Below are 55,831 nucleotides of genomic sequence, written 5' to 3' on the forward strand. Positions count from 1 at the left end.
CGTTGGGGTACAGGGCTGCGGCGACTGCGGGGTTGGCGGCGATGGCGTTCTCCAGTGCGGCGATGAGACTGTAGGAGCCGCGGTAGGTCCCACCCTCACTCTGGCCCTCAGCCTGACCTTCACTGCTCGCCTGTGTCGAAAGCGTCTCGGCTGCAGCTAGTTTCGGGACCCCGAGGCCACGGCGGCGTCGGCCGCGTCCGAGCGGATGGAAGGTCATATGGTTCCCGGTGCTCAGGTGTCGCGTGGTGACGGGACCGTCGCCCTCGCGATCCGCGCCCTGGCCCTTACTTCCCTCGCCCTCGCCCCGACTTCCTGCGCCGTTGTCGTCTGTCTCGCTCTCGGCGTCGTCGCCGGATTCATCTTTTCCGGACTCGTCGTTGCCTGCAGAGTCATCCGGGGCGGCGGCTGGGGTGTCGTGGTCTGGTGTGATGCCGAGTTCGTCGGCGATGTTGCGTGCTTCGGTGATGACGATCTGCCAGTCACTGTTGGCGGCGAGTTCGCGGGCGTAGTGGGCGTCGATCAGGCCGTGCCCGGCCAGAAACGCGGGAAGATCGCTCAGGCCGGCGAGGGTGGCCAGGTCGATGGTGATCGAGGTGAGCGGCACCCGACGATCGGGCAGTTCCCGCTTCGCGGTGCACGGGTGGTCGTCGTCGACCTCACAGGTGCACGCCAGATACTCCTCGCGCTGGATGCACGCGATGTAGGCGGCAGCGAGGCGTTGACTGCGGGTGCGGGGGTCGCGTGGGCAGAGTGTGGCCGCCATTTCGGTGATGGACTGCCAGCATGCGGCGGCGTCGGCGGCTTCGAGGTTCGCTTCGATGGTGGCGATCAAGTCTTTGTCGCGGTAGCGGACTCCGGTGAGTTTCTTGAGGTCTTCGCGGGCTTCGGCGACTTCGTCGGGTGCGGTGCGTTGGATGATGGCGGCGATTTCGGTGGCGAGCGGTCCCGGGGACAGGCGACGGGCAGCGGCGAGCACTTCTGTTTCGATACGTCCAGCGGCACCAAGAGATATCGAATTGGTGACCCGGTAGATGGCGCGGACGCGGGCGAGGTCGAGTTCACCGGCCTCGAATGCGGCTTTGATCGCGGGTAGCCGCAGGCGGAGGTCCATGCCGATCTCGGCGAACGTGTCGGCGACGGTTTTGGAGCAGCCGAGGGCCTTCGCGGTTTCGGAGGCGGCGTAGTTGCCGGCGTCGGTGATCAGATCCCCGATTTGGATGGTTTGGTGGATGCAGGAGTCCCAGATCTGGGCTGCGAGGGCGACTTTCCGGGCGCATGCCTGGTTCTCACGGACCGCCTTCTCCGACAGCTCGGCCAGCAGTGCGGTGTCGATGACCGGCTTCTTCTGCGGGCCGACATATTTCGCGAATGCGCTGCGTTGGTGGAACGCCATGGATTCAAGCCCCCCGACTCGATTCGAACGTACTTTCGATTGTATCGGAGCGGTTCGGATCGGGCAACAGTTAATCCATTGCAGCGCACTGGTTTACGAAATTGTCCGCGTTATCACATGCCACCGACAGAAACCGAGGCAGTGACTGTGCGACCCCAGGCCGCTTCGTCGTCGCCGGGTAGTCGCCGGACCCGAAGAGACTCGGCCACCGCACCTATGGTCGACCTCACTACACGCGGTCGGTGACAAGGTCCCACGTCCGTCACATGAGCGAAAGGACGCCTCGGCGCCACTACCGAAATCCAGGTTCCGACGTTCGGATGCGGCAAGCCCCATCGGTTGAGCAGGTCAAGGAAAATCCTTGGTCCACAACCAGAACAGAGCAAATCATCAGGATCCAGCAAAAAGGGACTGGCATCGCGTGACGAGGCCGCTAGAACATCGGCCGCTCGCCCCGCCCCCAGCCACCCAGCACCAATCTGCCCGATGCGAAGGAACGCAACCGATTACTGTTCGACGAGTGAAGAACCCGGACGCGAAAGCCCTTGTCGCAGTTGTCGTCGGCGCAGGCGCTCTCGTCGGTCTCGGCGCGGCGGTCGTCTGGCACGTGGCAACCCCGGCGCGCGTTGGACCGGACGTCGAGTTCGGGTGGTTCGCGTACACCCGGATCCGCCCCTCCTGGTTCCCGGCTTCGCTGTACCTCGTCGGCGCGGGGATACTGATCGCAGTCGTCCTCGGTCGTTCCTCGTCGATTCCGGATTACGAATCCGTAGCGCCGCGCACCGATCCCGCGTCGGCATGGTCGCGCTGCTCGTCGCACTCGGCGGCGTGCTGGGCCTCGGCGCTGCAGCCGCGTGGGAGCACTGGCCCCCGCAGGAAGGCACGAGCATCGCCGCGCTCGTACCTACCGATGCCGTCGGCGGCATCGACACATCGAGCTGCACGCCTCTGACGACCTCATCGTTGTCCGACTACGCACACTCCGACCCGGAAATCGAACACCCCTGGCTCGTGTTTCCCGCCGGAGGAGCTCTCGTCGCAGGCGCCCTGGGACTGTCGTTGAGCCTGCGCGACCTACGGCTCACGTGGCGAGACTGACTACCGCCGCAACGACTCGAGCAATCGGTCCAACACCACGTGCGCATCGTGACGGTCCCGGGCACCCGCGTCGTCGCGGGCCAACCACAGTGCCGCCTCGTTCATCGCGCCGGACAACATGACCGCGGTAACGTCGTCGGCGCCCGACAGCTCGGCCAGACCCTCGCGCAGGAGGCGACCCGAATGCCGGGCGTCGGATTCCCTCCACGTCGCCCATCCCAGAACCGCGGGCCCGTCGATCAACAGGATCCTTCGGTGCGCGTCGGAACAGGCGGCGTCGACGAATGCGTGGCATCCCGCCACGAGCTGATCCCACGCATCGACCTGCCCATCGGCCGCGTCACCGACCACTGAGGCGACCGACGCTGCCACGTCGTCCAGTACAGCCGCGAACAGGCCGTTCTTGCTCTTGAAGTGATGATAAACCGCGCCGCGCGTCATCTCCGCTTGCGCTGCAACATCTTCCAGCCCTACGCCCGCAAAGCCCCGCTCGGCGAACATGTCGCGAGCGATGTCGAGCAAATGCGTCGTCGTCGCCGCGCTCTGTTCTTTCTTCGTCGGACTCATGCGTCTCCTCCCTTGATACGTACACAGTGTATGTGTATCTTCAAAACGCATACAGACAGTATGTATCCAACTGAAAGGGACCGTGATGATCACCAGCTTCTACCCCGTCGTCATGACCGAGAACGTCCGGGCGACCGCGTCGTTCTACATCGACGTCCTGCAGTTCGAGACCACGTTCGACAGCGACTGGTACGTCAGCCTGCGACGTGATCCGAACGTCGAACTGGCCGTCCTCGACTCCTCGCACGAGACGGTCCCGCCGTCCTTGCGACACCCCGCCCGCGGCACCCTGCTGAACCTCGAGGTCGACGACGTCGATGCCGAATACGACCGCCTCGTCGTGCGCGGTGGAGCCACACCGCTGCGGGACATCCGCGACGAGGACTTCGGTCAACGCCATTTCATCCTCGCCGGACCCGACGGAGTCGGCATCGACATCATCACCCCGATCACGCCGTCGGCCGAGTTCGCCGACAGTTACGCACCCGCCGTCTCCCAGTGATCACGCGGGCGTGCAAGCATTTCGTACATGAGCACATTGGTCTGCTTTCACGCCCATCCCGACGACGAGGTCTTCAACACGGGCGGCGTCATGCGCCTCGCGGCCGACGCGGGGCATCGGGTCGTGTTGGTCACCGCAACAGACGGCGCCCTCGGTGAATTTCCCGACGGCATCCTGACCGACGGCGAATCACTCGCCGGACGCCGCAAGCTCGAATTGAAGAGATCCGCCGACGCGCTCGGCGTCAGTCGGATCGTCATGTTGCACTACGCCGACTCCGGGATGGCAGGGACTCCCGAGAACGACATGCCCGACGCGTTCTGCAACGCCGATGTCGAGGAAGCCGCAGGCAAGCTTGCCGCGGTGCTGCAGGAAGAGAACGCCGACGTCGTCACCATCTACGACCCCAACGGCGGGTACGGGCACCCCGACCACATCCAGGTACACCACGTCGGGCTGCGCGCCGCCGAGATCGCAGGCACGAAGAACGTCTACGAGACGACGGCCAACCGCGATCACATGAAGGAACTCGTCAAGGCCAACCCCAATTGGGCCGAGGAGGACAATTCCCTCGATCTCGACACGTTCGGCCTGCCCGAATCCGAGATCACCACGATCGTCGACGTCAGCAGTGTCATGGACGCGAAGCGTGCTGCCATGCTGGCCCACGAGACGCAGGTCGGCGATTTCGGACCCTTCCTCGAGATGCCGCTCGACACGCTCCAACAAGCATTCGGCCGCGAGTGGTTCCGACGCGTCGGCGCTGGTTCCGGCCTGACGGAGACGTCGCTGCCGTTGTGACGGCAGTGCTTGCATGGCGCGTGCAAGCGCCATGCAAGCGGGCAGGTGCACTGTTGCCGTCATGACACCAGCTATCGAGGCAGTAGACCTCGTCAAGATGTTCGGCTCGCACCGCGCAGTGGACGGCGTATCGCTGACGGTTCCCGCGGGAGCCGTCTACGGCGTCCTCGGCCCCAACGGGGCAGGCAAGACCACCACCGTTCGCATGCTCGCCACACTCCTGCGTCCCGACGGCGGATCGGCTCGAATCTTCGGGCACGACGTCGTCGCCGATTCCACGGCCGTTCGTTCGCTCGTCGGCGTGACGGGCCAGTACGCGTCCGTCGACGAGGACCTCTCGGCAACCGAGAACCTCATCGTCTTCTCCCGGCTGCTCGGACTGAGCCGTAAGGACAGTCGCCGTAAAGCCGCCGAACTTCTCGAGGAGTTCGGCCTGACCGAGGCCGCAACGAGGCCTCTGAAGAACTTCTCCGGCGGTATGCGTCGTCGACTCGACCTTGCCGCCAGTCTGATCGCCTCCCCTCCCCTTCTGTTCCTCGACGAGCCCACCACCGGTCTCGACCCGCGCACCCGCGCGCAGATGTGGGACACGATCCGCAGACTCGTCGCACAGGGATCGACCGTGCTGCTGACGACCCAGTACCTCGACGAGGCCGATCAGCTGTGCGACCGGATCGCTGTCATCGACCGCGGCAAGGTCATCGCCGACGGCACTGCCGACGAACTGAAGGCGTCGGTCGGAACATCGTCACTGCAGTTGACACTCGTCGACGCGACGCAGTTCGACACGGCTCGTTCCATCGTCGCCGGGCAACTCGGCGTGGAGGTGTCGGCATCGGAATCCGGCCGCCTGACCGCGCCCATGAGCGACCCGTCGTACACTCCCGAAATTCTGATCCGACTGCGCGACAACGGTATCGCAGTCGACGAAATCACCGTCTCCAAGCCCAGCCTGGACGAGGTCTTCATGACCATCACCGGGCACGACACCATCGAGGCAGCATGACCACCACACTCACGAAACCGGAACCTACTACCCGTGCGCTGAATCCTCAGCGCCACATCTCGATTCAGCAGTCACTGGAGAATTCGCTGACCATGGCGTACCGCGGACTGCTCAAGCTGAAGCACAACCCGGAACAACTGTTCGACGTCGTGTTCCAGCCCGTCATCTTCACGTTGATGTTCAGCTACATCTTCGGCGGCGCGATCAGCGGAGACGTGAGTTCGTATCTCCCCCTGATCATCCCGGGCATCCTCGCACAGACCGTCATCACGACGTCCGTCGTCACCGGAACCCAGTTGCGTGAAGACATGGACAAGGGTGTGTTCGACAGATTCAAATCCCTTCCTATCGCTCGCATCTCACCGCTGGCCGGCGCTCTGCTCGCCGACGTCGTGCGCTACTTCATCGCGACCGTCATCACGTTCTCGACGGGCTTCGCGATGGGGTATCGCCCCGAAGGCGGTGTGTTCGGCATCCTCGCCGCAGGCGCACTGGTCATCTTCACCGCGTGGGCGATCAGCTGGATCTTCGCTCTGATGGGCGTGCTGATGAGCAAAGCGTCCTCGGTGCAGGGTGTGTCGATGATGATTCTGTTCCCACTCACGTTCCTGTCCAACGCATTCGTGCCCGTCGACACGATGCCGGGCTGGCTGCAGTCGTTCGTCAACGTCAATCCGGTGTCGCACTTGGTGACTGCCGTGCGTGAGCTCGCCAACAACGGGCACGCCGGCATCCACGTCCTGTGGTCCCTGCTCGGAGCTGTCGTCGTGGTGGCCGTCGTCGCGCCGCTGACCGTCAAGGCCTACATGCGCAAGGCGTGAGCCCGAACCGTCAGGGCCGAAGCAGCTCGAGAATCTCGTCGAGCGCTTCGGCCCTCGTCGTATGTGCGACCCGAGCGACTGCGGCATCCACTGCGGCGGCCCCGAGGACGCGACGCGCGGCATCGAGATGCAGTTCGGGTCTCATCGACGAATAATCCTGTCGTGCATACACTTTGACGGACAGAGCGATCAGCCTGACGCCACGGCCGCGATCGCGTCCGGACTGCACGTCGAACGAACCGACTGCACAGGCGACCGATCCCAACTGCGGCAAGTCCCGAAACTCGGTACCACCGAGGCGGGCGAGCGACACCGATTGCAGTACGACGACCGTATCCGCGATGCGATCCGCCGCACCGTACAGCGAGTGCGCCGCGACCGACGCGCTGGCCAACAGCGTCAGATACGGGTCGTTGTGACTGTCGTCGGAGAATCCCGCGATCTCTGTGGAACGACGGTACAGGGCGAGACCGGACTCGATGCGCCCCTCGGCGATGTCGGCCTCGGCGCGGGTCGCGGTGATCGATGCCATGCGCTGATCCTGCTGATCTGCATCGGCCGCGATGGCCGACTCACCGTCGACGCTCATCGCAGCGACGTCATCGATCAGCTTGCGGCCCTCGTCAATTCGGCCCGCCGCAATCAACGCGGCGCCTGCGAGTCCACGCATCTGTGCGCTCTCGTCGTAGGAATGCAGCTCCCACATCAGGTCCGCGGCGCGTGCGTAATGCGACACCGCCAGCTCGGAACGTCCGGACTGGCCGTGGATGCTGCCGAGGCTCTGCGACGCAGTCGCGATGCCCCAGACGTCACCGCGATCGACGGCGATGGCATAGGCGACATCAGCGTCCTGCGCAGCCAGGTGCAGGTATCCGAAGTTCTCGGCGAGCGCGGCTCGAATCATGAACGCGGCACTGCGCACAGACGCATCGGACGCGCGAACGCCGTCGGCCAACCTCCTGGGGAGTCCGCGGCCGTCGGTGCGCCCGATCAGAACCTCGCCGACGAACCTCAATCCAGGTTCGACACCTGCACGCTCACGAAGACTGCGCCGCAAGCGAACTCGAACTCGCGCGGCATCTCTCACGCCTCCGCCGCGACCGACGTGCGCGAGCAGGACGACATGCGTGAGAACGACGTGATCGTCGTCGCCACCGAGAACGTCCTCCGGTGCGTCCATCATCCGAGGCGCCCAGTTGAGGACCTCGGTGTGGGCACCGCGCAGCGCCCAGAAGAAGGCCAGCGCCGCGAACAGGGCGTAGGCCTCGGGCCAGCAGGCTTTGTCGACTGCATGACGAAGAATGTCGAGCAGATTGTCGTGATCGGCCTCGAGCAACCGAATCATCTCGATCTGATTCACTGCTCGATACCCGCCAGCGGCCGTGCGTGCGACGTCGGAGCCCCAGGCCAGCATCCGGGCGCGCACCTCGGCGGCCTCGTCGTCGCCCAGTTGCTCTTCGCCGAATTCCCGAACCGTCTCGAGCATGTGATAGCGAACGTGATCGTTCTCGTCGACGACGGTCAGCAACGATTGCCGAACCAATCCGTCGAGCGCATCGGCGACGTCGTCGACTCCCTCGAAACCCGCGACCCGCTCGGCGGCATCGACGGTGAATCCCGCTGGGAATCCACATAATCGAGCCAACGCGCGTTGCTGCGAGAATTCCAGCAGGTTCCAGCTCCACTCGATCACCGCATGCAGCGTCCGGTGCCGCTCGGGACGTGTGCGATCACTACTACGCAGCAGCGCGAACCGATGCTCGAGCCTGGTGTTGATGTCCGCGACCGTCAGGCTGCGCACGCGAGCGGCCGCAAGCTCGATGGCCAATGGTAGGCCGTCGAGCGTGCGGCACAGGCGATTCACCTCGACGGGATCGAACGACGCGCCGGGCCGAACCGCTCGGGCCCGCGAGACGAACAATGTCGCTGCGGGAGAATCGATTCCACCAGCCGACAGCGGTGGCAACGGATACGCGGACTCGGACGTGATCGACATCGGCGCCCGAGACGTCGCCAGAACGGTCAACAACTCACTGGCGCCGACCAAGTCGTCGACGACCGAGGCCACGTCGTCGATCAGATGCTCACAGTTGTCGAGGATCAACAGAACAGGCTTGCCGGACAACGCCTCTCGGAGCCGCTCCCCCGCCGTCCGCATCCGACCGAGCCCGATACCACCGATCTTGAGGTCCGTCTCGCTGAGCCCGAGCGTTCCGCTGATCGTCGCGACGACATCCTGACCACTGCGTAACGACGCGAGTTCGACGAGGGCGACAGGCTTCGACGACGCTGCGCGCGAACCAATCTCGTTCGCCAGCCGCGTCTTGCCGCTTCCGCCGGGGCCGACGATGGTGGTCACCCGCGCGCGGGTCATGAGGTTCTCGATCGCGTCGATGTCCCGCTCGCGTCCGATCAGGACGTTCGGCGACGCGCGCAACCCCACCGAGACCGGCGCGCGCGGTGCAGGCGGGGCCAGGATCTCCGCGTTCAACTCGATCAGCTCACCCGACGGGTCGGTTCCCAGCCGATCGGCGAGGCGTTCGCGCAGTTCGGCGAACACCGCCAACGCGTCATTGGACCGACCGAGCCCGTGCAGGCATCTCATCAGGTCGGCGGCGGCGGGCTCGTCGAGCGCATCCCGTGCGACAGCGCGACGGGCCGGCGCCAGCGCCCTCTCGAAGTCCTTCTTGCCCAGCAAGGCGGCGATCTCGATCGCGTCGAGCGCATCCGCGGCCGCTCCCGCGCGTGCACGCAGGTCGTCGGCGAGAACGCCGTCGGGCAGGTCCGATCCCGGCTCGCCGCGCCACAGCACGCGGGCCGCATCGACGAGCACCAGCGCGGCATCGTGACTGCCCGCCGCGAGTTCCGCACGGGCCTGTCCGACGCGCACCTCGGCGCACGTCAGATCCAACTGCTCCGGCGTCGACACCAATCGGTACCCGGCAGGGCTGGTTTGGAGAGTTCCGGGCGGCAGAGCCGAGCGGAGCCGAGAGACCTGCGTCTGCAGCGCGTTCTTCGGGGCGCGCGGGCGCGCATCCGGCCACACGTCGTCGAGCAGGGCTCCGACGCTTCTGCTCTGCCCCGGCGCGCAGGCCAACGCGACGAGCAACGCACGCGCGCGGGTTCCGGGAATCGAGACGAGGTCACCGTTCAGTCGGGTGCAGACAGGACCCAGCACGCCCACGTCGATTCGAGCGACGGGGGCGTCGACGTCGACAGCACGGGTATCGAGAGGCACCGATCAACATCGTAGGTGAGCGCGACGACACGGCCGCATATTCGCCCAATGGTCGGTTATGGATCGGAAAACAGACCGAGAGACGGTATAGTGTGCGACGGGGATCACCAGGACGTGCAGGTACGGAACTGCCGAAGCGGGGATGGGAGGGCGCGGGAAACGATGGTTGCAGTCGGCATGTCGATGGGTGCGAGCGGTATTCGCGCAGTGCGTACGTCCGACGGCGTCACATTCTCGGCCGAATGGTTCCCGTCGGTGGCGGCTGTACCCGATGCCGACGACGTCGCGCACGCCATTCGGACGATCGTCGATCGCCCCGATGCACCGCACTCGTTGGGCGTCGCGTTCCCCGACCCCAGTTACTCCGCTGCGCTGAAGGCCGCGCTGGTCGAGGAGTACGTCTCGGAGGTGCACATCATCTCGGAGATCGCGGGCACGCTCGAGAAGCTGCGCGCCGATCCCGACTTCCGGTATCGCACCGTCGCGATCTACGACCTGGGCACCACGGGTCTGGACATGACCATCGCCGACATCGACAGCGGAACGGTGTACGCCGCCACCAGGTCACCCGAGATCAGCGGCACCGTTCTCGATCGTGCCGTGCGCGACTACTTGATGACGCTGGACATCCTGGCCGTTCCGCGCACACCCGACGAAGAGGCAGGCCTTCTCGCGTTCAGCCGCGAGATCAAGGAAGCATTGTCGACGCACGAGGACACACAGACATCCGACGGCGCGTTCCGGTTGATGGACCGTCGGATGTTCGAGATCCGCATCATGCGTCCCGCCGAGCGTTCGGCCATCGGTCTGCGCGACCTGGCCGAGATGTCCGAGATTCCGCCGGAGGTCGTCGTCACGATCGGCGGCGGCGCTCGCATTCCGCTCATCGAGGACATCCTGGGCCGCTACCTCAGGCTCCCCGTCATGAGCCCCCGGGAGCCCGAGTTGATCGCCGCCGAAGGCGCAGCTCTGTACGCGACGCGTGTCGACGGGGTCCGTAACGCGGCCACCCCGCCGGCGAGGCGCAGCGCCAAGTCACTGTTGACGCCACTTCTGCGTTTCGGATTGCCGTCCGTCGTCGCGCTCGGTCTGTTGTCGTGGGTTGCGTGGCCGTCGTCCGACACGGCGTCGTCGCTCACCAGCGTCCCGACTCCGGCCGTCGAGCAGCCGTCGTCGACACCGGATTCGGTGACGAGCACACCGTCCCGCACCACTGCGCCACCACCTGCTCCTGCGGTCGCGGACAGCCCGACGACGACAGAGCCACCTCACGCCGATCCGGAAGCCCCGACACCGTATCTGCCACGTCACAACACGGGCGGGTACGTCGAGCCTCCTGCCCCGGCGCCGCCGCCGTTCCAGCTGCCGCACATCGAATTGCCTCGGATTCAACTACCTACCCTGCCGCCGTTGCCGTTCCCCTGAACAGGCCACCGGAGAACACAGGACCTCACGAGACAGGCGCGGCCTCGATGCGCAAAGATCGAACGATGGCCACCACAGCACAATGGATCGAAGGCGCCCGTCCCCGTACGTTGCCGAACGCGATTGCACCGGTTCTCGTCGGAACGGGAGCAGCGGCGTCACTCGACGCGGCGGTGTGGTGGAAGGCGCTGCTGGCTCTGGTCGTCAGTCTCGCGCTGATCATCGGCGTCAACTTCGCCAACGACTACTCCGACGGCATCCGCGGCACCGACGACGAGCGCGTCGGTCCGCTTCGGCTCGTCGGATCGAAGGTCGCCTCACCGGGTTCCGTCAAGGCGGCCGCGATCGGGTGCTTCGCCGTCGGCGGCGTCGCGGGCCTGGTTCTCGCGGCGACGACGGCCTGGTGGCTCGTCGTCGTCGGCGCTGTCTGCATCGCAGGTGCGTGGTATTACACAGGCGGCACGAAGCCGTACGGCTACGCGGGTCTCGGCGAGATCGCCGTATTCGTGTTCTTCGGACTCGTCGCGGTACTCGGCACACAGTTCGTGCAGGCGGACCGCGTCGACTGGGTGGGACTCGTGGCGGCCGTCGCCGTCGGGTCGTTCTCCAGCGCGGTGCTCGTCGCCAACAACCTACGTGACATCGACACCGATCCGGACTCCGGAAAGCTCACGCTCGCAGTGCGTTTGGGTGACACGCGCACCCGACTGCTGCATCTGGCACTGATGGTCGTGCCGTTCGCGGTCACGGTGGCGCTCACTGCTCGGACACCGTGGGCGCTCGTCGCACTTCTCGCCCTGCCGCTCGCAGCACGGGCCAACAAGCCGGTTCGGTCCGGGCAGACCGGGTTCGCTCTCATTCCAGCGCTGCGCGACTCCGGCCTCGCCATGCTCGTGTGGGGCCTGGCCACCGGAGTCGCGCTGACGTTCGCCTAGCGCTTGTCCGGAACGAACGCTCCCAGCAGGAAGTTGACGATCGAAATGATCAGCGCACCCCAGAACGCTGCGCCGAAGGTGTCGATCGTCAGGCCGTAGTCCGTCGCCGACGAGATCCACGCCGTCAGCATCAACATCAACGCGTTGATGACGAGCGTGAACAATCCGAGCGTCAGAATCAGCAGCGGCAGGGACAGTAGTTTCACCAGCGGTTTGATGAAGGCGTTGACGATCGTGAACACCGCCGCGATGCCTGCCAACACGAGCAGATCCCAGGCCGTGCCCCGACCTGAACTCGACACGGCGATCCCGGACACCCATTGGGCGGCCAGCCAGATCGCAACTGCGTTGATCACGAGCCGTACGAGAAATGTCATGCCCGACACCCTATGTGAGTGAGAATGTATAGCGCTCTATACATTTTCACTCACGACGGCTTATGCCGCCTTGTCCAGCGATTCCGTGATCCGGTTCCGCAGGCCGTCGGGATCTCGCACGACGGCGGTGAATCCGTCGTCCGCTCCCCTGATCAACCCGAGCAGCAGGTGCTCGGACCGGATCTCGGAGTCCTTGCGCTGGATCGCCTCCCGCAACGACAGTTCGATCGCCTTCTTCGACGCGGGCGCGAACGCCAGGTGCCCGGTACGACGGCCCAGCCAGCCGCGCTTGTCCTGAGTCGGCTCGTCGAGCGCGCCCTCCCCGAACGACGCCTCCAGACTCGCTCGGACCGCGTCCAGGTCGATCCCGATCGACTCGAGGGCTTTGGCGTCGCCGTCCCCCAGTTCGCTGTCCGTCGACAGTGTCGCCCGCACCGAATCGACCGTGTAACCCTCGCGTTCCAGCAGTGATCGCAAACCCGAGTCCGCAGTATCGAGGACACCGAGGAACACGTGGACCGCCTCGATGCGGGGCGACTTCGTTGCCCGGGCCTGTTCCTGCGCAGCCACGACGGCCATGCGGGCGCGCCCGGTGAATCGTTCGAACATCTCCTACCTCCCGTTGTGCTTCTTGTGCACGGCTTGCTTGCTGACGTCGAGCGCGTCGGCGATGGCCTGCCACGACCACCCCTGCCTGCGCGCATTCGTCACCTGAATAGCTTCGAGCCGCTCCAGCAGCCTGCGCAGCGCGAGAACGGCCCGGAGCCCTTCGCTCGGGTCGGGGCTGCCGGCTGCGGCGGCGAGTGTCGTTGCTTCGGTCATAGCTGTCAATCTAGGTTGACAAGCACGATTCGTCAACCCACGTTGACACCCTATGTGAGTGAAAATGTATAGCCCTCTATACATTTTCACTCACATAGGGTGGTGGTCGTGAACACCGCGAACCTGACCCGGACCGAAACCCGCCGCCGCTCGCGCCACATCGGCAACGTCGGCTACCGCGTCGAACTGGATCTGCGCGACGCGGTGGATTCACGCACGTTCGGCACACGCACGACCATCACGTTCGACGCCAGCACCCCGGCCACCTGGCTCGACTTCATCGGCGCGGAGGTCAGATCGGTGACGCTCGACGGCACCGAGGTTCCGGTCGAGTACGACGGCTCCCGCATCCAACTCGTCGGGCTGGGCAAGTCGAACACCGTCGTCGTCGACGCCGTGGGTCGCTACAGCCGCACGGGTGAGGGTCTGCATCGTTTCGTCGACCCCGCGGACGACGAGGTGTACCTCTACACACAGTACGAACCAGCCGATGCCCGACGAGTATTCGCGAACTTCGAACAGCCGGACATCAAGGCGCAGTTCACATTCACCGTCGACGCACCCGAGGGCTGGGAGGTGCTGTCCAACCGAATCGGCACCACGGACGGCGCGAGAACCACGTTCGAGCCGACGCTTCCGATCTCCACGTACATCACCGCGATCGCCGCCGGCCCGTATCATCGTGCCGAATCGACGTGGCACAGAGGCGAATCGACGATTCCGCTGGCTGCGTTGTGCCGCAAGTCCATTGCCGAACATTTCGATCCCGACGACATCTTCGAGATCACCAAACAGGGCCTCGACTTCTACCACGACAGATTCGCATTTCCGTACCCCTTCGGCAAATACGACCAGATCTTCGTGCCCGAATACAACCTGGGCGCGATGGAGAATCCCGGGCTCGTCACGTTCACCGAGTCCTACGTATTCCGTTCCGCTGCAACCGAAGCACAGTACGAGCAGCGCGCCAATACGATCCTGCACGAGATGGCGCACATGTGGTTCGGCGATCTCGTGACCATGGAGTGGTGGGATGACCTGTGGCTCAAGGAATCCTTCGCCGACTTCATGGGCGCCTTCGCATCCGCGAACGCCACCCGTTTCACCGACGCATGGGTCAGCTTCGCCAATCGCCGCAAAGCGTGGGCGTACCTTCAGGATCAACTCCCGACGACGCATCCGATCGTTGCCGACATCCCCGACCTCGAGGCCGCGAAACTGAACTTCGACGGCATCACCTACGCGAAAGGCGCGAGCGTGCTGAAGCAACTCGCAGCCTACGTCGGCGAGGACGCCTTCTTCGAGGCCTCGCGCAACTACTTCGCCGAATTCGCCTACAAGAACACCACTCTCGCGGATCTTCTCGGTCACGCGTCGACGGCATCGGGACGCAATCTCGACGAATGGGCCGCGGCGTGGCTACAGACCACGGGCGTCTCGACGCTCTCCTACACCGGCAGCGACACACGCAAGAACATGGGCATCGAGCAGACCGACCCTCGCCCGCACCGCGTCGCCGTCGGACTGTACGACGCGGATGCCGACGGCAACATCGTCCGGACGTCGCGGCGTGAGATCGACATCGCCGACGCGTACACACCACTCGAACTCCCCAGCGCCGCACTGGTTCTCCTCAATGACGACGACCTCACGTACGCCAAGATCCGGTTCGACGACGCCTCCCTCGAGACCATCCGGACCTCGTTGGATCGCGTCGTCGATCCTCTTGCGCGCGGACTGATCTGGTCGGCACTGTGGAACGCGACGCGCGACGCCGAACTCGATCCGCGCACCTACCTCGACATCGCGTCGCGGTTCGCCGCGTCGGAAAGCAAGGTCGGCGTTCTCGCCGCTGTCGTCGCGAACGCCCAGTTCGCCGTCGACCACTACGTCACCGATTCCGCTGCGGCAGCCGATGATTGGCTCGCCACGTGCTGGTCTCGACTCGAAACCGCCGATCCGGGAAGCGACGCACAGATCGTGTGGCTGCGAGCCGTCGCCGCAGCTGCCACGACGTCGGACGTGCGCTCGGGACAGATCGACCGACTGCTCGACGGCTCTCTCCCGATCGAGGGTATCGAGCTCGACCCCGAGCAGCGGTGGATGCTGCTGAAGTCGGTCAGTGCACGCGGAAAGGTGTCCGTCGCACGGCTCGATGCCGAATTGGACACGGACAACACTGCTTCCGGGCTCAACTCGCATCGCGCAGCCGTCGCCGCACAGCCCGATGCGGAGACCAAGGCGCACGCGTGGACCGCGTTGACCACCTCCGACGACCTCTCCAACGATGCCGTCGACGCCACGGTGTCGGGGTTCCGCGCAGGTGGTCGACGCGATCTCCTCGCCGCATACGACGACCGCTACTTCGACGCCATCGCGGACCTCTGGTCCACTCGCAGCATCGAAATCGCCCGACGCCTCGTCGTCGGCCTGTTCCCGCAGCAGGACTCCACGGACGCGGCCGACACGTGGCTGGCCGCGCACGAATGGGCGCCTGCTGCACTGCGACGGTTGGTGATCGAGCAGCGTGACCACCTCGCCCGGGCCCTGCGGGTGCAGCAGGCGTTCTGAGACGGACAGTCAGCCTAGGCGCGACGCGAGCCACCACAGCGTCGCGTCCGCCTGTTCCAGCTGCATCCGGCGCAGGTGGGGAAGCCCAGGCGGGGCAGGCAGATGACCGTCACGCCAGGCTCGACCGGCCAGCCCCGCGAGGACGACATCGACGTCGCGTTGTGGCGGATCTACCCACGCCGACTTGCGCAGGAATCGCTCCGGATCGTAGCCGCACGCTGCGATGTCCGGGGCGACACGCACCATGTCAACCCACCCCGGTGACACCCAGCGGTGCGTCCAATCGACGAGCCACAATCTGCCGCCAGGCTCACGAACGACGTTGTCACGCTTATAAGCGGCGGATTCGAATCCTCGGACGTACGTAGCGTTCCGTCTATGTCGAGGGCAACCAGCAGCGCGCCTGGCCTCGAAACATGGATACTCCTCCGAAAGATTCTGCGACAGTCCTCCTTGCGGTGGATCGACTCGAATGCGATCGAACCCGATGCCCACTCGGCCCTCCCATCGCGCCAGATAATGTCACGACGCCATACCAGGATAGACGTCGTCCATCGAAATTGGCCGAGTGCTGCTGCAGTGGTTGATGATTCAGAATTCAATCCTTGCCGGTGAGCTTTCGGTCCAGTACTGTAGAACATATGTTCGACACGGGGGTTTCGACTGGAGGTCCAGCTGCGGCTCTCATGTGCGCGCCGGGCTCCGAGTTGCCGGGTGCATGTGACACGGATGCGTGCGTGGCGGGATTGTCTATGTTCGCTGCCCGGTACCAGGTGGCGGAGAACGTAGCGCGAGCCAAGACAGCCGAGACGGTATGCGAGATCGCCGAACTCCGATTGTCCGAGGCCGAGAACACCGGCGGTGACGCCTCGGAGACGGTTCGCGCTGTCGTGTCCGAGGTGGCGGCGGTGCTGTCGTTGTCGCACAAAGTGGCTGGTCCATTACTCGAGGTCGGTCTCGATCTCCATCGATTGCCATTGACGGCGTTGCGATTCGTGTTCGGAAGTCTGGAATGGGCGAGGGTTCAAGTGTTGACCTCGGTACTCGGCCAGGCGTGCGACAAGACCATCGCGGCGCTCGAGTTCGAGGCCGTCGCAGCGGCGGAGCACCTGACTCCCCGATCGCTACGAGTCCGATTGTGGCGGATGTGGTTTCGTTTCGACCGAGAAGAGGCGACGGCAGCCAAGTCTGCCGCGTTGAAAGGTGAGCGGGGCGTGTCCATTGCGCCGCATCATGATGGGACCACCCGGCTGACAGCGGCGCTGAGCGACCTCGAGGGAGCGGAGGCAGAGGCACTGATCGTCGAGATGTGCGGAACGGTATGCGACAAGGACCCGCGAACCCTGAAAGCGTTGCGGGCCGATGGATTGGTCGCGTTGCTGCACGGTGAGCACGCTCTCGAATGCCGATGCGATCTCGCGGAAGAGTGCCCACAGTATGGAGTAGCGGACGCGCCGGAACCTCGGCGTGGACATCTGCTGCAGATCCTGGTCGACGTACAGACATTGCTGGGACTCACCGCGGAGCCCGCGGTACTGGCCGATGGCACACCACTCGATGCAGAAACGGTGCGGATCGTAGCCGAGGATGCGCAGTGGCAGGGACTGCTGACCGAACTACTGACCGTACTGAAAGCACAAGGAACAGAGAGTGATTCGACCCAGTCACGCGATGACAGCACCGCAGACCCCGAAGGGCGACCCGGCGACTCGAACAGTGGCAACGAAGACAAGAACAATTCGGCGCGCGACGTAACGGCAGACAGCGCAGACCCCGATGGCCGGCCGACCGCCGAGCGCTCGGAGGCTCCCGCGGTCCAGGTGCCACGGCTGATCGCGCGCGGCCGAGCCAGGCCCGCTGGGACGGTTCCGGCGATCGAGACATGCACACAGGCTCGCCGCGAATCGAGCGGTGCACCAACGGGATTCGGCGCGGCGAGTGAGTCCGTGCGCGCACAGACGGTCGCGATGCTGCTCGCCGCGATCGAACGGGATCCAACCCGTGCCTCCGGGATCCACACCGACGGCCATGGAGGCCACACCGACCCTCCGCGGGGCGCACTTACGTACCGTCCGTCGTCGGAAGTGGCGGCTCGGGTGCGCATGACGTACAGCACCTGCACCCATCCCGGTTGCGACGTCCCGTCGACGCGATGCGAACTCGATCACATCGTGCCGTTCGACCACGACGATCCGCACCGCGGTGGATGGAGCATCGAGTCTAATCTGCATCCCACCTGCAAGAACCATCACCAGTTGAAGAACCATCACCAGTTGAAAACGTCGCGAGCCTGGTCGGTCGCAATGCTTGACGGTGGCGCGATCCTGTGGACCAGCCGCGCCGGGACTCGAAAGATCACCTTGCCCGAGCTGGGATGCCCGACGACGCCCCGCACCAGGAAGCGGAGCAGTCCGGCACCGAAACCGGATCCGAATGCGCCACCGTGGTGGGAAGAGAAGACCTGGTGGGAGAAGCACATGCCTGCGGGTACAGCACCACCGTCGCGCGCAGACGTACGTGCCGTGGCGTCCGACGCTGCCCGCGTGAAGATGCGGACCGTCAGGCGACGTTTTCGCGAACACCGCGTCGCGCAGTGGTTCCGCGACCGACACGAACCGGCACCGTTCTGAGAGGAACCACTAGGCTCGAGCCCATGGCTCGGAACACCACCACGAAGCTCGCCACGTCCGCACTCGCAGCCGGAGGTCTGCTCGGCGGATTCGCCGTCGCACAGAAGACGAAGAACCGGCAGCTGGGCGGGGCCGTTCTCGCTGCGGCAGGTGTCGCGTGCACCGCGTCGTGGAACAAGGCAGCCGGGCCGAAGGTCGCAGGTGCGCTGCTCGGCACCTACCTCGTGGGTTTCGGTGCCTCGCATCCGCTCGCGAAGAAGATCGGCGCATGGCCCGCGGTCAGCGTCGCTGCGGGAGCAACCGCCGCAGCGTCAGTCATTCTGACGAGATAGCTTCCCGGTCCGCGCGAACCCCTCCAACGCCGCTGTCGGGCCGGTCAGATCCATCCCCTGCCCGGCGACCCAGTCGTCGTCGAAGTACGTTCCCGCGTAGCGCTCGCCGCCGTCGCACAGCAACGTGACGACGCTGCCGCCGCGCCCGTCGGCGATCATGTCGGAGATCAGCCCGAACGCTCCCCAGATATTGGTGCCGGTCGACCCGCCGACGCGTCGGCCGAGCACGGTCGACGCGTGCCGAGCGGCAGCGACCGAGGCTGCGTCGGGCACCGCGATCATTCGGTCGATGACCTGCCCGACGAACGACGGTTCGACGATGGGCCTGCCGATCCCCTCGATGCGAGACGGCTTCCCGGTGGAGAAGCCTGCGTCACCGGTGTCGTACCCACCGATGAACGCCGAGTTCTCCGGATCCACGACGGCCAACCGCGTCGCGTGACGCCGGTAGCGGATATAGCGACCGATGGTGGCGCTCGTTCCGCCGGTGCCCGCGCCGACGACCACCCACGTAGGGATCGGGGACTCCTCGCGCGTCATCTGCTCGAAGATGGATTCGGCGATGTTGTTGTTGCCGCGCCAATCCGTCGCACGTTCGGCATGGGTGAACTGGTCCATGTAGTGCGAGTCGGGTTCGGCGGCGAGCCGGTGCGCCTCGGTGTACATGGCCGCCGGGTCGTCGACGAAATGGCAACGCCCACCATGTGATTCGATCAGCGCGACCTTGGCAGGCGACGTGCTCCGCGGCATGACGGCGACGAACTTCAACCCGAGCAGACGAGCGAAGTACGCCTCGCTGACGGCGGTGGATCCCGACGACGCCTCGATGACCGTGGTGTTCTCGGTGATCCATCCGTTGCAGATCGCGTACAGGAACAGCGATCGCGCGAGTCGATGCTTGAGGCTGCCGGTGATGTGCGTCGACTCGTCCTTGAGATACAACTGGACGCCCCACGCGGCGGGTAACGGGTACCGCAGCAGGTGGGTGTCGGCGCTGCGTTGCGCGTCGGCGTCGATCAACCGGACCGCATTGTCCACCCACTCACGGGATGCCGAATGGTCGACGACGCGAGACACTACCGCCCGTCCTCGCCGCGCAGCTTCGCCTGCAGATCGGCGCGCGCCCGACGTCGCCCTTCGTCGACACCTGCGATGGACTGGTTGACGCGGATGCGGAGCGACTTGAACAGCACCAGCGACAGAGGTAACGAAATGAGGACGGCGAACACAGCGGCGACGAGAACGGGCACCTTCACACCGACGAGCAGGCCGATGCCGACGATCGCGGCGCCGATGACGACGACGAGCAACAGCCGGGCCCCCGAGTAAAGCGCGACGTCACGGAACAGTTGCCCCTTGGTCGCGGTGGGCACGGGCTTGGCATTGCGTTCGTTCACGAACCCCAGGTTACCGCCCCGATCGGACGCAATTCGGACCGCCTGACTTATCCGATTTGTCTATTACCTCCCCTTTACCAACTTTAGATCAGTCGAGTACCTAGGGGTTCGAGTGCCACCATGGGCTTCGACATCGAAAGTTGTTTCATTCATGTCACGGCAAATACGCACGTAGGCGGATCACACCCGCGACACAGCACGCCGTGACACAGCACGCAGGAGGACACGACCAGATGAGCGCACCAACACTGCACAAGGCTCAAGACGCACTGCTCACCCCCGGGCAGGTCGCTGCGCTCTTCCACGTCGACCCGAAGACCGTGACCCGCTGGGCACATGCAGGACGTCTCGGATCGCTTCGTACGCCGGGAGGCCACCGCCGCTTCCGTGAGGCCGAGGTGATGCAGCTGCTCACGTCGCTCACCACCGAGGCAGGCCACCGCTAGCCCACAGCACAACGCTGGGGCCGGATTCTCAGGAAACTGCGAGCCGCGTGGGGTGCCAACGGCATCCCCACGCGGCTACCCTCGTATGAGGAGGTGCGTCGTGATCTATCTTTTGGCGTTGATCGGTTTGATCGCAGTTGTCGTTCTGTTCTGGAAGGCGTTCGGACCCACTGGTCAGGCACCCGCAGGCAAGGTGCTCGGCCCTGACGACGACCCGGAATTCCTGTGGCGCATGAACCGTGACGCGAAGCGTTCCGGCAAGGACGGCCCGGACACCAGCTCACCGGATCCGACCGAATAGACCTGGCCCCAACCAGCAGCCCGTTCTCTACGAGCGGGCTGCTTTTGCGTTGTCGGGGCGTGTGCTGGGGAAACCGTCGGCGACGGCAGCCGCGAGCTCGAGCAGCGCCTGACGCGTCCCGCGACGCAGCCTGCTCAGGTCGATCTCGGCGCCTTCCTCCAGGTGCGGATCGAACGGCACGACCACGACCTGTCTGCACCGCTGACCGAAATGTTCGACGACCTTCTCCACATCGACCTTGCCTGCACGCGGCCGCACCGCGTTGACGACGGCCACCGAGGACTGCACGAGATCGCGGTGACCGTGCGCGTCGAGCCAGTCCAACGTCGCGGACGCGCTGCGGGCTCCGTCGACCGAGCTGGAGCTGACGACGACGAGCGCGTCGGACCCGTCGAGAATGCGGTCCATCGCCGAGTGCATCAATCCGGTTCCGCAATCGGTCAGCACGATGCTGTAGAACTTCTCGAGCACTGTGACGGCCTGGTCGTAGTCGCTGCCGCTGAACGCCTCCGACACCGCGGGATCGGCGTCCGATGCCAGCACCTCGAGCCGGAATCGGTTCTGTGACGTGTAGCCGCGGACGTCGCTGTAGCGCGACAGACTGTCGATGTCCCGCAGCATGTTCCGCACGGTCGCGGGCGTCTCCAACGGCACTTTCTGGCTCAGCGTGCCGCGGTCCGGGTTGGCGTCGACGGCGATCACGCGGTCACCGCGAATACTTGCGAACGTCGAGCCCAGGGTCGCCGTCGTCGTGGTCTTCCCGACGCCACCCTTGAGGCTGAGAACCGAGATGCGGTAGCAGCCGACGAGGTGGCGATCGACCTGGTTGGTCAGACGTCGGCGTCGTTCGTCGCGGGCGCTGTTACCGACGTTGACGCGTCGGCCGCTGGCGTCGTACAGAAAACGGCGCCAACCCGACAGCGGGGGCGGTGAGACTTTCTTGACCAGCAGCGCGTTGGTCAGATCGTGCGCCGACGACTGCACTACGGGCGGCAGCCGGTCAGCCCCGGACTCTTGCGGCTCACCGGAACCCACCGGCTGCCACGACTTCATCTGCCATTCGGCCACGAGCGATCCCCCAATCGCGTCGAAAATACCGACCGGACGTTACCTCAGTTGAGACCTGCGTACGAGTGCAGACCCGAGACGACCATGTTGATGATGAAGAGGTTGAACAGCATCGCGGTGAAGCCGAGGATGTTGATCCACGCCGCGCGCGTGTTGCGCCAGCCGGACGTCGCGCGGGCGTGCAGGTACGCCGCATAGACGATCCAGGTGATGAACGACATCGTCTCCTTGGGATCCCAGCCCCAGAACCGGCCCCAGGCTGCTTCGGCCCAGATGGCACCGAGGATGACGCCTGCACCGAACAGCGGGAACGCGACGATCGTGGTCTTGTACGCCAACCGGTCGAGGGATTTGGCGTCGGGAAGACGGGATGCGAATCGGCCCCAGAAACCGCGGCTCTCCTCGCCTGCCGGCTGCTTGATGCGGAGCAGGAACAGCAGGCTCGCGACGCCCGACACCAGCAGGATGCCGCTGCCGACGCTGACGATGGTGACGTGGATCGGGAGCCAGTACGACCGCAGTGCGGGAACGACGGGTGCCGCGTCGGCGTAGAGCTTGGTCGCGGCGAGGAACATCAGGACGATGATCGGTGCCAGGACGAACACGAGCATCGGACGCATCGATCGCTTGCGCAGCAGCACGATCGACGTCAGTGTCGCGGCCGCGGTGGCCATCGTGACGAACTCGTACATGTTGCCGAGGGGGAAGCGGTGCGTCGCGAACCCACGCAGCACGACGGCTGCGACGTGCAGCACGAGCGCGAGGATCAGCAGTGCGAAGCCCATGCCGGACAGACGCTCGGACAGCGGTCGCTTCGGCGTCTCGGCCACTCGACCCGGAACCGTCTTCGACGTGACGGGTGCACCGCTACCGACGAGCTCGCGTGCCTGCACCTTCGTTGCCTTCACCGACGCGTACTGCGCGATGAGTAGCACGAATGCGAGGACGTAGATCGTGAACGCGGACTCGAAGGACAAGTCGCTGTAGTGCGACAGTGTCTCGTTGATCGGCATCGGTCAGTTCTCCTGCTTGTTCGTGTTCACGGTCTTCACATCACCGATCAGCTTGTCGCAGAGCCTGTCGAACTCTTCTCCCCAGCCCGCCTGATCGGTACGGGCGAGCCCACCGAGTTCTACTACAGTACGTCGTGTGTCCGATTCCGGGTGAAGTCGGACCCACACTCGACGCCGTTTGACGATCAGCGAGACCAGCAGTCCGCCCATCATGGTCAGCGCGAACACGAGCACCCAGGTCTGCGCGGGGTCGTGCGACACCTGCAGGTTGACGAACTCCTCGGCGCCGTCGAAGCGGACCGTCGTGCCGTCGGACAGCGTCGACGTCTCCCCCGGCTTGAGGTTCACTCGGTCCTGTTTGACGAGCCTGCCCTGGTTGATCATTTCCTGATTCAGCGAGAACAGCGACTGCGGATAGCCGGTGTCGAGCCCGGTGTCGCCTTTGTAGATGTCGACGGCGACGGCCGGATCGGTCATGGCCGGGTAGCTCGACGACAGCAGGTTGCCGTGGAAGAACGCAGTCGGCGCGAACAGTCCTTCGATCGCGATCTGGTTCTTACGACGCTCGGTCGCATCCGGGTACAGGCCACCGGGCGGATCGATACGCAGCACACCGCTGGACAGGAACGTCGTCGCGTCGGTCGGCTGCCACTGGATGGTCTCGGTGCGGGTCTCGCCGTTGGGGAACGTCACGGTGAACGTCGGCGCGTATCCATGGCCCTGCAGGTAGACACGGTCACCCGCGACGCGCAGTGGGTGATTGACCTGCAGCACGTCGTCGCGCCAGGTGTTGTTCGTCAGGTCGTCGTTCGCCTGGTACTCGATGTTCGACGTGAACATCTCGGCCTGACCGTTGTCGAGGTAGTCCGCCTTGAAGTCCTTGACGCGGATGCACAGCGGCTCGAGGTTCGTGCCGTCCACGAGTTGTCCGGCGCGGAACCCGTCGTACACAGCGGGTGACGTGCTGCAGAAGCCGGGTCCGTCGTTGGCGATGACGACGACGTTGCCCTCGTAGCCGAGTAGCTTGCCGAGCGCGATGGCCGCGAGCAGTCCGACGAGCGACAGGTGGAAGACGAGGTTTCCGAACTCGCGCAGGTGCCCCTTCTCCGCGGAGAGAGTGACCTCGCCACCGGTTTCACGACGTGCAACTCGCCAACCACGAAGCTGCGCAGCCACTTTCGTAGCGGTCTCGTCGGTGGATTCGGAGGACGTGTAGGTGCGGTGATGCGGCAGTCGCGAGAGATTACGTGGCGTCGGAACAGGCTTGGTGCGCAATGCTTTCGCGTGCTCGATGCATCGCGGAACGATACAGCCGACGAGCGAGATGAACAGCAGCGCGTAGATCGCGGTGAACCAGAAGCTCGAGAAGACGTCGAACAGTTCGAGCTTGTCCATGATCGGGCCGAGAGTCGGCCTGGCCGCGATGTATTCGTCGACCTTGCCGGAGTTGAGGCTGCGCTGCGGCACGAGCGCGCCCGGGATGGCCGCGAACGCCAGCAGGAACAGCAGCACCAACGCAGTGCGCATGCTGGTGAGACTGCGCCACGTGTTGCGCACCAATGCAACTGCGCGCCCTGGAACGGATTGCCTGGGCGGCTTCTGCTCGGCCCGCTCCTCCACATCCGTCATATGGGAAGCACCACATCGGACACGAAGGCGTCGCGAACCCAACTCACGAACACGTCCCACGCACCCGTGACGAGTGCAATTCCTACTGCTATCAACATGATTCCGCCGAACACCTGTATCTGTCGTGCATGGGTGCGAAGCCAGCCGACTCCGCGAAGAGCGCTCACCGAGCCGAATGCGAGGATCACGAACGGCAAGCCGAGTCCGAGGCAGTACGCGACGATCAACACCACTCCACGCGCCGCCGTCGCACCCTCGGTTCCTGCGGCGAGCGAGATGACGCCCGCCAGAGTCGGTCCGAGGCACGGCGTCCAGCCGAGCGCGAACACGCCGCCGAGCAGCGGGGCGCCGAGCAGGCTACCGACGCGGCGAGGCTCGAATCGGACGTCGCGCTGCAGGGCGGGTACCAATCCGATGAACACGAGACCCATCGCGATGGTGACGACTCCGCCGATGCGCATGAGCAGGTCGCGATTGACCGACAGCACCGAGATCGCGCCGAAGACCGTCGCGGTGGCGAGCACGAACACGACGGTGAAGCCGAGCACGAACAGGCCCGCTGCGAACGCAACCCTGAGTCGACTCGATGTCCGAACCTTCGTCGTCGCCGCTTCCGATGCCGTCACCGCGGGCGCGTCGGCGCCGACGACGCCCGCCAGATACGACAGGTAACCCGGTACCAGCGGGACGACGCACGGCGACGCGAACGAGACGAGCCCGGCGAGCAGGCAGACACCGAGTGCCAGGACCAAGGGCCCTGTTGCTGCCGTCGTCTGGAATGCCTCGCCGATGCCGGCGAGATGGACCGTCGTGCTCACTGCTGATCGGACTCCTCGCCCGCGACCCGCTCGACGACGGGCTGCAGATCCTGCGCAAGGAGCTCACGCAGGAACACCGCGGCGACGCGGTGCTGCTTGTCGAGGACGATCGTCGTCGGCACGACGGACGTCGGGATGCCGCCGAGCGCGGACAGCGTGCGCATGGGTGGGTCGTAGATGGACGGGTACGTCACGTTGTTGTCGATGACGAAGTCCTGCGCCTTGTCCTGGGCGTTGTCGCGGACGTTGATGCCGAGGAACTGCACACCGAGGTCCTTGGTGTTCTCGAAGACCTCTTCCAGGTCGTCGGCTTCGCCGCGGCACGGGCCACACCACTGGCCCCACACGTTCAGCACGACGGCCTTGCCCTCGTACTCGTCGAGCGAGGTGGTCTTGCCCTCGTCCATCAGGTCCGGTCCGGACAACTCGCCGATGGTGCCGCGGTCGGACGGCGGGTCGTAGTAGATCTCGGTCTGCCCGCCGGGCGAGACGAAGTCGAATGTTCCGCCCGTCGCGACGGCGTCGGTACCCGTCGCACATCCGGACAGGACCAGTGCGACGGCTGACAGGGACAGAACGACCTTACGCACCGGTTACCCTCGGGTCGCTTGCACCGGCGGGCTCGGAGTAGACGATGTCGACGAGAGTGTCGCCCTCGTAGACGAGCGACGTCAGCGACGCGAGTCCGCACTGACGGTGCCGCGGGTCGTGCCACAGACGATCGCCCTGCAAGAAGCGTCGCAGCGTCCAGACCGGCAGCTGATGGCTGACGACGACCGCTTCGTGACCGACCGCGGCGACGCGGACCGCATTGACGGCGGCGAGCATACGATGCGCGATCTGCAGGTACGGCTCACCCCACGACGGCGTGAACGGGTCGCGCAGCTTCCACCAGTGCCGAGGCCGACGCAGCGCGCCGTCGCCGACGGACACCCGCAGACCTTCGAAGTCGTTTCCGGCTTCGATGAGGTTCTCGTCCTCGCCGATCGTCAGACCGTGCGCTGCGGCGATCGGCGCGGCGGTCTCCTGCGCACGCTGCAGCGGCGACGCGACGACATGAGTGATGTCGTGCCCGGCGAGCGCGTTCGCGACGGCCGTCGCCTGCGCCTGCCCTGCGACGGACAGCCGGAATCCGGGAAGCCGTCCGTACAGAATGCCCTTGGGGTTGTGCACTTCACCGTGCCGCAGAACGTGGACGATGGTCCGCGTCGACTGGTGCGGATGAGACTCGCTCGACTCGGGGCTGCTCACTTGGTTCCTGCTTCTGCTCGGGCCGCTGCGCGGGCTGCGTGGGGAAGGGCGTCGGCGATGATCTCGAACGCGGCGTCGTCGAGTGCCGCGGACACGAACCACGCTTCGAAGGCACTCGGTGGCGGATAGACGCCTCGGGAGAGCAGCCCGTGGAAGAACGCGGGGTATCGCCATGTCTCCGCAGCTTTGGCGCCCGCGTAATCGGTGACGGGTCCGTCCGAGAAGAACACGCTCACCATAGTGCCCGCGAACTGGACGTGATGGCGAACGCCTGCCTCGGTGAGGGCATCGCCGAGCAGGCCGCCGAGGCGCTCGGAGTTCTTCTGCAGCTTCTCGTATACGGCGGCGTCGGCAAGCTGGAGGCTCGTCAGGCCCGCCGCGACGGCGACGGGGTTACCGGACAGCGTGCCCGCCTGATAGACCGGTCCGGCCGGGGCGAGGTAGGCCATGACGTCGGCGCGGCCACCGAACGCAGCGGCAGGCAGACCGCCGCTCATGACCTTGCCGAACGTGTAGAGATCGCCGGCGATGCCGTCGATGCCGTACCAACCGGCGGCACTGACACGGAAGCCCGTCATGACCTCGTCCATGATCAACAACGCACCGTTGTCGGTGGCCAGGCGTCGTAGACCGGAGTTGAAGCCGGGCACCGGTGGAACCGCACCCATGTTGCCCGCGGCGGCCTCGGTGATGATGCACGCGATCTGGCCTGGGTTCTCGGCGAAAGCCGCTTCGACGGCAGCGAGGTCGTTGTAGGGAACCACGATCGTGTCCGACGCCTGTGCCCCGGTCACGCCGGGCGACGTCGGGAGTCCGAACGTGGCGAGGCCGGATCCGGCGTCGGCGAGCAGCGCGTCGACGTGGCCGTGGTAACAGCCGGAGAACTTGACGATCTTGGTGCGCCCGGTGAAGCCGCGCGCAAGACGCACCGCAGTCATCGTCGCTTCTGTGCCGGAATTCACAAGACGAACCTGGTCGACGGGACCGACTCGGCGAACGATCTCCTCTGCCAGCGCGATTTCACGCTCCGTCGGAGCACCGAACGACAGGCCCGTGGATGCGGCCTTCTGGACGGCCTCGACGATGGCCGGATGCGCGTGCCCGTGGATCATGGGACCCCACGACGAGATGAGGTCGACGTACTTGTTTCCGTCGGCGTCGGTCATCGTGTATCCGCTGGCCTCGGTGATGAACCGAGGCGTTCCTCCGACGGAGTGGAACGCGCGCACCGGGGAGTTGACACCACCCGGGATGACAGCGCTCGCGCGCTCGAACAGCTGGGCCGAAACTTCGGGCTCGGAGCCGGTGGAAACAGTCACGACCCCCAGTGTCCCAGGTTTGCCGATACTGCCAACTACAGGGCGTAATAATCAGCCCGTCAATCCTTCTTCTTGCGCTTCTTCCTGCTGTCCTCTTCGTCGTCTTCGTCCTCGTCGTCGTCCTTGTCGTCGGGCATGAAGATCATCGCGACGAGGATCAGCGCCCAGATTCCGAGCGGCCATCCAGGCCAGTACCCGTTCAGTTCGCCGTCGGAGATGGACTGGAAGCCCCAGATGCCGGTCATGATGATCGCGCCGCCGAACCACCAGCGCCACTCGTCGAAGTACTCACGCCAATCCTTGGCACTCGCCGACTCGGCGGGCGGATCGGCAGGCTTCGGCACCGGAAGGTCGTTCGTGAGTTTCGCCAGTTCTCCCCGCGTCGAGGAGGTCCAGACGGCGTCGAGACGCTGTTCGTACTCGATCATCGTCAGCCGGCCCTCGGCCATCGCGGTACCGAGGAACCGGGCCGTGTCCTCACGTTCGGCGGTACCCACGCGCAGCCGGGACGTCTCGTCGAACCGTTCCATGTCACCCATGAAGATCCCTGTCACTCATGAAGCGCCTTCCCTCATGTCCGAATTGCCAGGTTACCGCGCGTACGCTTCCAAACGGTTCGCGAGTTCGACCGGCTGCGACAACGCGAGCAGATGACCACCGGGCATGGCATCGACGTCCAAACCGAGCCTCTCGCCGACGACCCGTCGCTGGAACTCGATCGGTATGAACCTGTCCTCGGTGCCGTGCAGTACACGCGTCGGGACGTCCGGCCAGGCGTCGAGCGGCCACGGCATCGTGAAGGGGACGTCGGATTCACCGGTCGCTTCGCCGCTGAGCATTTCACTCGCCACATCGGCCGGGACGTCGTGGAAAAATGCGTCGGCGAGCAGGTCCTCGGTTGCCAGATCACGCCCGTCGCGCAGCGCTTGTTCGGCGCGCGCCTGCTCGAATCCGGTCGCGGCCCACCACTGTTCGGCCGCCTCGCCCGGTTTCGGAGTCATCGCGTTCAGCAGAACGATCAGCGCGACGTCGGCACGCAGTGCTACCAGCGGCGCCGTGAAACCTCCGAACGATTGCGCGACGAGAACGACGCGTGTGCGTTCCCCGATCGCCGCGACCACGACATCGGCGTAGTCCGACAGTCCGGCGTCGCCACCGGCCGGAAGGGTCACGGCCACAACGTCGTTGCCGCGTGAGGTGAGTTCGGCTGCGACACGGTTCCAGTATCGACCGTCGCCACCCGCACCTGGAATCAGAACGAACGTCCCCATCGGAGATTCCCTTCGAAGAGCTATGGATACCCCTGCCGTCTGCGAGTAAGTTTGGAGTAATCGGCGCCCGAGGTCCAGGCTCGGATTCCGGTGAGGGTGTCGGGAGGTCATCGTCATGACAGCATCGCGGACTTCGATCACCGAGATGAACTCGGAAGAACTGTGCAGTCTCTACGAGAGACTGAAAAGCGAACGCAGAGAAGCCATTCAAACCAACGCACCCGCCGAGTTCGTACTCCGGGCGGAGAACGAACTTCGACGGGTGGGCAATCAGTTGCGACGACGCGGGTTGTGACTCACCTTCTCACTGGGGTCGGCGGTGCTCACCGACGTGATTCGGATCGGCTGTGCGGTTCGGATCTACAGCGCGGTTCGGGTCCACGCGGTTCGGATCTACCCTGCTCGGATCTACTGCGCGGTTCGGGTCGGTCCGGTCGTCTCCGGCGTGCCTGTGTCCGGTGTTGTCGTGGTGAACCTCGGTTCCTCCGGGGACGGCGTTCGTGTTGTCGCGATCCCGCCCGGTCTTGACGTCGGGATCGATCTTGTTCGCGCGAGCGAATTCGCTATCGACTTCGTCTCGTGACGTCGCGGCGTCGCCCTGGTGGGTCTCGGCTTGCAACGAGAGTCGACGTGCTTCGGCGGCCTTGGCTTCGGCGTCGGCTTCTGCGCGACGCGCCTTGGCTGCGCTCTCGTCGGCGATCGCTTGGCGGCGTTCGACGTCGTGCGCGCGCTCGGCCGCGTTCTCACGGATCTTTCCTGCTTCGGCGCGTCTGGCGGTCTGCTGCTTACGCGACAGTGCGAGTGCGACCGCGACGACGATGAGTACGACGACGACCGCGATGATTATCCACAGTGCTGTGTCCATGTGTGACTCCCCAACCTCGTTATCGAACGACTGTCCAGTCGAGATTTCGAGTACCCGACGCAGCTTTCGACAAACGGGATTCGGCCGATCACCCGAACAACAGCGCGACGTCGGCCTGCGGGAACCACGACGGGGCTTCCGACATGAAGTCCTCGCGGGTGCGCGCCCCCGCCCGCTCGGGTACGCGTCCGATCAGCGGGATGCCGGTGACCGCGGGGAGCTCGGACAGGTTCGTCGAAGCCGCGAGGTCCGGTTCGGCGGGCCACGAACCGATGACCAGGCCCGCGCAGCGCACACCCGCCGCGGCCAGGGCGGACGTCGTCAGCTCCGAGTGGTTGAGTGTGCCGAGGCCTGCGCTGCACACGACGACGACCGGGGCGCCCAGTTCCCGCGCAAGATCGACGACGGTGAAGCCGCCGAACCTCACCAGCAGGCCTCCGGCACCTTCGACGAGCACGACGTCGGCGTCGATCGTACGAATGCGGTGCACGACGTCGTCGAGCACCGGTTCCGGTAGTCCCGACCGTCTCGCAGCAACGTTCGGGGCGAGCGGATCCGGGTATCGCGCGAATTCATGCAGGTCGTCGATGCCGGTGAGCCGCTCGATGTCGGCCAGGTCGCCCGGCTCGCCGTCTCGGACGCCCGTCTGCGCAGGCTTGCACACCGCAACCGATCTGCCCGACGCGTATGCGGTCGCCGCGAGGGCTGCGGTCACCACGGTTTTTCCGACGTCGGTCGACGTGCCGGAGATCAGAACGATCGTCATGCCGCGGTGGGGGCGAGAATCGACCCGAGAACCTGCTGGACACGTCCGAGTTCCGCCTCGGTCAGGCTCGCTCGCGCAGTCAACCGAAGCCGTGACGTCCCCGCCGGGACGGACGGCGGCCGGAAGCAGCCGACGTGCACGCCCTGTTCACGCGCGTCCTGGGCTGCCCTGAAGGCGGTGTCCGCGTCCCCGAGAACGACGGATACGACGGCGGATTCCGACGCGTCCACACCGACGATCGCCGCGAGCCGTGCGGCGCGTTCGCGGACTGCAGACGCCCGCTCGGGTTCGTTCCTCAGCACCGTCAGCGCCGCCGACGCTGCCGCGACGGCCGCGGGTGCGAGCCCGGTATCGAAGATGAACGGCCGGGCAGTGTCGATCAGATGATCGCGGACAGCCGTCGGGCCGAGAACGACACCACCTTGCGACGCAAGCGATTTCGACAGTGTCGCGGTCACGACGATGTCCGGCGAACCGTCCAGGCCGAGTTCGTGCACCAGGCCACGACCACCCGACCCTCTGACACCGATGCCGTGGGCTTCGTCGACGACGAGAAGAGCCTCGTACTTGCGGCACAACGCATGGAGCTCGACCAGCGGCGCGAGGTCGCCATCGGCGCTGAAGACCGAGTCGGTGACGAGCAAGGCCCTGGCCTCGGTTCTCGACGCGAGAAGCGTCTCGACGCGGACGAGGTCGGTGCGGTCGTAGATCTCGACGCGCGCGCGGGAGAGTCGACACGCGTCGACGAGGGATGCATGCGACTTCGAGTCCGACAGGACGAGCGATCCCCGGCCGGACAGCGCCGCGACGGCGGCGAGGTTCGCCGTGTACCCGGAGGAGAAGACGAGCGCGGACTCTGCGCCCACGAAGTCCGCGAGGTCGGACTCCAGCTGATCGTGCAGCGTCGTGGTGCCGGTGACCAGGCGCGATCCCGTCGCACCTGTCCCGAATGCCCGTACTGCCGCACAGGCCGCGTCGACGACGTCGGGGTGGTTCACCAGGCCGAGGTAGTCGTTGGACGCGAGGTCGATCACGTTCTCCGACGCTGCTCGCGCTCGCAGAGTTCGGTGCAGCCCACGGTCTGCTCGCTCGCGCGCTGCGCCGGTCAACCAGTCGAGTGTCGCCACGAGCACGACCATACTTGAACAGCGTTCAAGATTAAACACCGTTCAAGTTCAAACTATGCGGGCCACCGCGGTCATCGCACGGGTGATGGCATCGACGTCCTCGGCGCTGCAGATGTACGGCGGCATCGCGTAGACGAGCCTGCCGAACGGGCGCAGCCACACACCTTCGCCGACGGCCGCATCCGTCGCCTTCTGCATGTCGACGGGTTCCTTCATCTCGACGACGCCTATGCCGCCGAGGACCCGCATGTCGGCGACTCCGGGGAGGGCTCTCACGGGTTCGAGTCCTGCCGTCAGCCCCGCGTTCAGCGCTGCGACCTCACGTGCCCAGTCCCGGCGGAGGAGCAATTCGACGGCGGCAACCGCGACCGCGCACGCGAGCGGATTGCCCATGAACGTCGGCCCGTGCATCAGACCACCGGCCTCGCTCGTACTGATGACGTGCGCGACGTCGTCGGTGCACAGCGTCGCCGCGAGCGTCATGTAGCCACCCGTCAGCGCCTTGCCGACGCACAGGACGTCGGGCGTGACACCCGCATGATTCGCGGCGAACAGAGCGCCCGTGCGGCCGAAACCCGTTGCGATCTCGTCGAATACGAGCAGCACGTCGTGCTCGTCGGCCATCCGTCGTAGTTCCGTCAGGTAGCGCGCGTCGTGGAACCGCATGCCGCCCGCACCCTGCACGACGGGTTCGACGACGATCGCAGCGAGCTCGTCGGCGTGCTGCTCCAGAATTGCTTCGAACTCCGCGACGTACTCGGCCTCGAACTCGCGAGGGGGCGCAGGCGCGAAAACCTGCTGCGCGAGAACGTCGGTCCACAGCGAATGCATGCCGCCGTCGGGATCGCAGATGCTCATCGGCGCGAACGTGTCCCCGTGGTAACCGCCGCGCCACGTCAGCAGCCGGCTCTTGCCCGGCTTCCCTCGTCCGCGCCAGAACTGGATACACATCTTGACCGCGACCTCCACCGACACCGAACCCGAATCAGCGAAGAACACCTTCTCCAGACCGGGCGGAGTGATGGCGACCAACAGCTCGGCGAGACGCGCCGCTGGTTGGTGGGTCAGGCCGCCGAACATGACGTGAGACATGCGGCCCAACTGATCCCGGGCCGCCGCGTCGAGAATGGGGTTTCGGTAGCCGTGCACCGCTGCCCACCACGAGCTCATCCCGTCGATCAGCTCGGTGCCGTCGGCGAGGCGTAACCGCACGCCCTGCGCGCTGTCCACGACGAGTGGGGTCGTCGACGCGGGGAACGCGCCGTAGGGATGCCAGACGTGCGCGGCGTCGATCTGCGAAATCCGTGAAGTGTCGATGGCCAGACAGCCTACGTAGTGGCGCGGGAAACATGTAACACCCGTGTTACGTGTGGATTACACTCGGCGTTCATGGAGGCACAACACGAACCTGCGCGGCACGCGTGGCCCGACGGCTTCCGCGAGCACCTGATCCGCGAGTTCGAGGGGTTCAGCCCGATCGTCGATCGCGCGATCGAGGACGGCGGCGCGTCGCTGTTCAACGACGGTCCGTACCGACGCCCTGGGCTCTGGGCCAGGGTGCGCGCGTTCGGCCGCGAGTATCTGTGGCCGTCCTGACACCGATCCTGGTTTACCGGACCGCGCGAAAGGTTACCGTCGAGTATGGCAACCACTTCGGAGCATCTGCGTAACACATTGGACGGTCGCTGGCGCGACGTGAAGAACGAGGCACGCGCTCAACTCGTCCGTGACGAGTTCCGACCGCACTACACACCCAATACCGTCATCGCGCGGACCAAGGCGCTCGAGCAGCTGAAGTTGCTCGCCCGGCACGGTGCGGCCGACGACGGGTTCAAGAAGGAACACGGCGGCACCGGTGACGTCGGTGCCGCGGTCACGATGATCGAGATGCTCGCGATGTCCGACCTGTCCTTGATGGTCAAGGCCGGAGTTCAGTGGGGCCTGTTCGGTGGAGCCATCGAGAACCTGGGCACCGAACGCCACCACGAAGCCTATGTTCGACGCATCATCGACCTCGATCTCCTCGGCTGTTTCGCCATGACGGAGACGGGCCACGGCAGCGACGTCCAGTCGCTCGAGACGACGGCCACCTTCGATCGTGAGACCGACGAGTTCGTGATCCACTCCCCTACCCCGTCGTCACGCAAGGACTACATCGGCGGCGCTGCCGAAACAGCAACCGTCGCAGCAGTGTTCGCGCAGCTGATCACGGCAGGGCCCGGCGAAGAGCCCGAAGGCCACGGCGTGCACTGCTTCTTCGTGCCGCTGCGCGACGAGAACGGCGACGACCTGCCGGGCGTTACGACGTCGGACTGCCAGTACAAAGGTGGCCTGCCCGGTGTCGACAACGGCCGAATCATGTTCGACCACGTCCGCATTCCCCGCGACAACCTGCTCAACAAGTACGCCGATGTCGCCGAGGACGGCAGCTACTCGTCCCCCATCGAGAATTCCAGCCGCCGATTCTTCACGATGCTCGGCACACTCATCCGCGGCCGCGTCACCGTCGGTGGCAGCGCGGCAGCAGCAGCGCGCGTCGCACTGGACATCGCGACGCGATATGCGTTGCAGCGCAGGCAGTTCTCGGCACCGAAGTCCGACGACGAAGTCCTCATCATGGACTACCTCGTTCACCAACGCAGACTGTTCCCGTTGATCGCGAAGTCCTACGCACTGCAGTTCGCGCAGAACGAGCTGGTCGCCAAGTTGCACGAGCTGCAGTCCTCGGAGAATCCCGACGCCGAGGAGCAGCGCGAACTCGAATCTCGCGCAGCAGGACTGAAAGCGGCCAACACGTGGCACGCGACGACGGCCATCCAGGAAGCCCGTGAGGCGTGCGGCGGTGCAGGCTATCTCGCCGAGAACCGGCTGATCTCACTCAAGGCCGACACCGACGTGTTCACGACGTTCGAGGGCGACAACCACGTCCTCACACAGCTCGTCGCGAAGGAACTGCTGACCGCGTACGCCGACGACGTCAAGAGCATGAGCCCCGTCGAGTGGGTGCGGTTCGCTGCCGAATATGCAGGCGATCGCGTCGTGAAACGTACTGCGGCACAGACGATCATCCAGACCATCCTCGACACTCGACAGGACAACGAGGAAGAGGGATCACTGTTCAACCGTGGTACTCAGGTCAAGATGTTCGAGGACCGCGAGGACTACCTGCTCGCCACCGTCGCCCGCAGACTGCAGGGCAAGGCCAAGGAAATGAGCGCGTTCGACGCCTTCAACTCCGTGCAGGATCACGTGCTGCATGCCGCGAGTGCGCACATCGACCGGATCATCCTGGAAGCCTTCGTCGCCGGGATCAGCTCGTGCGAGGACGAGAAGGCGAAGGAACTGCTCGGGCAGGTATGCGATCTGTACGCGCTGTCGGTCATCGAGGCGGACAAGGCGTGGTTCATCGAGCACCGGTACCTGTCCACCGAGCGGTCGAAGGCCGTCACCCGCGGCATCAACGAGCGCTGCCGGACCCTGCGTCCGCACGCAGTCGAACTCGTCGACGGCCTCGGAGTCCCCGAGCAGCTGTTGGGCGCCGCGATGCTCGGACACCCGCAGGCCGGTAGCGACGAGGAGGAAGCCGCGCACCCGAGCAAGGCCTGAGCTCGTGGGGCCCTTTCGGAGCGAGGGCGGCATTCGGTCACTCTGAGTGACCGAATGTCACCTTCGCTCCGCCGGGCCCTCCGAAATCCCGGCTCGTCAGGAGCTCGGCGTCACCCGCAGAACCCGGTCACCGCTGCCGTTGTCCGTGGTCAGCAGGAACGATCCGTCGGCCAGCGGCTCCATCGACCGCAGCCGGCCGTATTCACCTTCCAGCGCGACGGTCTCCCGTGCGACCCCGGTGCCGTCCTCGGTGAGTTTCAGGATCACGAGCTTCTGCCCCTGCTGGCTCGAGATGACCGCAGCCCCTGACCAGTCGCCCCACGCAGCACCGTCGACGAACGTCAGATCCGGCGTCGCGATGGTCGGTTCACCCGAACTCCAGACCGCCTCGATCGCTCCGGGCACGCGCTCGGGGTCGGTCATCGGGACCGACTCGTCGTAGGTCAGTGGGTTGCGGTCCGGCTTGTAGCCGTAGTTTCCGCCGGGGACGAGCAGGTTCAGCTCGTCGTCGCGCGTCGTTCCCTGTTCCACCTCGTAGAGGCGGTCGGTACCAGGTTGGAAGGCCAGCCCCTGCACGTTGCGGTGCCCCAGCGTGTAGACGCGTCCCGGTGCGTCGGCCGCGGCGGTTCCATCGGCGTTCACGTGAAGCACCTTGCCGCCGAGCGAGTTTCGGTCCTGCGGAACCGTCGGCGATGCAGTGTCGCCGGTCCCGACGAAGAGGCTTCCGTCGGGTGCGCTCAGGATCCGGCACCCGCCGTGACGCCCGGATGCGGCGACGGGAATGTCGTCGACGACGGTCTGCGTCCGCGTCAACGTGGTCCACTCGGGATCGACGGTCCAGCGGAAGACCGCGATGTGGTTGCCGTCGCCGCCTGCGCTACCGGGGATGGCACTGCCGGTGCCCAGGCCGCCTCCGCCCGTCACTCCTTGGCACGTGTAGAGCGCGCGCGACTCCGAGAAGTCTTGTGCCAGTTCGATTCCCATCAGACCGGTTTCGCCTTGGGCGTACAGGTCGCTCAGGTCGGCAGCCAGGTCCGCCACGCTGCCGTCGGTGCGCTTGACGACGAATCGCCCGCTGCGCTCGCCGGTCAGGATGGTGCCGTCGGGTGCGACGACCACATCCCACGGCTTGTTCAAACCGTCGATCTCGGTGGTCACCTGCAGATCAGGCAGATCGGTCTCGGGTTGGGCACCCGCCCCCGACGTACAGGCAAGCGTCAGGCAGACACTCGCAGCGAGAACTCCGGTACCTGCCAGCAGCTTGTTCATTCATGGCATGTACCACCTGCAGCCGACCGTAAACACGGCTCACGATGCGAGTCGATAACCCGCTTCCGTGACGGCCGCGGCAACGGCCGAATCCTCGATCGTGTTGTCGCTGAACACAACAACCTTGCCCGACGCGACGTCGACCTTCACGTCGGTAACCCCCGTCAGTTCCGATATCTCCTCGGAAACCGAAGCGGCACAATGCTGGCAGGTCATGCCCTCGACCACGTAATTGCTTTCCACGCGAGAAACCTTCTCTCCGATTGCTTTTCGAATTGGGTCAGGATCGGACGAGCCGAGCGATGGCGTCCGACGCCTCTTTCACCTTCGCGTCCGCGTCCGGACCGCCCTTCTTGGCGGCCTCGACGACGCAACCGGCCAGGTGCGCGTCGAGCAGCTTGAGCGAGACGGACTGCAGCGCCTTGGTCGCCGCGGACACCTGGGTGAGGACGTCGATACAGTACCGATCCTCGGACACCATCCGAGAGATTCCGGCGATCTGCCCCTCGATGCGACGGAGCCTCTTCAGGAGGTCGTCCTGCTCGGTCGAGTAACTGCTCATGCCCGCCACCATACCCCTACCGGGTATGGGAACGCATCCACGACAGCCGACGGATCCCGTCCGTCACGAGCACACCGGCGACGACGACGCAGACCGTTGCCACGGCGATCCACGATCCCGAGTATCTTGTCGACGTGTACGCCGGTGCGCCGTCCGGTACCGCAGCGTAGTGATGAACGTCGATGCCGAGGTTCCAGCACAGCACCGCGAGGACGATCGCCACCACGGCCCCGACAACCTCGCCGATCGCGGTTCTCATACGTTCTCCTTCGCCAGCTCCAGCGCCTCACGCAGGCCGTCGTCGTCCTTCGCCCAGGCTTGCACGAACGCACCCCCGACCAGGCGGAGCCCGATCGCGTGGCGACGACGCGGCACCCCACTCAACTCACCCAGCACCCGCGCCGTCTCCCATTTCTTCGGCTCGTAATCGCCGTCGGAGTAGTCGGCGGGAGGAAGGATCGCGTCGATGTCGACGAGGTCCAGCACCTCGGTGCCCTGCCGCAGCGTCGACGGCGTGAGTTCGACGCTGACATGCCTGCGTGCCGCGGACACCTGGACGTAGGTGAAGCCGATGAGCACCAGCGAGAACAGTCCCAATGCGAACCAATGGACGACCGGGCCGGTCAGAATTTCGAAGATCAGAACTGCGATGCAGAACAGCGGGCCCCACAGCAACGCTCGCCACCGTGCGCCCTGCTCCACGAACAGCACGGGACCGGGTTCACTCACGGTGGAACCAGCTACGCGCCGACGGACGATAGACGAGCATGCAGGCAACCAGCAGAACCAGCGCGATCGCCAACAGTTCCTGGAAGGCACCCAGCGCCAGCACTCCCAACACCAACACCAGCGCCGCGAAGATCGAGATCCCGACGAGCGCCCGTCGCAGCATTCCGTGACCTGCACGCACCGGACCTGCGAGGAATCCGACGACGAGTCCCAGAACAGCGCACACGACGCCGACGACCCGAATGAGCGAGAGATAGGAATCGATGGCCGCAGACGACGTACCTTGCTGCTCGAGTGCAGGGCGCAGTTGATCGACCGGAACCGTGAGGGTCAGCAGCGCCACGAGAACGAGAAGGACAGCGGCGATCAACCACAACACGTACGCAGCATTGACGACTCCGGGCCGCGCACCCGCGGGGACACTGGTACTCACACGTACATACTGCCTGTTCAGCCGGTGACGATTGCCGGCACCACGATGGCGAGCGCGACGAGAATGCCGAGCGCCACCACCAGCCCGATGAGCAGCAGCTCACGACTGGTGCTGTGAGGACACTTCAACTTGGTGACGTGCCGCGGTTCTGCGTCGAACTGCATTGACTCCCCCTACGCACAGCGTGTGACGGCAATCACCGTACACCGCACGCGCGGGGAGGGAAAGCGCACTGGTCAGCGAGCGCCCATCACCCCGCCGTGAATCCCAGCGCCATGATGAACACTGCTACCGACACTGCCGCGAGCAACCCCAGCAACGCCCACACGGGCCTACCGCGCTCTTGATCGTTCTGTCGAATCTCTGGTTGTGTCATCGCGCGAATCCGATCACTCGAAGGTCTACTTCGGGTGATGCTAGTCACATGTTACTGAAGTGACTGGTGTGACACGCGCGAGATCAGGACTTTCGGGACGCGAAGAAGTACTCGTTCGAGTCCTTGCGGTGCATCAGGTAGATCGCACCCGCAGCCAACACACCCTGCAGAATTCCGGCGACACCGAGGACGATGGCCATGGCGCCGTCGTTCGCACCGAATCCGAACAGTTGCGGAACGGTCAGCACGACCGTCACGGTGCCGATCATCGTCAGCAGCATGCGAGCCCACATCTTGCCCATGCGCATCTTGTTCACCCAGAACAGGAACAGCGCGCCGAATCCGACGCCGATCGCGACCATCACGACGAGAGCCGCGATCAGGTAGCTCTCAGCGGAGTCCACCGTCAACGGGATGGACGCGTCCTGAGCCATCACGTCGTCGACCAGTTGCTGAGCGAACACCGACCGGTCGCCGTAGACGACGATCAGCGTCGCCAACAGATTGATCATGCCGAGCAGCGCGACACCCCACCAGAGATGACGTGCCGTCTCGACGTCGACCGGGGCGGGCCGCTTCACCGACTCCAATGGAGGCGGGCCGTGCTCCGCTTCCCACCGCGCCCAGTCGGGCTCGGGAGGTTGCTGTCCGTTCTCGGGATGCCAGGGGTTGCTCACAGCCAACCTGCCGCTTCGGTCGCCCAGTAGGTCAGTACGACGTCCGCACCCGCGCGGCGGATGCTCGTCAACGATTCCAGGATTGCGGCGTCACGATCGATCCATCCGTTCTGCGCGGCTGCCGTGATCATCGAGTACTCACCCGAGATCTGATATGCCGCAACAGGAACCGGCGAAATGTTCGCGACGTCGCGAAGAATGTCGAGGTAGGACATGGCCGGTTTGACCATCACCATGTCCGCGCCCTCTGCGAGATCGAGCTCGACCTCGTATGCGGCTTCGCGTCGGTTCGCCGAATCCTGTTGGTACGTGCGGCGATCGCCCTGCAACGAGGATCCGACGGCCTCACGGAACGGCCCGTAGAACGCCGACGCGTACTTCGCCGAATAAGCGAGCTGCCCGACGTCGTGATGCCCCGCCGCGTCGAGCCCGGCACGAATCGCGGCAACCTGACCGTCCATCATTCCGCTCGGTCCGAGTAGGTGTGCACCCGAATCAGCTTGTGCGACAGCCATGTCCACGTACCGCGCCAGCGTCGTGTCGTTGTCGACGGCACCGTCGGCAGTCAGCACACCACAGTGACCGTGATCGGTGAACTCGTCGAGGCACGTATCGGCCATGACGACAGTGGAGTCACCGAGGTCGGACTTCAGTCGACGCAGTCCGCGATTCAGAATTCCCTGCGGATCCGTTGCGCCGGAACCGATCGCGTCCTTGTCCTCTGCGCGCGGCACACCGAACAGCATGACCCCACCGACACCGGCGGCGACGGCCTCCTCGGCCGCCTTGCTCAACGAATCGAGTGTGTGCTGGTACACGCCGGGCATCGACGAGATCTCACGCGGAGCGTCGAGCCCGTCGGCGACGAACATCGGGAGCACCAGATGCCGTGGCTGCAACGAGGTTTCGGCAACCAGACGCCGCAGCGCCGGGGTGCGACGCAAGCGACGGGGGCGATCTACGGGGAACAAAAGGATGGCCTCACTTCGTTCGGCACGTGCACGAAAATACATAGCGGACTATGTATTTTCGTGCACATGGCATCAGCGCCTGCGACTCTTCTTCCGCGGAGGAGGCAGAGCGCCCTCGGCGCGCAGGCGAGCAGCGTGCTCGGCCAGCGCCTCGATGAGCGGACCCACCTGCGCGGTCTCGGGCTGCACGTCGACGCGCAACCCGAATTCGACTGCAGTCTCGGCAGTCTTCGGCCCGATGCACGCGACGAGCGTACGAGCATGTGGCTTTCCGGCGATTCCGACGAGATTACGGACGGTCGAGCTCGACGTGAAGCACACTGCGTCGAATCCACCCGTCTTGATCATCTCGCGGGTCTCGGCGGGCGGCGGCGCGGCCCGAACGGTGCGGTAGGCGGTGACGTCGTCGATCTCCCAGCCACGCTCACGCAGGCCTTCGGCGAGGGTCTCGGTCGCAATGTCTGCGCGCGGCAACAGAACTCGGTTGACCGGGTCGAAGACCTCGTCGTACGGCGGGAAGTCCTCGAGCAGTCCGAGCGACGACTGATCGCCCGACGGCAGCAGTTCGGGGTTGATTCCGAACGACCGCACCTTGGCCGCGGTCGCTTCACCGACGCACGCGATCTTGACGCCGGAGAACGCGCGAGCGTCCAGACCGAACTCCTCGAACTTCTCCCACACCGCGCGGACCGCGTTGGTCGAGGTGAAGACGACCCACTGGTACCGGCCGTCGACCAAGCCCTTGACCGAGCGTTCCATCTGAGCCGGACTACGCGGCGGCTCGACGGCGATGGTCGGGACCTCGATCGGGATGGCGCCGTGCGTGACGAGCCGATCGCTCATCTCCCCAGCCTGATCCTTGGTGCGCGGCACGAGCACGGTCCAGCCGTACAGCGCGCGAGATTCCCACCAGGACATCTTGTTTCGGCCCGAGACGACCTTGCCGACGGTCACGACGAGCGAGCCGACGAGCTCACTGCCCGCGTCGTTCAACGTCGCGAGGGTCGCCTCGACGGTGCGCTGCTGACGCGTCGTACCGCGGACGGTGATCGCGGCAGGTGTCTGCGGTGCGAGCCCATGTTCGACGAGCGCGCTCGCCGTTTCGGCCAGGTGCCCCGACGTCGCGTGCAGCACGAGCGGACCGGGAGCGGCAGCGAGTGCAGCCCAGTCGACCTCACCGCGCACGTCGGCCTCGGTGTGTCCGGAGCCGAGCGCCATACCGGCGTAACTCGGAACCGCCGACCCGGACGGAAGGCCGGGAAGCACCTCGAACTGGACGTGGGTACGAGCGACGGCTGTGACCTCGGCTATGACGGAATCCGCGGTCAGTGGGTCACCGGACACGAGACGGATGACGTCGTGGCCGTTCTTGGCCTCGGCCAGCAGTGTCTTGGCAACCTCGGCAGGCTCACCGAGTGCGGGACGGACGTCGACGCCGTTCTCACCGGTTTCGGGGTCGCGCGGCAGGTCGTTGCCGACGAGCGCGATAACGCCCTGGTCGACGTCGGGGTCGGTGAAAGCGAGTTCAGCGGCGCCGAGTACTTCGCGTGCGCGGACGGTGAGCAGAGCCGGGTCGCCCGGCCCCGACCCCACGAACAGGATCCGTCCGTTGGCGTTCTTGCGGCTCATCGGTTGTTCTCCAGTGCTGTCTTGTGCGGGTAGTGCAGTTCGATCGGGGTTGCCGGGCCCCGTTTCGGTATCAGACGCGCAGTCGCGATGGAACCGCCGCGTACAGGGGGCCGAGGGGCCCTGCGTTTGGCTCGTCCGCGAGTGGGTGCGGTGATCGACCTAGACATGAGGTGCTCCCCCGGCTGCAGGTTCGGTGACGGCGACGAGATCGCGGGCACCGAGGTCGAGAAGCTCGCGAGCGAGGTCGCGGCCCAGTTCCTCGGCACCGTGAGTGGATCCGACGATCGATGCACGGATGGTGTCGCTGCCGTCGATCGCGGCGACGCAGCCGCGGACCGACAGCTCGTCGAACACCCGACCGTCCTCGTCGATCGATTCGACGACCTCGGCGATCGCGCCGACAGGCGCGGTGCAGCCTGCTTCGAGTTCGGCAAGCAATCCACGTTCGGCCTGCACGGCCGCGCGAGTGTTCGGGTCGTCGAGCGTGCCGATCTTCTCGATGAGCTCGGTTTCTCCGATGCGGCATTCCACCGCGAGCGCACCCTGTGCAGGCGCGGGCAACAACTGAACCGGATCCAGAGCCTCGGTGACGACGTCGAGCCTGCCGATACGTGCAAGTCCTGCGCGAGCGACGACGACCGCGTCGAGCTCACCCGACGCGACCTTGCCGATGCGGGTATCGAGATTGCCGCGCAGCGGACGGATGTCGAGACCCTGGCCGAGCGCACGCAACTGCGCTGCTCGACGCGGTGCCGACGTTCCGACGGTCGCGCCTGTCGGCAGTTCTCCCAGCACTAGACCGTCACGAGCGACGAGGGCGTCGCGCGGATCCTCACGCGGAGGAATCGCGGCGATGACGAAGCGCTCGTCGGGGGCCGTCGGGAGATCCTTGTACGAGTGCACGGCGACGTCGACCTTGCCGTCGGTGAGCGCTTCACGCAGCGCGGCGGTGAAGACGCCGACGCCGATCTCCTGTACCGGTGCCGCAGACAGATCGCCCGCGGTCTTCACGATCACGAGTTCCGCGTCGAGGCCTGCGGCGATCAATCCCTGACGCACCGTCTCGGCCTGGGTCGTCGCGAGAAGGCTTCCCCGCGTTCCGATCCGTACTACACGCTTGTCCGATCCGCTCACTCCGACTGTCCCTTCCGGGCATCGGTACGGCTGGCGGTGAAGTCGTCCACGAGTTCCATTCCGTTGATCTCGATCGGGCTGGCGACAGCCTCGACCGTTCCTGGGCTGAGCTCGAACAGCTCACGCAGCGCTGCTGCATACGAATCGCCGCCCGGTGTCGTCGCGAGTTGCTTGACCCGCACGGTCGGCGAATGAAGAAGCTTGTCGACGACGCGTCGCACCGTCCGTGCCACCTCGTCGCGTTGCGGTGAATCGAGGCCCGGCAGGCGGGATTCGAGACGCAGAAGTTCGCCTTCGACGACCTCGGCCGCGCGCTGGCGCAGGGCGGTGACGGTCGGGGTGACCTCGGCCAGACGCTGACCGGCGAGATAGCCGGACAGCTCGGCGGACACGATCTCGCGAGCGGCCGACGCATCGGTCGATGCGGCACCCGCAGCCGGGTCGCGTTGCAGCGACTCCATGTCGAAGATGTCGACGCCCGGCAGTCCGGCAACGGCGTGGTCGACGTCGCGCGGCAATCCGAGGTCGCAGATGGCAAGTGTGCGGCCGGGCTCACGCTGCGCGAGCGCGAGATGCGCATCCGCGAGCGAGACGACAGCCCCGACCGCGCCCGTACAGGTGACGAGGACATCGGCGTCGGCCAGCGCTACCGGCATCTGGTCGAGGTCCATTGCGATGGCCGACACGCCTGCGGACACAGCGGTCTCGGCGAGCCGATCCGCTCGCTCGCGCGTCCGGTTGACGACGATCAGACGGCCGATACCCGCGCGGCCGAGATGCGCGACGGACAACCCGCCCATCGCACCCGCACCGAGCACGACGGCCGTGCGACCGGCGAGAGTGCCGTCGAACAGGGCGGCAGCGCGGTCGAGCGCAACCGAGACGACCGACGCACCGGCAGAATCGATGCCCGTCTCCGAATGCACCCGCTTCCCGACGCGCAGTGCCTGCTGGGCCAGTTCGTGCAACACACGTCCCGACGCCTGCTGGCCGTCCGACGCGGCGTACGCGGCCCGGATCTGGCCGAGAATCTGCTGCTCACCGATGACCATCGAATCCAGGCCACTGGCCACCGCGAACAGATGCTCGACGGCTGCTTCGCTGTACCGGACGTAGGCGTGCTTGGTCAGCTCCGGCACCTGAAGGCCCGAATGCTCGGCGAGAATCTCGCCTACCGAGGCGAGCGCCCCGTGGAACGCGTCGACGACCGCGTAGACCTCGACGCGGTTGCAGGTGGAGACCACCATGACCTCGGAGATGTTCCCGCTGGCCATGAGCTTGTCGGTCAGCTTGGGACGATCCGTGTCGGTGATCGCGACACGTTCGAGGACTGCGACGGGAGCGCTACGGTGCGAAATCCCGACGAGAAGGACACTCACGGTGCAATCACCGATCCATTTCTTCTGGAATTGCTGCTTGTCGAACTACTGATGGCGCCGGCCGCAACTCCGGCTCCGGGCAAACCGCCCGGCGACACTCTGGGTCCCCGACTGCGCCCGAGTCGAGGCGTCGTCGACAGGTTCGCGCCGCCGTGAGCGGCCTCGTTGCGAGAACTGTTGAACGACAGGACCTGCATCTCGACGGCCAGGTCGACGCGTCGCACTTCCACGCGGTCCGGGACGTCGAGTTCGACCGGGGAGAAGCTGAGGATGCATTCCACTCCGCCGGCGACGAATGCCGACGCGACGGCCTGGGCCGCGTCGTCGGGCGTCGCGATGACGCCGATGGTGGCTTCGAGTTCACGGCATCCGACCTCGAGGGTGTCGACGTGCCTGACCTGCAGATCGTCCACGACGAGGCCGACGCGCGCAGGATCGATGTCGAACAGCCCGACCATGGAGAAGCCGCGACGACCGAACCCGCCGTACCGAGCGAGGGCCTGACCCAGATTGCCGACGCCGACGAGAACGACCTTGTGGCCGCGGTCGAGGCCTAGTGCGCTCTCGATCCGGGCGCGCAGGCGCATGACGTCGTATCCAACTCCGCGAACACCGTTGGGTCCGAGGAACGACAGATCTTTACGTAGCTTCGCCGAACCGACTCCGGCCGCCGTCGCGAGTTCTTCACTGGAAACGATGAGAACGCCGTCGTCGGCAAGGATTCCGAGGACCCGCAAGTAGGTCGCCAATCGGGTCACCGTAGCCTGGGGGATAACGCGTTCGGCACCAACGGATCGCTCGACCGGGGCCGGTACAACCGGGCGCTCTCGGGTCACGTTCCTGGCTCCTCGTCCGAACGGCAGCGATGCCGGTCCTCACGCTGATCCTGCGGTGTTCGATCAACTACATGTGTTCGATCAGGGCGGCGCTTCGGGTGCTGCGCGCTGCTGAACTCACAGAATTCTGCTTCCGTGTCCGCACCACGGTAACTGCTTGTGAACGAATGAACAAAGTCGCTGGATCCGTGCTAGAGGTGCCCTCACCTGCAAAGCGAGAGCAATCACACGTTCTTAGGGTGCCCTTTTGCTGCCAGATCGGCGCGCAGTCGAGGCTCGTCGACCTCCCAATAACTGTGCTCACGACCGTCGAGAAGGACCACCGGAACACGGTCGCCGTATTCGGCGCGCAGGTCAGGGCTGGTAGCTGCGGCTTCGTCGACGTCGATGCTGGTCGGGACCACCCCGTGCTCGGCGCACACCGACGTCAGAACCTTCAGTGCGGCAGCGCAGGAGTAGCAGCCTGCACGGGTGAGAAGAACCACGGAGGTCGAGGCGGAATCCATGCCTCCACTGTCCCACCGACATGCACGGAGACGAACGTCACACCCGCCTCCCGAGCGGCCGGGCCGTCGACTCGGCGGGACGCGCGGTCGGTGACGGTGCCACGGTCTAGGGTTGTGGGTAGCGTTCGAGCAGGGAGGTACGCCGAAGATGATCGACGGGGGTTCCGAGACGCCTGACATCGACAAGCCCGATGCAGAGACGTCCGAGGCAGCTACATCAGCGGACAAAGCGACACCGCAGGAGACAGCAGCATCACCGGAGACCGCAGCCGCGGTCGATCTGCCTGTTTCCGAGGTGTCCGATGCCGACATGCTCGAGACGACCGATCCCGAGACCGACAAGCGTCGCAAGCGCCGGTTCCGCAACCCTCTCGGCCCGACGGACGCGCAGGTGCGCGCCAGTGTCGCGGGTGAGGCGAGCGCCGACGCCGCCATCGCTCTGCAGATCGAGGGCAGCAGTTCGGTTCCGCTCGACCTGACCGCTGCCGCGTTCTTCGACGTCGACAACACGATGGTCCAAGGCGCGTCCATCATTCACTTCGCTCGCGGACTCGCGGCACGCAAATACTTCACGAGTGGCGACTTGGCCCAATTCGCTTGGCAGCAAATCAAATTCAGAGTCAGCGGCAAGGAGAACAGCGACGACGTCGCCAGCGGTCGCGAGAAGGCGCTGTCGTTCATCACCGGTCGGCCCACTGCCGAACTCGCCCGGCTCGGCGAGGAAATCTACGACGAGCTCATCGCAGACAAGATCTGGCCCGGCACCGCAGCTCTCGCGCAGATGCACCTCGACGCGGGCCAGCAGGTCTGGCTGGTCACCGCCACGCCGCTCGAACTGGCGCAGATCATCGCCGAGCGACTGGGCCTGACGGGTGCACTGGGCACCGTCGCGGAGAGCAAGGACGGAATCTTCACCGGCCGGCTCGTCGGCGACATCCTGCATGGGCAGGGCAAAGCGCACGCCGTCCGCACGCTCGCGGTCCGCGAAGGTCTGAACCTCAAGCGCTGTACGGCGTACTCGGACAGCCACAACGACGTCCCCATGCTGTCGCTCGTCGGCACCGCCGTCGCGGTCAATCCCGACGCGGACCTCCGTGAGCTGGCCAAGAACCGCGGCTGGGAGATCCGGGATTTCCGCACCGGACGTAAAGCGGCGAAGATCGGGGTCCCGACGGCACTCGCACTCGGCGCAGTCGGCGGTGGGCTCGCGGCGGTCCTCGGTCGTCGGAAAGCGGCCTAGTCCCTCCCCCACACAGGCCCTGGGGAGCCGTCAGAGTGTCAACTGCATCAGCGTCAGATCCAGCCACCGGTCGAACTTGATACCGACCTCCGGCATCTCCCCGACCGTCACGAAGCCGAACTTCTCGTGCAGCGCGATGGACGTGGTGTTCAGCGATTCGATGACCCCGACGAGCGCGTGAACCTCGGCGCCCCGGGCACGCTCGATGAGCTCCGTCAGCAACGCGCTCGCAATGCCACGGCGATGAAAACCGTTGTGCACGTAGACCGAATGCTCCATCGTGAGCCGATAGCCGCTCTTCGGCCGCCACTGCGAGTACGACGCGTATCCGGCGACATTGCCGTCGACGACCGCCGTGAGGACGGGGTATCCGGCGCGGAGTCGCCCGTCGAGCCACTCCATTCGCTCGTCGAGCCCGACCTCGGTTTCGTCCCAGATGGCCGTGGTGTTTCTGATGGCGTCGTTGTGAATCTCGAGGATCGACGGTAGGTCTTCGGTGACGGTGTCGCGAATCAGCACCGGGACAACACTACTGCCAGCCCAGGCTCGTGCTCATCCCAAGAAAACGTTTCGGCGCTTGGCGAGCAACCGGTACAGCGTGTGCTGGATGGTCTCGCGGACGTGGTCGGTGAGCTCGAACAACACCATCGGGTCCTCGGAGGCCTGCGCGTCGTAGGAATCCGTGTAGATCGGCTTGCCGAATTCGATGTACCACTTCGACGGTAGCGGAATCAGCCCGAGTGGCCCGAGGTGCGGGAAGAACGGCGTCACCGGAAAGTACGGCATGCCCATCAGCCGCGCGAGCGGGGTGATGTCACCGATCTTGGGATAGATCTCCTCGGATCCGACGATCGAGCACGGCACGATCGGAGCACCTGTACGCAGCGCCGCCGAGACGAATCCGCCGCGGCCGAAACGCTGCAACTTGTAGCGCTCGCTGAACGGTTTGCCGATCCCCTTGAACCCCTCCGGGAACACGGCGGCGACCTCACCCATACGCAGCAGACGTTCGGCGTCGGGATTGCACGCGAGCGTATGGCCGGCCTTACGAGCGATGGTTCCGACGCCAGGCATCTCGAATGCCATGTCCGCGGCCAACATTCGCAACGGGCGTTTCTTCGGATGGTGATCACGGACGGCAACCGACGTCATGAGGGCGTCGATCGGGATGACGCCCGCGTGATTGGCGACGACGAGCGCTCCCCCGTCGTCGGGGATGTTCTCGATGCCTTTGACCTCGACCCGGAACCACTTGTCGAACAGCGGCCGGAGCATCGGGAGCCACACGGCGTCCGCGAAGTGCGGGTCGTAGCCGAACTCGTCGACCGTGTAGTCACCGGCCAGTCGCCGACGGGCGAACTCGGCTGTCCGGGCGATCTGGTCGACCAACTTGTCCTTGACGGCATCGATCGGCGACGGGTCGGCGGTGTGGTGTTCGACGGGCGCAGCCGTCGTCGGGGTGATCAGCGGCGTCGGAGGCAGCGGCTCGGTGTACGACGACGGGTGTCTACTGCGCCCCTGGTCCAGATGCCGACTGGGATCGGCATGAGCGGAGGAACGCACGGATCTTCCCGACCCACCGCCGTGCAGTGGAATCACCTTGGCCACGTCGGTCACCCCTCCCGTCCCGAGTCCGTTGCGGCCAGAGCTCTACGCGACACTGCAGCCCCTGCATCGACGGCCGACAGCAGACGCTTCTCCACCGAGTCGACCCAGTCGACCCCGAGCACGGGCCGCAGCGCAGCGCCTCGCACGAAGTCGTCGAATGCCTGCACGGTAGTCCACCGAGGCTCGAATCCGAGGTCGGATCGCATACGAGTGGTGTCGAGGCCGCACCCGAAGTGGAAGTAGTCGAGTTGCTCGGTGGTGAATTCGCGCATCATGCCGCCCATCAATGCCCGTCCGACGCTCTTGAACATCGCGAACGGTACCGGCACTTCGATGCGCCCCGCACGACGAATGGCTTGCGACAGCATGATCGTGCCGTCGGCTCCGACGTTGAACGTGCCTGCCGGGCCACTGACGGTTGCACGCTCGAGCGCGGCAAGCGCGTCCTCCTCGTGCAGCAGCTGCATGCGTGCGTCGCGGCCGATGATGCTCGGAATGACGGGAGACGTCATGTAGCGAGAGATGGTGCCGTTGAGCCTCGGCCCGATCAGCGGTGCCATACGCAGGATCGACACGGCGATATCCGGTCGACGTCGTCCGAGTCCGCGGATGTATCCCTCGATGTCGATGGTGTCGCGCGCGAACGCACCGGAGGGAGGGCGTCGCGCACTCATCTCTTCGGTGAACTTGACCGGATCCTTGGCGCTGCATCCGTACACGGACGACGACGACCGAAGAACCACCTTCTGCACCGTCGGCGATTTCTGGCACACAGCGAACAGCTGCATGGCCCCGATGACGTTGAGGTCCTTCATCGTCGCGCGGCCACCGGACTTGGGCGGTTTGGTGATGGTCGCCGCGTGCACGACCGTGTCGACCGACGCGTTCCGGATGACCTTGCCGATGAGCGGATTGCGGATGTCCGCGCGAACGAATTCCGCCCGGCCCATGCGTCGTAGAAGATCTTTGCTGGGCGAGCGGGCGTCGACGGCGATCACTCGCTCGATCGACGGATTCTGCGCGAGACGAGTGACCAGATAACCACCGAGGAATCGACTCGCCCCCGTGACAAGGGCCACTTTCGGCGCTGCTACGCCACGATCGATCGAGTTCACCGACACCCCCGTTCGTTGCCGCGACTGCGTCTTACGGACGTTCCGCAGGCTGCACTCTCAGCAGCCTACTGGAATACCGAGAAGATGCGAGCGGTCGAGAAAAGGCACTCTGTGCAGGAAAAACGCATGTCAGGACAACAAGACCGGTGAGGGCTTTACACAACAGAAAAGCCCGTCACCTGACGATGACGGGCTCTTCTACGAAGCTTTACTTACCGAGTTTCCTACGCTGCACTCGCGTACGACGAAGCAACTTGCGGTGCTTCTTCTTCGACATGCGCTTGCGACGCTTCTTGATCACTGAACCCATGGCGGGTGTCCCTCACGTTCTTCTCTAGCGTTTCGCGCACGCGATGTTGCGTACGCCTACCTGGCGCCTCGAACTCTGTTCCGGCCAACCATCGACCGACACAGAGCCGTCGATCCCCAAGCTGGCGCTCGGGCCTCGTTGTTCGCGGCCCGATGCAACGGCAGCCACTGGCACGACAGTTGTCGAGCTTACCGGTGAACGTGTCGATCCACGAAACCGGCCCGACTTCCATCCGCCAGCGTCAGCGCTCGTCAGCCCGCGTCGAAGTACGACGTCTCCAGGTAGTCGTGCACCGCCTTGGCGTGCACACGAAACGACCTACCCACGCGTACTGCGGGCAGTTCTCCGCTGTGTACCAGGCGGTACACAGTCATTTTCGACACCCTCATCAGTGTTGCCACTTCGGCCACTGTGAGGAATTGCGTTCCAGCTACGGCTGGTTGACCATCCGAGGACGAAGCCTTGGACGGCTTGTTTGCAGGCGCCATCAATCCACATACCTCCGGCACGTCTCGCGCGGCAGGCTTCCCCTCCTGCCGAACAGACACGCACGTGCTACCTGTGAGCTTAACGTGACACATGGGGTTGTTGCGACGGGTGTAGGTCATCGAATTTTTATTCTGCTGTGATGCCCATCTCAGTCGATCGGTCCTTGGCGGCACTCAGAGCATGGAAAAACGCTGCTCGGAGGCCATTGGACTCCAATTCTCGGACTGCTGCGGCCGTCGTGCCTCCGGGCGATGTGACGGCATATCGGAGTTCCGTCGGCGTTTCGTCCGAACGATCGAGCATCGCAGCCGACCCGACCATCGTCTGAACCACGAGCGCCGACGCGACATCCCTGGACAATCCGAGCCCGACTCCCGCGTCGACCATGGCCTCGGCGACGAGGAAGAAGTAGGCCGGTCCCGAGCCCGAGACGGCGGTGACGGCGTCGAGCTGATTCTCCTTGACCGTCACGACCTTGCCGACGCTCGACAGGATCGTCCGGACGAGTTCGAGGTGTTCGGCTTTCGCGTAGCGTCCGGGCGCCAGAACGCTGACACCCTCGCCGACGAGCATCGGCGTGTTGGGCATGACACGGATGACGGGGAACCCCGCAGGCAGCTTCGGCTCGAACTTCGCAGTGGGAACACCGGCGATCAACGACACGATCAACTGCTCGCGCTCGCCGTCCAGATCCGTCTTCGCGATCTCGGTGACGACCGATTCCGCGTCGCCCGGCTTGACCGCGAGGACGATGACGTCGGCGTTCTCCGACGCCTCGGAGATGGACGTCGTCAGGATTCCGTACGTCGACGCCAGCTCCGCTGCCCGCGATTCGAACTTCTCGGCCACCACCAGGTCACGAACCGCATGACCCGATTCGAGGAGACCCGCGATCAGCGCCTCGCCGATCCGGCCACCTCCGATTACTGCAATTCTCGTCATGGCGGTAAGCCTAGATTGCGGTACTCAGCGCGGCACCATCGCCAACTGTCGGCTCTGCACGACCACGGCACCCGTCGAATCGAGCACCAGATGGTCTTCCTCGAACCACGTGCCGCCGATGACGGTGCTGCTCGCCGCGACCCGCAACCAACCGGGCGCAGGTGCCTTACGCAGATAGCCCGTCAGCTGAACCGTCGGCGCCCATCCGAACATGCCGCGGTTCATCGTCACGGGCGCGCAGATGTCACCGGTCATCAACGCGAACAGCACGGCAGTGTCGACGTCGGCCTCGTCGTCGGGATGCGGCCGTACCCACATCCGAACCTCCGGCTCCCCCTGCTGTCCCGACAGGAAATGCGCCGACGACGGGTCGATGCGCATCTCGCAGCCCTGCGCCACATGCACGATCGACGCCATCGGGTGATCCCCGCCGATCGCCTGGGTCTCGGCGGGTGGCTCGGCAGGCATCGACGCGAGCGACGACGGCACCTCGTGGCGCGGCACGTCGGTGTCCGGACGCCCGAGCGTGACGACGGCCCGGACCGCGACGCGTCCGCCCTGTGTCATCTCGACATCGACGTGACTGACCTGCTTGCCGCGCTTGCGAACGATCGTCGTCAGCTCGACGGCACCGGGGTCGGGCGCGTTGAGGTAGCTGACGCTGACGGCGAGGGGCTGCAGGTCGTCGTCGCTCAGTTGGGCTCGTGCGGCGGCCGCGCAGGTGGCGAGCATCGTTCCACCGTGGACTTTGGGTCCGATCGTCCACGTCGAATCGATGACCGCGCCGAACGCGCCTTCGGTGTCGCTGTGATGGGTCGTCGTGACGGTCGTCGCGGATCGGAACGGGCTGGTCATGTGGCTGGCCTTTCGAGTGCAGAAGCTATGTCTTGATGGGCGAGGCGTCGGAGTGCTGTGATGACGGGTTCGTAGACGGCCGTTCCGATCACCGAGTATTCGACGGCCGCTTCGACGGTGTCCGGCATGAGCGACAGGTCGTAGTCGGCGATGCCGCGCACGTGGCGTCCGTACACCTCCAGCCGCTCGTCGGTCATCGGGATTCCGACTTCCTCGGCTGCTCGCAGAGCTCGGTCGAGCTGTGCGACGGCGACGAACCTGGGGTCGTAGACCTGCCCGAGTTTCTCGAGCGCCGCTTTCGCCAGCGGGTAGTCCTCGGCATCGGCGTCGTCGAGATAGGGCGGCAGCTCGGCGATCGCGCGCCCGAGCGTCTGGAACAGCGACGCCTCCGGGTATTCGATCAGCCGCAGAACCGTTCTGATGCGGTCGATCGGCAGCCCCGCGCCTGCGAGCGCCTTGATGAGAGCCAGGCGCTCGACGTGCTCGTCGCCGTACGTCGACTGCGTCGCGGACGTGGATATGCCTGGCATGAGCAGGCCCTCGCGCAGGTAGTACTTGATCGTCGCAAGTGGGACACCCGACGCGGCGACGAGCTGAGATACGCGCACGCCGACTCCCTCGATTGGATACCTGCAGTATCCAGACCTTACCCCGAGGAAGAATTCAGGTGCTTACGCGCGAACTCCAACGCCTGACCGAGCATCGACGAACGTTCGGTCAGCGTCCGAGCGTTCTGCGTGTTGATCTCGACGACGGCCTGGCCGCGGAAACCTCGTCGAACCAGCTCGGAACACACCTCGGCGCACGGCTGGTCACCGTGGCCGGGAATCAGATGCTCGTCCACCGACGCGCCCCTGCCGTCGGCCAGATGCAGGTGCGCCAGGCCGTCGCCCATGCGGTTCATGAGCTCGACGGCATCGGAACCGGCTGTCGCCGTGTGGGAGAGGTCCAGCGTGTAGTGGGCGTGACCCGAATCGGTCGGATCGTACGACGGCGCGAACGCCGACAGCGCCGCACCCGGCCCGCCGCGCTTACGCAGCCGAGCCGCCGACCCTTCCTTGCGCCCGAAGAAGCGATCTGCACGCATCGGGAACATGTTCTCGACGGCGACGATGACGTCGGACCCCATCTCGAGATCCGCAACCTGGTCGGAAAAGCCGTCGGCGTACTTCTTCTGCCACCGAAAAGGCGGATGTACGACGACGGTCGCAGCCCCCAGCTTCTCGGCGGCCTGCACCGATCGTTCCAACTTCGCGGCAGGATCGGATCCCCAGACGCGCTGGGAGATGAGCAGACACGGCGCATGAATGGCCTGGACCGGAATGCGGTACTTCCGCGACAACGCCGCGACCGCTTCGACGTCCTGACTGACCGACTCCGCCCACACCATCAGCTCGATGCCGTCGTACCCCAATTCGGCAGCGAAGCGGAACGCAGCCTCGGTGTTCTGCGGGTACACCGACGCCGTGGACAGACCGACGACGACCTCGGACGCAGGCATGCAGGCCTTGTCAGCCGGTACTCAATTGGAACGCCAGCGGTCCCAGCGTGACGAACACTCCGACCGCGATAGCGATGACCATGCTGATCATGTCGTCCGTGCGTCTCAGGATGCGCACCACCGCGACGAGTCCGACGATCACCAGTACCGCCAGGATCAACGCGACCCACGGCAACATGTCCCACAGCTTCTCGAAGCCCTTGAACAACAGCGCGCCGACGACGATCGCCACGACGCCCTGACCCGCGAGAACGAGCCACTGCCTGGCGGCATCTTTCTTTGCCGGGGACGCAGGGGCGTCGTCGTGCTCGTCCTTGTCGCCGATCGCGTCGGTGACCTCGGTGACCGCGTCGTCGTCCGCCTGCTTCTCGAGCGAGACCTTGTCGTCGTCCTCGGTCTTCTTCGTGGGCTTGTCGATCGTCGGTAGCGCGCGAGTCACGGGCTTGACCGCGGTCTCCGCCTTCGATTTCACGTGCCCCGAAGACTTCGCGGGTGACTCGGCCGTCGCATCGGTCTTGGCGGTGACCTTTGTTTTGGCTGTGACCTCGGGCTTCGCTGTGACGGCAGTCTTGGCTGTGACGTCGGTCTTGGCTGTGACGTCGGTTTTCGGTTCCGGCTCGCGCTCGGTTCGGCCCCGCTGCACGAAGCCGGTGCTACGCGCCCTCGTGATGGGCACGGGACGCTGGGACGGGACCGAGCCGTACGGGCGACGCTCACTCTCGTCGTGCGCCTTGTTGAGAAGGTCGCCTGCGGCAGTGGTCGAGCCGGACAACAACTCGGGCTCTGGCTGCGCACGCGAACCGAAGGACGACGACTTGGGCTCGACCGAAGGCTTGGACTCGACCGAAGGCTTGGGCTCGACCGAGGGCTTGGGCTCGACCGAAGGCTTGGACTCGCCGGGAGTCTTGCGGTCGCCGGGAGTCTTGGGATCGATTGGCGGTTTCGGTGCCGCCGCGGGTTCCGGTTCGATGACGGGGGCCCCGCCTGCCGTCGGCTCATCCCTGACGACGGGAATCTCGCCGGTCAGTTCGGCGACCGAGATGCCGCCCTTCACTCCGCGCCGACGTCGACCACCTGAACTCAGGTTGGCCTTCTGTCCGTTGCGCGCGAGTAGTTCGGCAACGGAAATCTGCCCGGTGTCCTCCGGGTTCGTGTTGTTGTCGGTCACGTCGTGCTCACCACCAGATCGCCGTCCGTTTCGGTGTCCAGCTTCCGCAAAATCAAACCTTCCCTGAGCGCCCACGGGCAGATCTCGATCGTATCGATCGACAAGGCCCGCATGCTCGCTTCCGCTACGAGCGCCCCGGCCACCAATTGCGGTGAGCGGTCGGCGCTGACTCCTTCCAATTCTGCACGGTCTGCAGCAGTCATCCTCGATATGAAGGCTATGAGTTGCCTGAGACCGTTCGCCGTCAACGTGCGCGGGACCCTCGGGCCTGCGGCGGACGGCGCGGCGCCGGTCAGCCTCGCGAGCGAACGGAACGTCTTCGACGTGCCGACCATCCGGTCGGGCTCACCGGCGGCGAGCAACTCCTTGGCCGGCGTCGACAGTTCCGCGTCGAGCCAATCCCGCAGGACGGCGACGCGTCGTTTGCCGGGCGGGTCGGCGTCGAGCCAATCCCTGGTCAGACGGCCTGCGCCGAGCGGAAGCGAGAACGCGACATCCGGATCCTCGTCGCTGCCCGAGGTGAGCTCGAGCGAGCCACCGCCGATGTCGAGGTTCAGAATGCGACCGGCGCTCCAGCCGAACCAGCGTCGAACTGCGAGGAACGTCAATCGCGCCTCGTCGACTCCCGACAGCGTCTGCAACACGACGCCCGTCTCGTTCTTCACTCGGGCGAGAACCGCGTCGCTGTTGTGAGCATCACGTACCGC

At 65.4% G+C, this 55,831-nt stretch carries 64 protein-coding genes (1 of these 64 cut by a window edge); 16 read left to right on the forward strand and 48 right to left on the reverse strand.

Annotated features, from left to right (window positions below; all coding sequences use genetic code 11):
• On the reverse strand, positions 1 to 1,393 hold a 1,393-nt coding region (locus tag CHB96_RS22610), incomplete at its 3' end, for a DUF222 domain-containing protein (protein WP_141136536.1).
• A 648-nt stretch (positions 1,394 to 2,041) separates the two neighbouring features.
• On the opposite strand from CHB96_RS22610, the gene CHB96_RS22615 reads away from it, so the two are divergent.
• Positions 2,042 to 2,491 (forward strand): hypothetical protein, encoded by a 450-nt coding sequence (locus tag CHB96_RS22615; RefSeq protein WP_217899979.1) that lies wholly within the window; start codon positions 2,042 to 2,044, stop codon positions 2,489 to 2,491.
• Here CHB96_RS22615 and CHB96_RS22620 read toward each other — a convergent pair whose 3' ends face one another.
• Positions 2,492 to 3,058, reverse strand: coding sequence for a TetR/AcrR family transcriptional regulator (locus CHB96_RS22620; protein ID WP_089250524.1), 567 nt, complete (start codon positions 3,056 to 3,058; stop codon positions 2,492 to 2,494).
• Positions 3,059 to 3,143: 85 nt separating this feature from the next.
• On the opposite strand from CHB96_RS22620, the gene CHB96_RS22625 reads away from it, so the two are divergent.
• From CHB96_RS22625 to CHB96_RS22640, 4 genes are all read left to right on the forward strand, one after another.
• Positions 3,144 to 3,560: a VOC family protein gene (locus CHB96_RS22625; protein WP_342746278.1), complete on the forward strand. Its 417-nt coding sequence runs from the start codon at positions 3,144 to 3,146 to the stop codon at positions 3,558 to 3,560.
• 27 nt (positions 3,561 to 3,587) lie between these two features.
• On the forward strand, positions 3,588 to 4,361 hold the full coding sequence (locus CHB96_RS22630; RefSeq protein WP_089250528.1) for a PIG-L family deacetylase: 774 nt from the start codon (positions 3,588 to 3,590) through the stop codon (positions 4,359 to 4,361).
• Between the two features lie 61 nt (positions 4,362 to 4,422).
• Entirely contained in the window at positions 4,423 to 5,367 is a 945-nt protein-coding gene (locus CHB96_RS22635; protein ID WP_089250716.1) for an ATP-binding cassette domain-containing protein, read from the forward strand.
• Positions 5,364 to 6,188 (forward strand): ABC transporter permease, encoded by an 825-nt coding sequence (locus CHB96_RS22640; protein ID WP_089250530.1) that lies wholly within the window; start codon positions 5,364 to 5,366, stop codon positions 6,186 to 6,188. The genes CHB96_RS22635 and CHB96_RS22640 overlap by 4 nt, the downstream gene beginning before the upstream one ends.
• 10 nt (positions 6,189 to 6,198) lie before the next feature.
• On the opposite strand, the gene CHB96_RS22645 is transcribed toward CHB96_RS22640, so the two are convergent.
• On the reverse strand, positions 6,199 to 9,426 hold the full coding sequence (locus tag CHB96_RS22645) for an AfsR/SARP family transcriptional regulator (protein ID WP_245866062.1): 3,228 nt from the start codon (positions 9,424 to 9,426) through the stop codon (positions 6,199 to 6,201).
• A gap of 162 nt (positions 9,427 to 9,588) precedes the next feature.
• On the opposite strand from CHB96_RS22645, the gene CHB96_RS22650 reads away from it, so the two are divergent.
• Both CHB96_RS22650 and CHB96_RS22655 read left to right on the forward strand, forming a co-directional pair.
• Entirely contained in the window at positions 9,589 to 10,851 is a 1,263-nt protein-coding gene (locus CHB96_RS22650) for a hypothetical protein (RefSeq protein ID WP_089250532.1), read from the forward strand.
• Between the two features lie 65 nt (positions 10,852 to 10,916).
• Entirely contained in the window at positions 10,917 to 11,786 is an 870-nt protein-coding gene (locus CHB96_RS22655) for a 1,4-dihydroxy-2-naphthoate polyprenyltransferase (protein ID WP_089250534.1), read from the forward strand.
• On the opposite strand, the gene CHB96_RS22660 is transcribed toward CHB96_RS22655, so the two are convergent.
• From CHB96_RS22660 to CHB96_RS22670, 3 genes are read right to left on the reverse strand one after another with little or no spacing between them, the layout of a single operon-like run.
• Positions 11,783 to 12,163, reverse strand: coding sequence for a phage holin family protein (locus CHB96_RS22660; RefSeq protein WP_089250536.1), 381 nt, complete (start codon positions 12,161 to 12,163; stop codon positions 11,783 to 11,785). The two genes, CHB96_RS22655 and CHB96_RS22660, sit on opposite strands and share 4 nt — an antisense overlap.
• Before the next feature lie 60 nt (positions 12,164 to 12,223).
• Positions 12,224 to 12,772 carry a Clp protease N-terminal domain-containing protein gene (locus CHB96_RS22665; RefSeq protein ID WP_089250538.1) on the reverse strand — a complete coding sequence of 183 codons (549 nt, stop codon included), beginning with the start codon at positions 12,770 to 12,772 and terminating at the stop codon, positions 12,224 to 12,226.
• Positions 12,773 to 12,775: 3 nt separating this feature from the next.
• Entirely contained in the window at positions 12,776 to 12,985 is a 210-nt protein-coding gene (locus tag CHB96_RS22670; RefSeq protein WP_068427468.1) for a hypothetical protein, read from the reverse strand.
• A 108-nt stretch (positions 12,986 to 13,093) separates the two neighbouring features.
• On the opposite strand from CHB96_RS22670, the gene pepN reads away from it, so the two are divergent.
• Positions 13,094 to 15,556, forward strand: a complete 2,463-nt coding sequence (gene pepN / locus CHB96_RS22675) for an aminopeptidase N (RefSeq protein ID WP_089250720.1) — start codon at positions 13,094 to 13,096, stop codon at positions 15,554 to 15,556.
• Between the two features lie 9 nt (positions 15,557 to 15,565).
• Here the strand turns inward: pepN and CHB96_RS22680 are convergent, their stop codons facing one another.
• Positions 15,566 to 15,802, reverse strand: a complete 237-nt coding sequence (locus CHB96_RS22680; RefSeq protein WP_089250540.1) for a hypothetical protein — start codon at positions 15,800 to 15,802, stop codon at positions 15,566 to 15,568.
• A 491-nt stretch (positions 15,803 to 16,293) separates the two neighbouring features.
• Here CHB96_RS22680 and CHB96_RS22685 point away from each other — a divergent pair, with 491 nt between their 5' ends.
• Positions 16,294 to 18,186, forward strand: a complete 1,893-nt coding sequence (locus tag CHB96_RS22685; protein WP_089250722.1) for an HNH endonuclease signature motif containing protein — start codon at positions 16,294 to 16,296, stop codon at positions 18,184 to 18,186.
• A gap of 23 nt (positions 18,187 to 18,209) precedes the next feature.
• A complete protein-coding gene (locus CHB96_RS22690) occupies positions 18,210 to 18,518 on the forward strand; it encodes a hypothetical protein (RefSeq protein WP_089250542.1) in 309 nt (102 codons plus the stop codon).
• Here the strand turns inward: CHB96_RS22690 and cds1 are convergent.
• Positions 18,498 to 19,595: an L-cysteine desulfhydrase Cds1 gene (gene cds1 / locus CHB96_RS22695; RefSeq protein WP_089250544.1), complete on the reverse strand. Its 1,098-nt coding sequence runs from the start codon at positions 19,593 to 19,595 to the stop codon at positions 18,498 to 18,500. The genes CHB96_RS22690 and cds1 overlap by 21 nt on opposite strands.
• Positions 19,595 to 19,915, reverse strand: a complete 321-nt coding sequence (locus tag CHB96_RS22700; RefSeq protein ID WP_089250546.1) for a DUF4229 domain-containing protein — start codon at positions 19,913 to 19,915, stop codon at positions 19,595 to 19,597. Before CHB96_RS22700 ends, cds1 begins: the two co-directional genes overlap by 1 nt.
• A gap of 233 nt (positions 19,916 to 20,148) precedes the next feature.
• Here CHB96_RS22700 and CHB96_RS22705 point away from each other — a divergent pair, with 233 nt between their 5' ends.
• Both CHB96_RS22705 and CHB96_RS22710 read left to right on the forward strand, forming a co-directional pair.
• Positions 20,149 to 20,361 carry a BldC family transcriptional regulator gene (locus CHB96_RS22705; protein WP_068427505.1) on the forward strand — a complete coding sequence of 71 codons (213 nt, stop codon included), beginning with the start codon at positions 20,149 to 20,151 and terminating at the stop codon, positions 20,359 to 20,361.
• A 100-nt stretch (positions 20,362 to 20,461) separates the two neighbouring features.
• Positions 20,462 to 20,662: a hypothetical protein gene (locus CHB96_RS22710; protein ID WP_089250548.1), complete on the forward strand. Its 201-nt coding sequence runs from the start codon at positions 20,462 to 20,464 to the stop codon at positions 20,660 to 20,662.
• A 27-nt stretch (positions 20,663 to 20,689) separates the two neighbouring features.
• Here CHB96_RS22710 and CHB96_RS22715 read toward each other — a convergent pair whose 3' ends face one another.
• The 9 genes from CHB96_RS22715 to CHB96_RS22755 are packed head-to-tail and all read right to left on the reverse strand — an operon-like array spanning position 20,690 to position 29,031.
• Positions 20,690 to 21,715 carry a MinD/ParA family ATP-binding protein gene (locus tag CHB96_RS22715; protein ID WP_089250724.1) on the reverse strand — a complete coding sequence of 342 codons (1,026 nt, stop codon included), beginning with the start codon at positions 21,713 to 21,715 and terminating at the stop codon, positions 20,690 to 20,692.
• Positions 21,716 to 21,774: 59 nt separating this feature from the next.
• Complete coding sequence (gene ccsB / locus CHB96_RS22720; protein ID WP_089250550.1) at positions 21,775 to 22,743, reverse strand: c-type cytochrome biogenesis protein CcsB; 969 nt, start codon at positions 22,741 to 22,743, stop codon at positions 21,775 to 21,777.
• 3 nt (positions 22,744 to 22,746) lie between these two features.
• Positions 22,747 to 24,372 carry a cytochrome c biogenesis protein ResB gene (gene resB, locus CHB96_RS22725; protein WP_089250552.1) on the reverse strand — a complete coding sequence of 542 codons (1,626 nt, stop codon included), beginning with the start codon at positions 24,370 to 24,372 and terminating at the stop codon, positions 22,747 to 22,749.
• Positions 24,369 to 25,190 carry a cytochrome c biogenesis CcdA family protein gene (locus CHB96_RS22730; protein WP_089250554.1) on the reverse strand — a complete coding sequence of 274 codons (822 nt, stop codon included), beginning with the start codon at positions 25,188 to 25,190 and terminating at the stop codon, positions 24,369 to 24,371. Before CHB96_RS22730 ends, resB begins: the two co-directional genes overlap by 4 nt.
• A complete protein-coding gene (locus CHB96_RS22735; protein WP_089250556.1) occupies positions 25,187 to 25,780 on the reverse strand; it encodes a TlpA disulfide reductase family protein in 594 nt (197 codons plus the stop codon). The genes CHB96_RS22730 and CHB96_RS22735 overlap by 4 nt, the downstream gene beginning before the upstream one ends.
• Positions 25,773 to 26,441 carry a histidine phosphatase family protein gene (locus CHB96_RS22740; protein ID WP_089250558.1) on the reverse strand — a complete coding sequence of 223 codons (669 nt, stop codon included), beginning with the start codon at positions 26,439 to 26,441 and terminating at the stop codon, positions 25,773 to 25,775. Before CHB96_RS22740 ends, CHB96_RS22735 begins: the two co-directional genes overlap by 8 nt.
• Complete coding sequence (gene hemL, locus CHB96_RS22745) at positions 26,438 to 27,760, reverse strand: glutamate-1-semialdehyde 2,1-aminomutase (protein ID WP_089250560.1); 1,323 nt, start codon at positions 27,758 to 27,760, stop codon at positions 26,438 to 26,440. The genes CHB96_RS22740 and hemL overlap by 4 nt, the downstream gene beginning before the upstream one ends.
• Positions 27,761 to 27,819: 59 nt before the next feature.
• Positions 27,820 to 28,314, reverse strand: a complete 495-nt coding sequence (locus CHB96_RS22750) for a DUF1707 SHOCT-like domain-containing protein (protein WP_245866063.1) — start codon at positions 28,312 to 28,314, stop codon at positions 27,820 to 27,822.
• 36 nt (positions 28,315 to 28,350) lie between these two features.
• Complete coding sequence (locus tag CHB96_RS22755) at positions 28,351 to 29,031, reverse strand: alpha/beta fold hydrolase (protein ID WP_089250562.1); 681 nt, start codon at positions 29,029 to 29,031, stop codon at positions 28,351 to 28,353.
• Between the two features lie 115 nt (positions 29,032 to 29,146).
• Between CHB96_RS22755 and CHB96_RS30000 the strand changes: the two genes are divergently transcribed.
• A complete protein-coding gene (locus CHB96_RS30000; protein ID WP_089250564.1) occupies positions 29,147 to 29,326 on the forward strand; it encodes a hypothetical protein in 180 nt (59 codons plus the stop codon).
• Between the two features lie 9 nt (positions 29,327 to 29,335).
• Here CHB96_RS30000 and CHB96_RS22765 read toward each other — a convergent pair whose 3' ends face one another.
• The 4 genes from CHB96_RS22765 to CHB96_RS22780 all read right to left on the reverse strand — a co-directional run bounded on the left by CHB96_RS22765 (position 29,336) and on the right by CHB96_RS22780 (position 33,112).
• A complete protein-coding gene (locus tag CHB96_RS22765) occupies positions 29,336 to 29,896 on the reverse strand; it encodes a hypothetical protein (RefSeq protein ID WP_089250566.1) in 561 nt (186 codons plus the stop codon).
• Positions 29,897 to 29,984: 88 nt separating this feature from the next.
• Entirely contained in the window at positions 29,985 to 30,662 is a 678-nt protein-coding gene (gene bioD, locus CHB96_RS22770; protein WP_089250568.1) for a dethiobiotin synthase, read from the reverse strand.
• Positions 30,659 to 31,801: an 8-amino-7-oxononanoate synthase gene (locus CHB96_RS22775; protein WP_176444446.1), complete on the reverse strand. Its 1,143-nt coding sequence runs from the start codon at positions 31,799 to 31,801 to the stop codon at positions 30,659 to 30,661. Before CHB96_RS22775 ends, bioD begins: the two co-directional genes overlap by 4 nt.
• Positions 31,802 to 31,837: 36 nt before the next feature.
• Positions 31,838 to 33,112 carry an adenosylmethionine--8-amino-7-oxononanoate transaminase gene (locus tag CHB96_RS22780; protein WP_371829046.1) on the reverse strand — a complete coding sequence of 425 codons (1,275 nt, stop codon included), beginning with the start codon at positions 33,110 to 33,112 and terminating at the stop codon, positions 31,838 to 31,840.
• 66 nt (positions 33,113 to 33,178) lie between these two features.
• Here CHB96_RS22780 and CHB96_RS22785 point away from each other — a divergent pair, with 66 nt between their 5' ends.
• Together CHB96_RS22785 and CHB96_RS22790 are read left to right on the forward strand one after the other, a co-directional pair.
• Positions 33,179 to 33,385 carry an inositol 2-dehydrogenase gene (locus CHB96_RS22785; protein ID WP_089250572.1) on the forward strand — a complete coding sequence of 69 codons (207 nt, stop codon included), beginning with the start codon at positions 33,179 to 33,181 and terminating at the stop codon, positions 33,383 to 33,385.
• Between the two features lie 45 nt (positions 33,386 to 33,430).
• Positions 33,431 to 35,395, forward strand: coding sequence for an acyl-CoA dehydrogenase family protein (locus CHB96_RS22790; protein ID WP_089250574.1), 1,965 nt, complete (start codon positions 33,431 to 33,433; stop codon positions 35,393 to 35,395).
• A 96-nt stretch (positions 35,396 to 35,491) separates the two neighbouring features.
• On the opposite strand, the gene CHB96_RS22795 is transcribed toward CHB96_RS22790, so the two are convergent.
• The 15 genes from CHB96_RS22795 to CHB96_RS22855 all read right to left on the reverse strand — a co-directional run bounded on the left by CHB96_RS22795 (position 35,492) and on the right by CHB96_RS22855 (position 45,896).
• Positions 35,492 to 36,664, reverse strand: a complete 1,173-nt coding sequence (locus tag CHB96_RS22795) for a PQQ-dependent sugar dehydrogenase (RefSeq protein ID WP_089250576.1) — start codon at positions 36,662 to 36,664, stop codon at positions 35,492 to 35,494.
• A gap of 39 nt (positions 36,665 to 36,703) precedes the next feature.
• A complete protein-coding gene (locus CHB96_RS22800) occupies positions 36,704 to 36,907 on the reverse strand; it encodes a heavy-metal-associated domain-containing protein (protein WP_371829044.1) in 204 nt (67 codons plus the stop codon).
• A gap of 37 nt (positions 36,908 to 36,944) precedes the next feature.
• Entirely contained in the window at positions 36,945 to 37,226 is a 282-nt protein-coding gene (locus CHB96_RS22805; protein WP_089250732.1) for a metal-sensitive transcriptional regulator, read from the reverse strand.
• A gap of 16 nt (positions 37,227 to 37,242) precedes the next feature.
• Positions 37,243 to 37,485 (reverse strand): hypothetical protein, encoded by a 243-nt coding sequence (locus CHB96_RS22810; protein ID WP_089250578.1) that lies wholly within the window; start codon positions 37,483 to 37,485, stop codon positions 37,243 to 37,245.
• Positions 37,482 to 37,955 carry a transport-regulating membrane protein Mce1N gene (gene mce1N, locus CHB96_RS22815; RefSeq protein ID WP_089250580.1) on the reverse strand — a complete coding sequence of 158 codons (474 nt, stop codon included), beginning with the start codon at positions 37,953 to 37,955 and terminating at the stop codon, positions 37,482 to 37,484. Before mce1N ends, CHB96_RS22810 begins: the two co-directional genes overlap by 4 nt.
• Positions 37,948 to 38,388, reverse strand: coding sequence for a hypothetical protein (locus CHB96_RS22820; protein ID WP_089250582.1), 441 nt, complete (start codon positions 38,386 to 38,388; stop codon positions 37,948 to 37,950). The genes mce1N and CHB96_RS22820 overlap by 8 nt, the downstream gene beginning before the upstream one ends.
• A gap of 17 nt (positions 38,389 to 38,405) precedes the next feature.
• On the reverse strand, positions 38,406 to 38,552 hold the full coding sequence (locus CHB96_RS29800) for a hypothetical protein (RefSeq protein WP_176444447.1): 147 nt from the start codon (positions 38,550 to 38,552) through the stop codon (positions 38,406 to 38,408).
• An 86-nt stretch (positions 38,553 to 38,638) separates the two neighbouring features.
• Positions 38,639 to 38,764 (reverse strand): hypothetical protein, encoded by a 126-nt coding sequence (locus tag CHB96_RS30320; protein WP_281254449.1) that lies wholly within the window; start codon positions 38,762 to 38,764, stop codon positions 38,639 to 38,641.
• A gap of 83 nt (positions 38,765 to 38,847) precedes the next feature.
• Positions 38,848 to 39,441 (reverse strand): hypothetical protein, encoded by a 594-nt coding sequence (locus CHB96_RS22825; RefSeq protein WP_089250584.1) that lies wholly within the window; start codon positions 39,439 to 39,441, stop codon positions 38,848 to 38,850.
• Positions 39,438 to 40,412, reverse strand: a complete 975-nt coding sequence (gene hemB, locus CHB96_RS22830) for a porphobilinogen synthase (protein ID WP_176444456.1) — start codon at positions 40,410 to 40,412, stop codon at positions 39,438 to 39,440. Before hemB ends, CHB96_RS22825 begins: the two co-directional genes overlap by 4 nt.
• A gap of 72 nt (positions 40,413 to 40,484) precedes the next feature.
• A complete protein-coding gene (locus tag CHB96_RS22835) occupies positions 40,485 to 42,041 on the reverse strand; it encodes a bifunctional uroporphyrinogen-III C-methyltransferase/uroporphyrinogen-III synthase (protein WP_089250588.1) in 1,557 nt (518 codons plus the stop codon).
• Between the two features lie 159 nt (positions 42,042 to 42,200).
• Positions 42,201 to 43,175, reverse strand: a complete 975-nt coding sequence (gene hemC / locus CHB96_RS22840; RefSeq protein ID WP_089250590.1) for a hydroxymethylbilane synthase — start codon at positions 43,173 to 43,175, stop codon at positions 42,201 to 42,203.
• Complete coding sequence (locus CHB96_RS22845; RefSeq protein WP_089250592.1) at positions 43,172 to 44,554, reverse strand: glutamyl-tRNA reductase; 1,383 nt, start codon at positions 44,552 to 44,554, stop codon at positions 43,172 to 43,174. Before CHB96_RS22845 ends, hemC begins: the two co-directional genes overlap by 4 nt.
• On the reverse strand, positions 44,551 to 45,390 hold the full coding sequence (locus tag CHB96_RS22850; RefSeq protein ID WP_089250594.1) for a redox-sensing transcriptional repressor Rex: 840 nt from the start codon (positions 45,388 to 45,390) through the stop codon (positions 44,551 to 44,553). Before CHB96_RS22850 ends, CHB96_RS22845 begins: the two co-directional genes overlap by 4 nt.
• Positions 45,391 to 45,614: 224 nt before the next feature.
• Positions 45,615 to 45,896, reverse strand: coding sequence for a glutaredoxin family protein (locus CHB96_RS22855; protein WP_089250596.1), 282 nt, complete (start codon positions 45,894 to 45,896; stop codon positions 45,615 to 45,617).
• A gap of 310 nt (positions 45,897 to 46,206) precedes the next feature.
• Here CHB96_RS22855 and CHB96_RS22860 point away from each other — a divergent pair, with 310 nt between their 5' ends.
• The gene (locus tag CHB96_RS22860; RefSeq protein ID WP_176444457.1) at positions 46,207 to 47,136 is read left to right on the forward strand and encodes an HAD family hydrolase; all 930 of its coding nucleotides are present in this window, start codon (positions 46,207 to 46,209) and stop codon (positions 47,134 to 47,136) included.
• Between the two features lie 30 nt (positions 47,137 to 47,166).
• Here the strand turns inward: CHB96_RS22860 and CHB96_RS22865 are convergent, their stop codons facing one another.
• From CHB96_RS22865 to CHB96_RS22915, 11 genes are all read right to left on the reverse strand, one after another.
• A complete protein-coding gene (locus CHB96_RS22865) occupies positions 47,167 to 47,655 on the reverse strand; it encodes a GNAT family N-acetyltransferase (RefSeq protein ID WP_089250600.1) in 489 nt (162 codons plus the stop codon).
• Positions 47,656 to 47,688: 33 nt separating this feature from the next.
• Entirely contained in the window at positions 47,689 to 48,753 is a 1,065-nt protein-coding gene (locus CHB96_RS22870) for a lysophospholipid acyltransferase family protein (protein WP_089250602.1), read from the reverse strand.
• On the reverse strand, positions 48,750 to 49,859 hold the full coding sequence (locus CHB96_RS22875) for an NAD-dependent epimerase/dehydratase family protein (RefSeq protein ID WP_176444448.1): 1,110 nt from the start codon (positions 49,857 to 49,859) through the stop codon (positions 48,750 to 48,752). The genes CHB96_RS22870 and CHB96_RS22875 overlap by 4 nt, the downstream gene beginning before the upstream one ends.
• Before the next feature lie 208 nt (positions 49,860 to 50,067).
• Complete coding sequence (locus tag CHB96_RS22880) at positions 50,068 to 50,169, reverse strand: 30S ribosomal protein bS22 (RefSeq protein WP_003402602.1); 102 nt, start codon at positions 50,167 to 50,169, stop codon at positions 50,068 to 50,070.
• 251 nt (positions 50,170 to 50,420) lie between these two features.
• Entirely contained in the window at positions 50,421 to 50,657 is a 237-nt protein-coding gene (locus CHB96_RS22885) for a helix-turn-helix domain-containing protein (protein ID WP_089250736.1), read from the reverse strand.
• Positions 50,658 to 50,784: 127 nt separating this feature from the next.
• Positions 50,785 to 51,600 carry a pyrroline-5-carboxylate reductase gene (proC, locus tag CHB96_RS22890; RefSeq protein WP_089250604.1) on the reverse strand — a complete coding sequence of 272 codons (816 nt, stop codon included), beginning with the start codon at positions 51,598 to 51,600 and terminating at the stop codon, positions 50,785 to 50,787.
• Between the two features lie 24 nt (positions 51,601 to 51,624).
• Positions 51,625 to 52,455 (reverse strand): thioesterase family protein, encoded by an 831-nt coding sequence (locus tag CHB96_RS22895; RefSeq protein ID WP_089250606.1) that lies wholly within the window; start codon positions 52,453 to 52,455, stop codon positions 51,625 to 51,627.
• Positions 52,452 to 53,063, reverse strand: a complete 612-nt coding sequence (locus CHB96_RS22900; protein WP_089250608.1) for a MerR family transcriptional regulator — start codon at positions 53,061 to 53,063, stop codon at positions 52,452 to 52,454. The genes CHB96_RS22895 and CHB96_RS22900 overlap by 4 nt, the downstream gene beginning before the upstream one ends.
• Positions 53,064 to 53,101: 38 nt before the next feature.
• The gene (locus CHB96_RS22905; RefSeq protein ID WP_089250610.1) at positions 53,102 to 53,956 is read right to left on the reverse strand and encodes a sugar phosphate isomerase/epimerase family protein; all 855 of its coding nucleotides are present in this window, start codon (positions 53,954 to 53,956) and stop codon (positions 53,102 to 53,104) included.
• Positions 53,957 to 53,966: 10 nt separating this feature from the next.
• Positions 53,967 to 55,124 (reverse strand): Rv0497 family membrane protein, encoded by a 1,158-nt coding sequence (locus CHB96_RS22910; RefSeq protein ID WP_089250612.1) that lies wholly within the window; start codon positions 55,122 to 55,124, stop codon positions 53,967 to 53,969.
• Positions 55,121 to 55,831 carry the 3' portion of a Ppx/GppA family phosphatase gene (locus CHB96_RS22915; RefSeq protein ID WP_089250614.1) on the reverse strand. The gene runs 243 nt beyond the window's last position, so the window shows 711 of its 954 coding nt (coding positions 244-954); its start codon lies off the right edge, out of view; its stop codon occupies positions 55,121 to 55,123. The genes CHB96_RS22910 and CHB96_RS22915 overlap by 4 nt, the downstream gene beginning before the upstream one ends.

This window comes from Rhodococcoides kyotonense (genome assembly GCF_900188125.1).
Classification (GTDB): domain Bacteria; phylum Actinomycetota; class Actinomycetes; order Mycobacteriales; family Mycobacteriaceae; genus Rhodococcoides; species Rhodococcoides kyotonense.

Bases quoted from the DNA above. Each gene is read 5' to 3' on its own strand.
- CHB96_RS22620 (WP_089250524.1), bottom strand. From the start codon at position 3,058: ATGAGTCCGACGAAGAAAGAACAGAGCGCGGCGACGACGACGCATTTG.
- CHB96_RS22625 (WP_342746278.1), top strand. From the start codon at position 3,144: ATGATCACCAGCTTCTACCCCGTCGTCATGACCGAGAACGTCCGGGCG.
- CHB96_RS22630 (WP_089250528.1), top strand. From the start codon at position 3,588: ATGAGCACATTGGTCTGCTTTCACGCCCATCCCGACGACGAGGTCTTC.
- CHB96_RS22635 (WP_089250716.1), top strand. From the start codon at position 4,423: ATGACACCAGCTATCGAGGCAGTAGACCTCGTCAAGATGTTCGGCTCG.
- CHB96_RS22640 (WP_089250530.1), top strand. From the start codon at position 5,364: ATGACCACCACACTCACGAAACCGGAACCTACTACCCGTGCGCTGAAT.
- CHB96_RS22650 (WP_089250532.1), top strand. From the start codon at position 9,589: ATGGTTGCAGTCGGCATGTCGATGGGTGCGAGCGGTATTCGCGCAGTG.
- CHB96_RS22655 (WP_089250534.1), top strand. From the start codon at position 10,917: ATGGCCACCACAGCACAATGGATCGAAGGCGCCCGTCCCCGTACGTTG.
- CHB96_RS22660 (WP_089250536.1), bottom strand. From the start codon at position 12,163: ATGACATTTCTCGTACGGCTCGTGATCAACGCAGTTGCGATCTGGCTG.
- CHB96_RS22665 (WP_089250538.1), bottom strand. From the start codon at position 12,772: ATGTTCGAACGATTCACCGGGCGCGCCCGCATGGCCGTCGTGGCTGCG.
- CHB96_RS22670 (WP_068427468.1), bottom strand. From the start codon at position 12,985: ATGACCGAAGCAACGACACTCGCCGCCGCAGCCGGCAGCCCCGACCCG.
- CHB96_RS22680 (WP_089250540.1), bottom strand. From the start codon at position 15,802: ATGGTGCGTGTCGCCCCGGACATCGCAGCGTGCGGCTACGATCCGGAG.
- CHB96_RS22690 (WP_089250542.1), top strand. From the start codon at position 18,210: ATGGCTCGGAACACCACCACGAAGCTCGCCACGTCCGCACTCGCAGCC.
- CHB96_RS22705 (WP_068427505.1), top strand. From the start codon at position 20,149: ATGAGCGCACCAACACTGCACAAGGCTCAAGACGCACTGCTCACCCCC.
- CHB96_RS22715 (WP_089250724.1), bottom strand. From the start codon at position 21,715: ATGAAGTCGTGGCAGCCGGTGGGTTCCGGTGAGCCGCAAGAGTCCGGG.
- ccsB (WP_089250550.1), bottom strand. From the start codon at position 22,743: ATGCCGATCAACGAGACACTGTCGCACTACAGCGACTTGTCCTTCGAG.
- resB (WP_089250552.1), bottom strand. From the start codon at position 24,372: ATGACGGATGTGGAGGAGCGGGCCGAGCAGAAGCCGCCCAGGCAATCC.
- CHB96_RS22755 (WP_089250562.1), bottom strand. From the start codon at position 29,031: ATGGGGACGTTCGTTCTGATTCCAGGTGCGGGTGGCGACGGTCGATAC.
- CHB96_RS30000 (WP_089250564.1), top strand. From the start codon at position 29,147: ATGACAGCATCGCGGACTTCGATCACCGAGATGAACTCGGAAGAACTG.
- CHB96_RS22765 (WP_089250566.1), bottom strand. From the start codon at position 29,896: ATGGACACAGCACTGTGGATAATCATCGCGGTCGTCGTCGTACTCATC.
- bioD (WP_089250568.1), bottom strand. From the start codon at position 30,662: ATGACGATCGTTCTGATCTCCGGCACGTCGACCGACGTCGGAAAAACC.
- CHB96_RS22775 (WP_176444446.1), bottom strand. From the start codon at position 31,801: ATGGTCGTGCTCGTGGCGACACTCGACTGGTTGACCGGCGCAGCGCGC.
- CHB96_RS22785 (WP_089250572.1), top strand. From the start codon at position 33,179: ATGGAGGCACAACACGAACCTGCGCGGCACGCGTGGCCCGACGGCTTC.
- CHB96_RS22790 (WP_089250574.1), top strand. From the start codon at position 33,431: ATGGCAACCACTTCGGAGCATCTGCGTAACACATTGGACGGTCGCTGG.
- CHB96_RS22795 (WP_089250576.1), bottom strand. From the start codon at position 36,664: ATGAACAAGCTGCTGGCAGGTACCGGAGTTCTCGCTGCGAGTGTCTGC.
- CHB96_RS22805 (WP_089250732.1), bottom strand. From the start codon at position 37,226: ATGAGCAGTTACTCGACCGAGCAGGACGACCTCCTGAAGAGGCTCCGT.
- CHB96_RS22810 (WP_089250578.1), bottom strand. From the start codon at position 37,485: ATGAGAACCGCGATCGGCGAGGTTGTCGGGGCCGTGGTGGCGATCGTC.
- CHB96_RS29800 (WP_176444447.1), bottom strand. From the start codon at position 38,552: ATGCAGTTCGACGCAGAACCGCGGCACGTCACCAAGTTGAAGTGTCCT.
- CHB96_RS30320 (WP_281254449.1), bottom strand. From the start codon at position 38,764: ATGACACAACCAGAGATTCGACAGAACGATCAAGAGCGCGGTAGGCCC.
- CHB96_RS22835 (WP_089250588.1), bottom strand. From the start codon at position 42,041: ATGAGCCGCAAGAACGCCAACGGACGGATCCTGTTCGTGGGGTCGGGG.
- CHB96_RS22855 (WP_089250596.1), bottom strand. From the start codon at position 45,896: ATGGATTCCGCCTCGACCTCCGTGGTTCTTCTCACCCGTGCAGGCTGC.
- CHB96_RS22860 (WP_176444457.1), top strand. From the start codon at position 46,207: ATGCTCGAGACGACCGATCCCGAGACCGACAAGCGTCGCAAGCGCCGG.
- CHB96_RS22880 (WP_003402602.1), bottom strand. From the start codon at position 50,169: ATGGGTTCAGTGATCAAGAAGCGTCGCAAGCGCATGTCGAAGAAGAAG.
- CHB96_RS22885 (WP_089250736.1), bottom strand. From the start codon at position 50,657: ATGGCGCCTGCAAACAAGCCGTCCAAGGCTTCGTCCTCGGATGGTCAA.
- proC (WP_089250604.1), bottom strand. From the start codon at position 51,600: ATGACGAGAATTGCAGTAATCGGAGGTGGCCGGATCGGCGAGGCGCTG.
- CHB96_RS22895 (WP_089250606.1), bottom strand. From the start codon at position 52,455: ATGACCAGCCCGTTCCGATCCGCGACGACCGTCACGACGACCCATCAC.
- CHB96_RS22905 (WP_089250610.1), bottom strand. From the start codon at position 53,956: ATGCCTGCGTCCGAGGTCGTCGTCGGTCTGTCCACGGCGTCGGTGTAC.